This window comes from Mixta calida (genome assembly GCF_002953215.1).
GTDB lineage: Bacteria > Pseudomonadota > Gammaproteobacteria > Enterobacterales > Enterobacteriaceae > Mixta > Mixta calida.
The window spans coordinates 287,654-345,324 of record NZ_CP026378.1; the positions used below are offsets into that span (position 1 = coordinate 287,654).

Here is a 57,671-nt window from a genome sequence, read left to right on the forward strand (position 1 = left end):
ATAGTGGCGATGAGAAGGCGCCTCGGTCGCGGCCAGCGTGGCGTCCAACCCTATCGATCCTAATTCGCCGAAGCCGTGCCCGACGCCGAAGGCGTAAGCCTGATAGTTTTCCGCCAGCTGCGCGCCGCCGGAAAGGGTAAAAGCCCAGGGCAGACCATAATAGAGCGACGTCTGCACAAACTGCGGCGTACGCGTCTGCTCAACGCCTGAATGATAACGGCCGGCGCTGAGGCTGAATTTCAGGCGTCCTTCACGCAGCATAAAAGGCACGGCGGAGTAAGGCTGGGTAAAGGTCTGCACGGCGCCGTTGCTCTCCTGAACCTTCACCTGTAAATCGCCGCTTTGCGCGGTGGGATTGAGATCCTTTATTGCGAAGGCGCCCGGCGGAACGTAGGTTTCATAGATGACGTAGCCGTGCTGCGAAACGGTGACTTTGGCGTTGCTGTGCGCCATGCCGCGAATAACCGGCGCGAAGCCGCGCATGCTGTCCGGCAACATCTCATCCTGCGAAGCCAGCTGCACGCCGCGAAACTGCACGCTGGTGAAAATATCGCCGGGCGTATAAATATCGCCGATGCGCAGCTGGCTTTTTAGCGTTTTCACGTCGCATTGCAGCCAGGTGCTCTGCGACTGCCAGCGGCGGGTTTTGTCCCAGGTCATCGAGGAGATATTGCGCAGCCGCCAGCCGCCGAGGTTAACGCCGCTGCGTAAATTCAGATAGTTTGTGGTGGTGTCGCTTTCTGCCTGGCGGGTTTGCGAACCGGACAGGCTGTAGTTGATAAACGCGGCCGGAATGCCGTCGTTCCAGCGCGCCGGATCGACATAGTCACGGCCTGGCGTATTCATCGCCGCCTGCGGAATGCTCAAATACAAACGCAGCCCGGTAAAATCGAACTGACTGCTGGCGTCGGGAATATACTGATCGATGCGGGTCAGGGTTTCGCCTTCATGCAGCTTGCCGAATGAGGAAAACGCGCTGACGTTAACGCCATATTCCGCCAGCTGCGCGACGGTCAGCACCGGCTGTAGCCTGCCGTTCTCCTCGACGAAGGTGACGTTGCGCTGTTCCATCTCCTGGTTGTTGACCAGCACCGTCACCAGATAATCGCCCGGCTGCTGGCCGCCCGCTTTAGCGAAATAGTGCAGATCGGCCGTTTTCTGGTATGGATCGGAGAGCTCCAGCGCCGCCGGGTCGAAATAATCTTCAGCTCGCGCCGGGCGGTAGTGGCACAGCATAAAAAGCGCTGCGGGAACCGCAGCAAGCAGCGCTGCGCTTCCTGCCGGGGCGTGCAGCGGGAAACGGCCATGCCAGCTAGCTGAGGACGCTTTTTTTGCCATAGGGCCGCCAGGGTCTACTGTTGCGCGTAATTGGTGATGCCGCCGAAATCATTGATGGCGCGCCATTTGATGACGCCCGTTGCATTGATCGGCCAGCTTTGCTCGGCTCGCGGACCGATCATGCCGGGTTCGTCAATCGCTTTCCCGCCGACGCTGAGCGAATAAAAAGAGACAAAATAGGGCGTCGGATTATGTGCGACCAGGCGATTGCCCTTCAGCTGAAAAGTGAGTTTCTTCCAGGCGGTGTCGGGGTCGCCCGGCAGATTATTTGGCCGATAAAAGAGCTTAAATTTAGATTTAATATTGATTTGTAGCTTATTGATTTCGCCCTTTTTCGACGGCGCAATACTTTTCACATTCAGCCAAAAAACAGATTCGCGATCGGTTGGCAGCGGCGCGCCGGTAAAATTAATGCGCAGCAGATTCTGCTGTTCCGGGTCCAGGCGGAACAGCGGCGGCGTCACGATAAAGGGCGCGCGGCTTTTATCGGTTTCGGAATAGTTTTCCACCCACGACTGCACTAAAAAGGGCGAGCGGGTATCGGCATTCGTCACCGAAATGGATGCTTCTCGTTTACCTTCCTGATAAATAACGCGGGTTCCACCCATAACGAGGCCAGCCTGAGCCAGGTGTGATAACAGGAGAAAGAGTCCAGCAATACCTGAAAAGAAACGTTTCATAAGCAGCAACCATCAATCAGGGAAATAAAACAGCGGGGTATTGAGCAGGGAGAACCCTGCTCAATAATGACTTAGTTGTAAACCATGCTGAAGTTCACCACGGCGTTGGCTTCACCCACGGTCACATCTTCGCTGGTGGAGCGATAGTCTGCGTAAAAGGTGAGTTCGGTGTCTTTATCATGCGTTTTAATGTCGTGTTCGTTGGTGACATGGCCGAGCTTAACTTTCTGCTGTTTGTCATCTTCGTACAGCTGGATCGCTACGCCGGTAGCGGTGCCGGGGCCGTTGTTGATCGCCAACAGCTCCTCGTTAGCGTCCGCAGCCTGCCCGTCAAACAGCACCGCGACTTTGGTCACCGTATCGGGGCAGTCCTTCACGGAGATATGGAAAGGCTGTTTTTGGGTTTCGGTGCCTACGGTAGTGAAGTAACTGCTTGCCCAGGTGCCCAGACGAACGTTTTCATCGATTTTCGCCGTGTCGACATTACAGGAGGCGTCGGTAATATTGCCGGTGAAATTGATCTGACCGCCGGGGCCTTGCGCGCCGCCTATGTCGCCTGGGTTGGTGCCTGCTGAAATAGCCGCACCGGATGCGAAGCAGGATAAAATTAATGCCATAACGCGTAACTCTGTTTTCATGCTTGCTCTCTTTATTAATTTATATCCACAGCAGTTTGAGCGCCGGGCCACATCAGGCATGACGCATCTGCCGTCAGGTCCTCCCTGATAATATTAATTTCGTTCCGTCGAGAGATGATAAATAGGTTCCCGCCCTCCGCCGCATAATATTGTCAGATGCAGCAACAGGTCAGGTTAATTGATATAAGGTAAAGGAGGTATAACTAACGCGGGGAAATAATAACGCTGAAAAAATAATATGCAATAACTTATTATGTAGAATTTAGGTTAAGCAAATGTTCATTTGACTTAAGTTTAAACTTTAATTACCTATTTTAACATTGTAATAATATGATTAATGGCGAGCAAAATATATTTTGCGGTAAAAGTTAACAGGGAATTAAATATATTAACCTGACAAGGGTCGCTGGGCTGGCACCGTCTCAGGCATTCACGTAGCGGGTTTATTATTTTATAACATGAATAATTTGCCCGGATTTATAAATTATCGCTTTTCCCAGGGGTATTTTTGCACAGTCGGGTAAAAAGACGAATAATTAAAACAGTGGCAGGTATTTATATTATTAAACAAAGATGCGGATGATATATCACCCTCAAACGCCAATAAGATTAATCTGCTGCTTTCGCCGTTTAATGTAGCAATCATTATGCTGGCAGCCGTCTGCCAGCCTTCCATTAAGAAGCGTTGTTTAAGCAACAATAAAAAAGGCCGGATAGCCGGCCTTGAGTGAAATGTTAACGGTTAGTTGCCGTGGCTGAGATGCTGGCGCACCTCGCTGACCTGCTTGCTGGTCACCTCAGGCGCATTGTTGTTCCAGCCCTGGCGGATAAAGGTGGCCAGCTTCGCCACCTCCTCGTCGCTCAGGCGATGAGCGAAGCCCGGCATCGCCAGCGTGGACGGCGCTTTCGCCGTTGAAGGCTGCTGCGCGCCCGCAAGGATCGTATGAATCAAACCGACCGGGCTTTCCGCATTGACGATGGAGGCCTGATCCAGCTCCGGGAAGACGCCCGGCGCGCCTTTGCCGTTAACGAAATGGCAGGCGTTACAGCTATCCAGATAGAGGCGCTCGCCTTCCGTCAGGTTTTTCGCAGCGGTAAGCTTCGCGGCGGTTTGTTCCACCTTCTGGACGTCCTGTCGGCTCAGGGAGGGATTACCTCCCAGGAATTTCAGGTAAGCGGCGATCGCTTTCAGATCGGCATCGCTCATATGCGACGAGCTGTGCTCCACCACGGAGGTCATCTCGCCGCCGACCGACGCTTTATCATTACGGCCGGTTTGCAGATAGTCGACAATCTCCTGCTCGCTCCAGCGCGGCATGCCGCGCAGGGAAGGCACCGGCCAGCCGTTCAGGTCGCCGCCCGCCAGGAACGCGGATTCGCTGCTGTCGAGCGCCTTCTCGTTCATGGTGATGCTGCGCGGCGTATGGCAGCTGCCGCAGTGGCCCAGGCTTTCCACGAGGTAAGCGCCCCGGTTGACCTCCGCCGATGCGCCGCCGATCGGCTGGAACGGCTTATCGGAAGTAAAGGCCCAGTTCCAGAAACGCATGCCCCAGCGCTGGTTGAACGGGAAGCTCAGTTTGGTTTCCGGCGCGGCAACGGCGGCAGGTTTCACGCCCTGCATAAAGTAGACGTAAAGCGCGTGAATATCCGCGTCGCTGATTTTCGCGTAGTCGGGGTAGGGCATCGCCGGATAGAGGCGCGAGCCGTCCGGCAGAACGCCTTTGCGCACCGCGTCGGAGAACTGCTGTTCGCTGTAGTTGCCGATGCCGAACTTCTTATCCGGCGTGATATTGGTCGAATAGATGGTGCCGAGATTTGATTCGATCGCCAGGCCGCCCGCATAGTCGGGCTTGCCCGTCAACGAGTGACATGCCATGCAGTCGCCAAGGCGGGAAAGATATTCGCCCTGCTTAATCAGCTGCGCCGTATCGTCAGCCTGCGCGCCGACAGAAAACAGCGCGGCCAGCGCCACCACATTGCCAGTGATAAAATTTCTGAGAGTAAACAGCTTCATGCGCTTATACCTGTACCAGTGGGCCGGGGTTTTTCAGATACTGTTCTTTGATCGCCTGTGCCGCCATCAGGGTAATCGCGCCGATGGTATCGGTCGGGTTGGCCTGGAAGTTTTGCGGGAAGGCGTTGCCGCCCGGCACGAATACGTTATGCACATCCCAGCTTTGCAGGTAGCGGTTGAGCGCCGAGGTTTTCGGGTTGTCGCCCATTACCGCGCCGCCCACGTTATGTGTGGAGACATACTTGGTCAGATCAAATTGCGCATCCATCGGCAGAAAGCTCATGCTCATGCTGTCCGGGTTGAGTTCCTTCGCGATATCGCCCACGATGCCCTTCAGGTACTGCTGAAGCTTAAGCTCGTTCTGTTTCCAGTTGAAGGTCATGCGCAGCAGCGGCTGGCCGTGCTCATTGGTGTAGTTCGGATCGAGATCCAGATAGATGTCGCGGTAGGACATGCAGGTAGTGGTGATGCTGATCTTCATGGAATGGCCGTACCACTCCTCCAGACCCTCTTTCCAGCCCATGCCCCATGACGGCGTGCCCTTCGGCAGCGAGGTGCCGATCGGCGTGCCGGTCGCCTGCGAACTGTGGATCTTCGCGCCGCCGATAAAGCCCAGGCCCGGACCGTCGAAGTTGCCCGGAGAGATGTCGTTGAACATCTGTCCGGTCGGGCCGGAGGTGGCGAACGGATTGAAGTTTTTATCTTTAAAGAAAAGCGTCGCGCCGCCGTTGCTCAGGAAAGCGTAGTTGCGCCCAACCACGCCCTCTTCGGTAATCGGGTTGTAGGGCTTGCCAATGCCGGAAAGCAGCATCAGATGGACGTTGTAGAGCTGGAAGCTGCTCAGCACCACGATCTTCGCCGGCTGGAAGCATTCGTTACCCTGTTCGTCGATGTAGATCACGCCTTTCGCCGTTTTCTTATCGTCGTGCAGCACTACCTTCAGGACGTTGGCGTTCACTTCATAAGAGAAGTTGTCCATGCGCTTCAGCGCATCCATCACCGCCGTCTGCGGCGAGGCTTTGGAGTAGTTCAGGCAGGGATATTTACTGCAATAGCCGCAGTAGTTACAGGGCGCGATCTGGTTGCCGTAAGGGTTAGTCCAGGCGCGCGACACCGCCGCAGACGGGTTAGGGAACGGATGGTAGCCCAGCTTTTTGGCCGCTTCGGCGAACATCGCGTTATTCAGCGTATCTTCCAGCGCTGGCAGCGGATAAGGGTTGGAGCGCGGACCTTCAAACGGATCGCCGCCTTCCAGAATTTTGCCGCGTAGGTTGCCGGTGTTGCCGGACTGGCCGCAGATGCGTTCAAACTTATCGAAATAAGGCTCGATTTCATCCCAGGTGAACGGGAAGTCCATGATGCGCATCTCTTCCGCGAGGATGCCCGGCTTATAGGCCTGGTCCGCATAGGTTTTGAGCTTTAAATCGGTTGGCGTTGGGCGGATCAGCACGCCCGTCCAGTGCAGGCCTGAACCGCCCACGCCGCCGCCCGGCACAAATGCGCCCCATTTGCGGGTCGGCAGCGCCGTCTGGTCCATGTTATAGCGCACGGTGACCGCCGATTCCGCAGGTGTGGTCATCACTTTATTGCGTACCGCGTAGGCATATTCATCGGCCGGTTTCGGATAGGCGAATTCGGCGTAGTCACGCTCCGGCCCTTTTTCTAACGCCCGTACCGTTAATCCCGCCATCGCCAGCTCGATGCTCATCAGCGAGCCAGCCCAACCCAGGCCGACCACGACGACGTCGACTTCTTTCTTATTTAGCTGTGCCATTCTTTACCTTGTAAATATTGCAAAAACACGCATTGCTTCGCGCCCGTCAGGCGCGCTCGCCTTTGATACTCACCGGCCCTAACGGATAAGGCACGTTGTGCTGTTTCACCCACTCCAGGAAGCTGGCGCGCGCGCCAGGAAAGCCGATGGCGATCCAGGCTTTCATGCCCTTGTTGCCGCCGTACATCGGATCGGAGAGGTAGCCATGTTTGGTATCGGAAATCAGCTGGCTGAAAAAGTGCGACGGCTTCATGTTCGCTTCGCCAAGCGCGGCGAAATCGATGCCATCTTTTTGCAGATGCGTCAGCACCTGATCTTTTTCCTGCGGCGTCAGCTGATGGAAAGGCTTCTGATAAGCGTTAATGCTCCATTTATTAATCAAGGGAATCGCGATTTTATAGAGCTGTTGCGGACGGTAGGGGATTTGATACCCCATCGTGGCAGGCGCATGGGCGTTAAACGGCCCCTGCATATAGATTTCTTCGCCCATATCGCCGTGGAGCTGCTGGTCGATAAAAACCGGCACGTTGGTCTCCAGCGCGCCGGGGCTTTACCTTTGCCGCCAGCGGGGATCAGGCGGTCGGTTGCGGCCAGAATAAACTGCCATTCTTCAGCGTTAAAGAAAATGGGCTGGTAGTCGTTGAGTTCTGGAGCGGCCATTTCAGCGGCCTGTGCTGCGGTAAGTCCTTTAAAAATCATATCGCTTAACGGCAAAGCGACAAGAGCGCCGAGTAAGAACTTGCGGCGGGATGTTTCTTTATTAAACAACATAGCCCTGGATGTCTCACATAATGTTAATAAAAATAGATCTAGTATTTCTGGTTGTTCCGTTTATGTTTATTTATTAACGAGATATACACATTTATAAATTACCTAATATTAACGTATGTAACAAAATGATTATAAAAACAGGAAAACGTTGCGAATGAGAGGCCTAGCGTGCAAACGCGACTCAGGTAAGTATTGGACCTGAAAAGAGAAAAGGCCAAACGCCCAGGGGCGTTTGGCCTTTAACAGCTTGCTTTGAAAATTGAAAATGTCAAAAATCAACGCATAGTGACAAATTCTTCCGCTGCCGTCGGGTGAATAGCGACGGTGTTGTCGAAATCTTTTTTGGTCGCGCCCATTTTCAGCGCCACCGCGAAGCCCTGCAAGATTTCATCCATGCCGAAGCCGATGCCGTGGATGCCGACGATCTTCTCTTCTTTACCGACGCACACCAGCTTCATGCGGCACGGCTGGCGGTGCTGCGTGACCGCGGTGTACATTGCGGTAAAAGCAGATTTATAGACTTTCACCTCGTCGTCGCCGTAGTGAGCGCGCGCTTCCGGTTCGGTCATGCCGACGGTGCCGATTGGCGGGTGGCTGAACACCACGGTCGGAATATTGCTGTAGTCCAGATGCTCGTTCGGCTTGCCGTTGAACAGGCGCTCGGAGAGGCGGCGGCCCGCAGCGACCGCGACCGGCGTCAGCTCTACCGCGCCGGTGTTGTCGCCGACGGCATAGATGCCCGGCACGCTGGTATTCTGGAACTGATCCACCTGAATGTAGCCTTTTTCATTCAGCGCCACGCCGGTTACCGCCAGGTTAAGGTTATCGGTCGCCGGTTCGCGGCCAATCGCCCAGATCAGGCAGTCGACGGTCTGTTCTTCGCCGTTTTCCAGCTGTAACGTCAGGCTGCCGTCCTGATTTTTCACCACCGCTTTCGGCACGGAATAAGTGTGCAGCGTCGGGCCTTCAGCGTTCATCACTTCCACCAGCGTTTCGCTGAGCAGCGGATCGAACTGACGCAGCGGGCCTTCTTTACGCACAAACAGATGGGTTTCGGAACCCAACGCGTTCAGTACGCCGGCGATTTCCACGGCGATATAGCCAGCGCCGACAATCGCGGTGCGCTTCGGCATGGCATCCAGCTCAAAGAAGCCGTCAGAGTCGAGGCCATATTCCGCGCCAGGGATCGCCGGATGCACCGGACGGCCGCCGGTGGCGATCAGAATATGATCGGCGGTGATCTTCTCGCCGTTCACTTCGACGGTGTGGGCGTCGACAAAGCGAGCGAAGCCTTTAATCACGTCGACGTTGTTTTTGCCCAGCACGGTTTCATAAGAGGTGTGGATGCGATCGATATAGGCGCTGCGGTTTTTCACCAGCGTCTGCCAGTTGAACTGGTTCACGGTGGTATCGAAGCCGTAGTCAGGGCCGTAGTTATGGATCGCTTCCGCGATCTGCGCCGCATGCCACATAACTTTTTTCGGAACGCAGCCGACGTTAACGCAGGTGCCGCCCAGCTCTTTCGCTTCGATCAGGGCGCATTTCTGGCCATACATCGCCGCACGGTTAATGGAGGCGATACCGCCGCTGCCGCCGCCGATGGCGAGGTAATCATAATGTCGGGTCATTGAGCGAGCTCCAGAAAGTAAGAAAAGAAAACTGGCGTAAGTGTACCGCCACTCGCTGATTTCCCGCAAAGTTTGCGCCTATGATTGCAACAGGAGCCGACTTTTTCGTCGCTTCGGTCAGGGCAGACGCGGCGTAATCGCGGTTATCCTTTTACGCAAACCACCTGGCGCAGAGTATGCACGATCTCCACCAGCGATGACTGCGCCGCCATAACTGCGTCGATATCTTTATAAGCCATCGGGATTTCATCAATCACGTCGCTGTCTTTGCGGCATTCCACGTGCGCCGTCGCCCGCTGCTGATCGGCCACGGTGAAGCGTTTTTTCGCCGCGGAGCGGCTCATGGCGCGTCCGGCGCCGTGGCTGCACGAGCAGAAACTCTCTTCATTTCCCAGGCCGCGCACGATAAAGCTTTTCGCGCCCATCGAGCCGGGAATGATGCCCAGCTGACCGCGCTGCGCCGATACCGCGCCCTTGCGCGTCACCAGCACCGATTCGCCGAAATGCTGCTCGCGTTGCACATAGTTGTGATGGCAATTCACCGCCTCCGCCGTGGCGCTGAACGGCTTGCTGATGCTCTGCTTCAGCGCCGCCAGCACATGCTGCATCATGATTTCGCGATTATGACGCGCGTAATCCTGCGCCCAGCCCACCGCATTCATATAGTCGGCGAAGTGGCGGCTGCCCTCTTCAAAGTAGGCCAGGTTGCGGTCCGGCAGGTTGGCGATATGCTGCCGCATATCCTGCTGCGCCCGATTGATAAACAACGTGCCGATAGCGTTGCCGACGCCGCGCGATCCGCTATGCAGCATCACCCAGACGCGGTCCGCTTCATCCAGACACAGCTCGATAAAATGGTTGCCGGTGCCGAGCGTGCCGAGGTGCGCGTAGTTATTGGTTTTCAGCAGCGCCGGGTATTTATCGGTAATGCGTTTGAATCCTGTCTGCAACGTTGACCAGTGCCGATCGACGCTCTCCGGCGCGCGTTTCCAGGCGCCTTTATCGTTGCCGGAGCGGTTGCTGGTGCGCCCGTGCGGCACCGCGCGTTCGATCGCGCTGCGGATGCCGTAAAGGTTTTCCGGCAGATCGCCGGCGACCAGCGAGGTGCGCACCGCCATCATGCCGCAGCCGATATCCACGCCGACCGCCGCCGGAATAATCGCGCCGCGCGTCGGGATCACGCTGCCAATGGTCGATCCTTTCCCCAGATGCACGTCAGGCATCACCGCCAGGTGTTTAAAGATAAACGGCATCTTTGCCGTATCCAGCAGCTGCTGGCGCGCTTCCGGTTCCACGGGCACGCCCTGGGTCCACATTTTCACCAGCGCGCCGTTGGCGACGGTCAACGTTTGATATTGCGATTTCATACTTTCTCCTCTGTACGGCGGCGTGCCGTTGCTCGCCGCGTTGCGCCAGGGCGTCTGTTTTTAGCGCCGCGACGACAGGGTATGGCTAAAAGCGTGACATAAACGGGCTTTCCTGCCCACCGCATCTTTCCGCTGAAGCAGTACCGACATCAGATAAAAGAGTGGCTGACGGCGGTGAACTGCGCCACGATAACGCGCATGGCGTCGCTGGCCGACAATGGGCGCATCGCGCAGACAGGCGTCAGCGAGCGATCGCGCGCCTGCGGCAAATCTGGCGCGGATACGATCCGATGCCGCTGCCTCCAGAGGATCGCGATCTTTTCGATCGCGATTCGCTGGAGGCGGTATTGACGATCTGTCGGCGATCCGCCAGCCTGTCGGAAGCCGGACGCAAGCTTTTCGCCGTGTCGCGCCAGCAGAAGAAACAGTCGAATGACGCCGACCGACTGCGTAAATACCTCGCCCGTTTCGATCTGAGCTGGGAAGCCATTCAACAACAACCAGAGTAAGCCTATGCAACTGACTTTTCTTGGCACCTGTGCTGGCACGCCCAGCTTACAGCGTAATGTGACTTCTATCGCCCTGACGCTTTCTCATCGCGGCGACTGCTGGCTGTTTGACTGCGGCGAGGCCACGCAACACCAGTTTATGCGCAGCGCCCTGAAACCGGGCAAACTGCAAAAAATCTTTATCACGCACCTGCACGGCGATCATATTTTCGGCCTGCCGGGACTGCTGACCAGCCGCTCGATGGGCGGCATCCCTGAGCCGCTGACGATTTACGGGCCGCCAGGGCTGCGCCAGTTTGTCGAAACCGCGCTGAGCCTGAGCGGGTCGTTTGTCACCTATCCGTTGGAGATCGTTGAAATCGCGGCGGGCGAACTGTTCGACGACGGCGCGATCAAGGTCACGGCCTTTTCGCTGAATCACGTCTTGCCCTGCTTCGGCTTTCGCATCGAACAGCATGACAAGCCGGGTTTTCTCGACGCGGAAAAACTCAGGGCGGACAACGTGCCGCGCGGCCCCTGGTTCCAACAGCTGAAACAGGGCCAGAGCGTCACGCTGGAGGATGGCCGCGTTATTCATGGCCGTGACTATCTTGGCCCCTCGACGCCGGGTAAAAAGCTGGCGATATTCGGCGACACCGCGCCGACCGAGAACGCGCTGGCACTGGCGGCGGAGGTAGACGTGATGGTGCATGAAACCACGCTGGAGGCGGCAATGGAGGAGAAAGCCAACGGACGCGGCCATTCCACTACCGTACAGGCGGCGACCGCCGCCAGAGACGCGCGCGCCAAACGGCTTATCGCCACTCATTTCAGCTCACGCTATCGCTCTGAGGATATGCCGCGCCTGCTGGCGGAGTGCCAGGCGATTTTCCCTAACACCGAACTGGCGCGCGATTTTGCCGTCTTCGAGGTATAAGGGAAGGGCGCTACGGACGACGCCGAGCTGCCGAACCAGGCCGCGCAAAGTGCGTCTTGCTAGCTTAGCTTTATTGTTTGTCGTTAGATAAGGATCTTATACGTCGTTAGAGGCCCGCTGGTTATGCAAATTTATGTCTAAACATCAGCCAGGGCCTTAACTTACGACTTTTAGCCTATACCTTCACCTTTTTGATTACCAACATAAACAAAAGGTTATTAATGAGATTATTAGAGAATATTTATCCATTGGTACATTGATTGATCGCAGCTATAGGAATATAACGTGTTATTTAAATGGCTGGAATAAAATATAAATGGATGAACTATATTTACGTTTGCAGGGTATTACCGGGGAATCTAAAGATAATTTGCATCAAGGCTGGATTGATTTAAAAGGATATAGCTGGGGACTGGAAAGTCATGGGGCGGAGAATAACGGAACCGTTAATTTTCATAATCTCACGGTTCACGCCTTGCTTGATAAAGCGACTCCGGCAATGATTACTTACGCATCAAAAAAGACTCTGATAAGTAAAGCGGAACTGGCAATATGTCGCGCCGGGAGTGAGCATAAAGAATTTTGCCGCATTACGATAGAAAATGTACGCATAGCCGCTATTCGCATGGGGGATTCGGGCATTGCTTCAGAAGTAACTTACGAGCTGGAAGCCGATAAAGTGCAGTTTCAATACTGGGAGCAGACCTCAAAAGGCGGGCGCGGCGCGGAAACGCGTACAACCTGGAATATAAAAGAGCACCACGCATAATAAGATAGCGGAAGCTTCGTGCACCCGCTATTTAAAATTTCTTTTCTACAATAACCGATACGATAAATGTTAAGAGTATAAATAAGCCAATGGCCTCCATGCAAATATCTTCAGGTAAATACGTTACCGCAAACACAGCAAAGCACACAACCAGAATAGTTGCCCTTATTGCAAAGGCGAACATTCTTAATACAAATTTAATTAAGACAATAAAATATTTTTTATGTTAATTAATCATATATTTAATTATCTTCACTATAACTTCGTCACTTAGTCTGTCTGCGCGAATCGCCCTTGCATCCATGAAAAAAGCCTTCCTTATAAAAAAGGACATTTTAAGATTATGCGCATAAAGTGCCCGGTATGACAGATGCGCAAACTACCCGCTATTTAAAAAATTTCTTCTCTATAAGAAACGTTGCGATAAACGTTATTACTATAAATAGATTGCTTTCATACAAATATTGTCGGGCAAATAAGTGACCGGAAGCATAGCAAAACAGATAATAAGCACGTTAGGTATTATCACGAAAGCGAGCATTCTTAATTGAAACTTACATATTTCAATAAATATTTTCATGGTAAAAATAAGTTAAATTACTAAAGAAATTTTATTTCTATGTAAAACGTAAGGATGATTATACCCAACGCGAAAAGATATACATATTTCATCGGTATATCATGGCTTACGGCAAAAAAAGTAAATCCGTAAATCACAGATAAAGAAATTCCTGTAACTATAAAAAACTTTATTAAATATTTAAGTAATCTTATGAGTTGCGCTGTCATGTTATTTAACCATATAGGTGATTATTTTTACTATCTCTTCGTCGCTTAATGAACCTGTACGAAGCGCTTGCGAATTTATAAAAAGAGGTTCTATTAGAAAAAACATCATTTCAAGGTTGCGCGCATAAAGTAATCTATAGTATTCAGGATTTAACCTGTGTAAACGTTCTGCGCTTTCTTTTGCGGGGGCTACAAGCCCGTGAACTTTCATAAGGAAAAGTGCGGTGGTCGTGCCGTGTATGACATATCTTCTCGTTATTGCGCTTAATTTAAAACCATACGCTGCCGCTGCAACCACAGCAACCGTTAGCGCCTTACCATTTATCTGGCCTGCCGATACGCGAATGCCAGCTTTAAATAACGCATCCCTGATTCTTAATATTTGCTCTTCTTTTTTATTTTTGAATACTAGCTCAAAATATATTTCAATCATTTTATAAACAGCATTGCGGTCTGTTACTATTTGCATCAGACCGAGATAAAAGCGTTTATCATCCTCTTGTATCTGCCTACACACATCTTGATAATCTTCAAAAAAGCAAGATGTAAGAAAGGTTATCCGCTGTGCTGCTGCACGTAGATCTTTAGCGTCGTTGACCACTTCGTTTCTAATCGACGCTACGGCTTTTTCAAGTCGTAGCGCCAGCTGGCGGTCTGACTCACTCTTCAGCGCTGATATATCCGTGTAACTCATAGTAGCAACGTCCTTGTTAAAAGCTAATACTTAATTATACATTCATATGTGCTTCCCTGATTAAACAGAAGGAATATGTTAGTTGACACGTAGGGCTATAAATTTTGCCGGTGGATAAACATTCTCCCCATGCTGAATAAATTTGCGATATTCGCCGCGCGTCATCGCGTCATCGCGTCATCGCGTCATCGCGTCAGTGGCACCGGCAATTCCTTCCTGCCCTACCGGCGACGGCATGTAGTACCAGCGCGTCGCCACTGCATACCGTCTCGAAGATCGAGGCAGACATAAAGCAGTACGCATATTCTCGTGAGCCGCTGGAGTGAAGGCGTATATGCGCCTTTCGCTGGTGGGATTCGGCATTTGACCGGCGCGGAAGATCCAACAATCCGGAGATTTCAGAAAGTTGGCCTTCCGAATGAAGTCACGGCAGGCGTTCCACATCATCGCGCCGATGTACTTAGCGTGTTCTATGCGACACTCAGGCGTTGAAGAAAAACCGTCCCTTACTCTGGAACGATCCAGTTAACGCTGGTATGACCGGTGCCTGCGGGCACCAGTACGCGATGCAGCCATGGCAGCACATTCTGCATCTGCTGCTCCAGCTTCCACGGCGGGTTAATCACAATCATGCCGGAACCGGTCATGCCGAAACGGTCGCTGTCCGGGCGCACCGCCAACTCAATTTGCAGAATACGACGAATGCCGGTGGCTTCCAGCTCATGAATCATGCGCTTAATTTGCTGACGCAACACCACCGGATACCAGAGCGCGAACACGCCGGTGCTGAAACGGCGATAGCCTTCCTGAATCCCTTTTACCACCGCCTGATAATCGCTTTTCATCTCATAAGGCGGATCGATCAGAATCAGGCCGCGACGCGACGGCGGCGGCAGCTTCGCTTTCAGCTGCTGATAGCCGTCGGCGCGCGCCAGACGCGCGCGGCTGTCCTTCTGAAACTCGCTGCGCAACAGCGGAAAATCGCTCGAATGCAGCTCCGTCAGCTCCAGCTTATCGTCTTCACGCAACAGATGGCGGGCGATCAGCGGCGAGCCAGGATAATAGCGCAGGGTCGGGCCGTGATTCAGCGCCTTCACACAGCTGATATAAGGCGCCAGCTCCTCCGGCAAATCCTCCTGCTGCCAGACGCGGGCGATGCCTTCCAGATACTCACCGGTGCGCTCCGCATGCTCGCCGCTCAGCTGATAACGGCCAGCGCCAGCGTGCGTATCCAGATAAAGAAAAGGTTTATCCTTCTCTTTCAACGCGGTGATGATCAGGCTTTGAACGGTGTGCTTCAGCACATCGGCGTGGTTGCCAGCGTGAAAACTGTGACGGTAACTAAGCATATCTACAATATATCCGGTGATGCCTGATGAAATGAGGCCGGGGCGGAAACGCCCCGGCGGAAATTGACGCTAGTATAGCCGGACGCCGACTAAATTACTCGGATCTGTGCGGCTAGCGTTGCAGCACCGGATAAGTGAACAACAGCAGATGGGTCAGATTAAAGGCGAAATGCACCAGCGTCGCGACCCATAGCCTGCCGCTCCACTGCCAGGCCAGCCCATACAACAGCCCCGCCAGCGTAGCGAAAAAAATCAGCAGCGGGCCGCCCGCGAAATGCGCCAGGCCAAACACCAGCGCGGCGACCAACAGCGCGGGCCATGCACCGAATCGTTGACGCAGCCGCTGTTGCAGCCAGGCGCGGAACAGCGCCTCTTCCGCCAGCGAAACGAAAAACAGATTCGCCAGAGCGAACGCGCCCAGCCACGCCGGAAAGTGCGGCTCAATGCGCAGCCCGCCCGCCAGCGTCGCCACCAATAACAGCGCGGGAATCGCGGCGATCAACAGCGGCCAGGCGAAACGCGAGCGCGGTGGGGAAGCGGGCGCCTGCACCAGCGTCGGCAAACAGGCCAGCAGAATAAAGGGCACCAGCGCCTTATCCAGATTGTAGTAAAATGTAAAGGGCGCGCTGAGCGGACCGGCCTGGGCATGAACCACGACCGGCTGATTATGAAAGCCGGGCGCGAGATGCAGCGTCAGCGCGACGGCGCCTGCCGCCAGCACCGCTTCAAACAGCGGCATCAGCCGAACGTGATGCGCATAGTGCGTGCGCAGCCAGGCGACCAGCGTCAGGCCCGCTAACAGCAGCAGACCCGGCCACAGCAGCGCCTGCTGCCAGAGCGCCAGCGCCAGCGTCGCCAGCAGCAGCGGCTTCGCCGCAGGACGGAAAAAAAGCAGCGCCAGCAGCGCCGCCGCCAGTAAGTACCACATGATGTATTCTTCCTTAAACACCAAAATTAGCAGGATAAGGAATATAACAAACGCACCGGGTTAAATCAGCATCACCAAAACGCTGCGCGCCGTAAGCCCCATTGATTTTCGGACTGCTTAGCCGCATGTTAGTGATATTGCGCCTCTGCGCGCCCACATCAACTTAAAGGACTGCGCGATGACCAATCCATTATTGACCTCGTTTACCCTTCCCCCTTTTTCCGCCATTCAGCCTGAACACGTAGTCCCTGCCGTTGAGCAAGCGCTGCAAGCGTGCCGCGACGTGGTAGAAAAAGTAGTGGCGCAGGGCGCGCCCTACACCTGGGACAACCTGTGCCAGCCGTTAGCGGAAGTAGACGATCGTCTGGGGCGTATCTTTTCGCCGGTAAGCCATCTCAACTCGGTGAAAAACAGCCCGGAACTGCGCCAGGCTTATGAACAAACGCTGCCGCTGCTTTCAGAGTACAGCACCTGGGTCGGCCAGCATGAAGGCCTCTATCAGGCATATCGCAACCTGAAAGAGGGCGAAAACTACGCGCAGCTGAGCCTCGCGCAGAAAAAAGCGGTCGATAACGCTCTGCGCGACTTCGAACTGTCCGGCATCGGTCTGCCGAAAGAAAAACAGCAGCGCTACGGTGAAATTGCCGCGCGTCTCTCTGAACTTGGCTCCACCTACAGCAACAACGTGCTGGACGCTACCATGGGCTGGAGCAAGTTAATCACCGACGAAAGCGAACTGGCCGGCATGCCGGAAAGCGCCATGGCCGCGGCGAAAGCGCAGGCGGAAGCGAAAGGGCAAGAAGGTTGGCTGTTGACGCTCGATATCCCAAGCTATCTGCCGGTTATGACCTACTGCGACAACCAGGCGCTGCGTGAAGAAATGTACCGCGCCTACTCGACGCGCGCCTCCGATCAGGGGCCGAACGCCGGAAAATGGGATAACGGCCCGATTATGGCGGAAGAACTGGCGCTGCGTCATGAGCTGGCGCAGCTGCTCGGCTTCGACTCCTACGCCCACAAATCACTGGCGACCAAAATGGCGCAAAGCCCGTCGCAGGTGATCGACTTCCTGACCGACCTGGCGCAGCGCGCTCGTCCGCAGGCGGAAAAAGAGCTGGAGCGCCTGCGCGCCTTCGCTAAACAGGAACACGGCATTGACGAACTACAGCCGTGGGATCTCACTTACTATGGCGAAAAACAGAAACAGCACCTCTACGCCATCAGCGACGAACAGCTGCGACCCTACTTCCCGGAAGAACGCGCGGTCAACGGCCTGTTCGAGGTGGTAAAACGCATTTACGGCATCAGCGCTAAAGAGCGCAAGGATGTCGACGTCTGGCATCCTGACGTGCGCTTCTTTGACCTCTACGACGAAGATGGCGAACTGCGCGGCAGCTTCTACCTCGATCTCTACGCGCGTGAAAACAAACGCGGCGGCGCCTGGATGGACGACTGCGTCGGTATGATGCGTAAAGCGGACGGCAGCCTGCAAAAACCGGTTGCCTACCTGACCTGTAACTTTAACCGTCCGGTGAACGGCAAACCGGCGCTGTTTACCCATGACGAAGTCACCACGCTGTTCCATGAGTTCGGACACGGCCTGCATCACATGCTGACGCGCGTCGACGTGCCGGGCGTTTCCGGCATCAGCGGGGTGCCGTGGGATGCGGTCGAGCTGCCGAGTCAGTTTATGGAAAACTGGTGCTGGGAGCCAGAAGCGCTGGCGTTTATCTCCGGCCATTACGAAACCGGCGAGCCGCTGCCGCAGGCGTTGCTGGATAAAATGCTGGCGGCGAAAAACTATCAGGCGGCGCTGTTTATCCTGCGTCAGCTGGAGTTCGGCCTGTTCGATTTTCGTCTGCATACCGAATTCGATCCGGCCAAAGGCGCGCAGATCCTTGAAACGCTGGCGGAAGTGAAAAAGCTGGTGGCGGTGGTGCCGAGTCCGTCCTGGGGCCGCTTCCCGCACGCCTTCAGCCATATCTTCGCTGGCGGCTACGCAGCGGGTTACTACAGCTACCTGTGGGCGGACGTGCTGGCGGCGGACGCTTACTCCCGCTTTGAGGAAGAGGGCATCTTCAACCGTGAAACCGGCCAGTCGTTCCTCGATAACATCCTGACGCGCGGCGGCGCCGAAGAACCGATGGAGCTGTTCAAACGCTTCCGCGGCCGCGAGCCGCAGCTGGATGCGATGCTGGAACACTACGGCATTAAAGGATAACGCCAGGCGTGAAAATTGGTTTAATTGATGAATCAGGCACCGGAGACGGTGCCTTATCTGTTTTAGCCGATCGCTGGGGGCTGGAACAGGATGAGCAAGCGACGATGGCGTTGGTGATGACGCCGGAGCATCTGGAGCTGCGCAAACGCGACGAGCCGAAGCTGGGCGGCATCTGGGTCGATTTCGTCGGCGGGGCGATGGCGCACCGGCGACGTTTCGGCGGCGGACGCGGCGAGGCGGTGGCGAAGGCCGTCGGCATCAAAAGCGGCTATCTGCCTGACGTGGTGGACGCCACCGCCGGGCTGGGGCGCGACGCCTTCGTGCTGGCGGCGATCGGTTGTCGGGTGCGGATGCTGGAGCGGCATCCCGTCGTGGCGGCGCTGCTGGAGGACGGCCTGCGTCGCGGCTATCAGGATGCGGAAATCGGCGGCTGGCTACAGGCGCGGCTGACGCTGCTGCACGCCTCCAGCCTGACGGCGCTGGAAGATATCGCGCCGGCGCCCGATGTGGTCTACCTCGATCCGATGTATCCGCACCGGCAGAAAAGCGCGCTGGTGAAAAAAGAGATGCGGGTGTTTCAGTCTCTGGTGGGCGCGGATATGGATGCGGACGGCCTGCTGCTGCCAGCGCGCCGTTTGGCGAAAAAGCGGGTCGTGGTGAAACGGCCCGACTATGCGCCGCCGCTGGCGGGCGTTGCCACGCAATCGGCGGTTACCACTAAAAGCCACCGTTTCGATATCTACCCGCCGCTGGCGGATTAACGGAAGCGCCAAAAGCCCACCGTTTTATCCTTACAGGCGGCTCAAAAGCCAGAAGCAGCAGAGCCGCCAAAAGCCGCACCGTTTTGTCCTTACAGGCGGCTCAAAAGCCAGAAGCAGCAGAGCCGCCCAAAGCCGCACCGTTTTGACTTACAGACAACTCAAAAGCCGGAGGCGACGGGAGCCCTGGCCGAAAGTAAAGCGTCCCGCGCCAGGGAAGGCGCGGGCCGAGCTGTCAGGGATGACATCTTGCGTCTTTACGACCGGCCAGGGCTTCCGGCGCGGGCGCAGAACGACCAGGCGCTACCCCGCCAAACGGCAGCGTCAACCGACCACCGACCACCCACTAAACACTGTCCCCAGCAGCATCCTCTGGATAACATCTTGCGTCTCTACGATAGGCCAGGGCTTCCGGCGGGGCGCGGAACAACCAGAAGCCACCCCGGTTTTCCCTAACCGCCTGTCAACCCATCCCGCAGCCAATAAAAAAGGGGCGACCTCATCGCCCCTTCTTATGATTAACGCGCCGCGTCAGACTTTACTCATCATCCTCATCGCGCAGCGGCACAATCAACATATCGATATGCACCGTATTAATCAGCTGGCGCGCCGAAGACATCAGCTTGCTCCAGAAATCCTGATGATGGCCGCACACCACCAGATCCACATCATACTTCTTGATCGCCTCAACCAGCACCTGCGCCAGATCGCCGCTGCCGCTCAGCGTCTCGCTCACCGGATAGCCCGCACCCTGCGACAGCTCCGTCAGCGCATGATGCGTTTCTTCCGATATACGCTTCTGCATATCGCCGAGATTAACGTCAATCAGACCGGTATAAAGGTCGGAATAATTCACGTCGACATGAATCAGGGAGATTTTGGCGTCGTACGGGCGCGCCAGGGAAACCGCCTTTTCGACCAGCAGTTTGCTTTCCGGTGAGAGATCAACGGCAATCAGAATATGTTTATAAGCCATGACGGTACTCCTTCCATGTGTCACATAATGTCAGTATAGCGCCAGTTATTAACAAAAGTGTCTCCGGCGCGCCTGCTTTGCGACCCGGATCAAGGAGTGTTTTACTCGCTTTTCACATCGAATGAAAACAGCGGCTGGAAAATTTTTCATCACATCTCCTACACTGAATCATAACGATCATACTCCGGTATGATGCCGCGCTTTCTTCAGTAAAAAAACAAATCAGTCCGGTTCATTAGTGGCAGGCAAGTTATCGTGGGGCGTGTGGAGCGTATTCCCGCTGCAACGCGCTGCCGCGGTCGTAAGCCGGGAGGGGAACATGATTAGCACCGTCGCGCTTTTCTGGGCTTTATGCGTTGTCTGTTTAATCAACATGGCACGCTATTTTTCATCGCTGCGTGCGCTACTGATTGTGCTGCGCGGATGCGATCCTTTGCTCTACCAGTACGTGGACGGCGGAGGATTTTTCACCGCGCACGGCCAGCCGAGCAAACAGGTGCGGCTGGTTCGGTATATCTGGAAGCGGCACTATCTGGATCATCATGACGAAGAATTTATCCGCCGCTGCGAACGGGTACGCGGACAGTTCGTTCTTACTAGCTCGCTCTGCGCGATGGTGGCGATTAGTCTGGTAGGCCTGGCGATTTGGCACTAGAGGCGAGCTTCTGACGGCAGGAAAGGGTGGCGGGAAAAGAAAACGGGCCGGTTTTCACCGGCCCGTCGCGTCGTCAGATAAACTTCAGGGCGACCCAGTACAGGGAGCCGGAAAGCAGAATGGAGATCGGCAGTGTGAAGACCCAGGCCAGCGCGATATTCTTAATCGTGCGACTCTGAACGCCGCCGCCGTCGACCAGCATGGTGCCAGCCACCGATGACGACAAGATGTGCGTCGTGGAAACCGGCATCCCGGTATAGCTGGCGACGCCGATAGAAACGGCCGCCGTCACCTGAGCGGACATCCCCTGGCCGTAGGTCATGCCTTTCTTGCCAATCTTCTCGCCGATGGTAGTGGCGACGCGACGCCAGCCGACCATCGTGCCCAGTGAGAGCGCCAGCGCGACCGCTACGATAATCCAGACCGGCGCGTACTCAACCGTATTCAGCAGATCGCCCTTCAGCTTGCCGAGGAAGCGTTTATCTTCCGCGGAAACTTCCGGCATCTTGGCCGCTTTCTCTGCCGTATCGGAGATGCACAGCAACAGACGACGCAGATGGCTGCGCTGCTCCACGCTAAGCGCATCGTAGCCCGACAGATTATTCAGCATCGCCTGGGTACGGTTAATCGCCATCATGGCGCGTGCGCTGTCGCAATGGAACTCATGCGGCGCGCCCGCCGCTTCTTCCGGCGTCGGCAGGGCAGGCGGCGCCAGCTGGACAATATGCTGCAGCGTGTCGCCATGCTGCTGATAATACTGCTCCAGATGGTTGACCGCATCGCGGGTGCGCGTGATGTCATAGCCGGAAGCGTTCATATTGATCACGAAACCGGCAGGCGCGACGCCGATCAGCACCAGCATGATCAAGCCAATGCCTTTCTGGCCGTCATTGGCGCCGTGCGAGTAGCTTACGCCAATAGCGGAAACGATCAGCGCGATACGCGTCCAGAACGGCGGCTTCTTCTTGCCGTCTTCTTTCTCGCGATCGGCCGGCGTCATATGAATACGACGACGTTTTTTCGTGCCGCTCCAGTAACGACGCAGCAGGAAAATCAATCCGCCCGCTACCACCAGGCCGATAATCGGCGAAAGGATCAGCGACGCGAAGATATTGATCACCTTGGGGATATTGAGCGCATCCACCACGGAGGTGCCGGTAAGCAGCGCATTGGTCAGGCCGATACCGATGATAGCGCCAATCAGCGTATGGGAGCTGGACGCAGGCAGACCAAAATACCAGGTTCCCAGGTTCCAGATAATTGCGGCGAGCAGCATGGAGAAGACCATAGCCAACCCGTGCGCCGAACCGACATTCAACAGCAGGTCGGTTGGAAGCAGATGAACAATGGCATAAGCAACGCTTAAACCACCTAACAACACACCAAAAAAGTTAAACACCCCGGCCATCACAACGGCCAGCTGCGCGCGCATCGCACGCGTGTAAATCACGGTCGCTACTGCGTTAGCGGTGTCATGAAAACCGTTAATGGCTTCATAAAACAGCACGAACAGCAGAGCAAGTACTAATAACAGGCCGGTATTAAAATCGAGACCAGCAAATAGATGTAGCATAAGCGTTACGCCATTTTCGGGGACATGAACGCGGCGCATTATCAGCGACAAACCGCGCCGGGGGAAAGAAAAATATAGCTTTTTTTTGCCATAAAAGTGTAAAACGCCGGTCATCAGGCAGGAAAAATGCCAGGAAATCCGTTAGTTACATTATGTTACTTTACGGAATTTCTTGTTACGCTGGCCCGGATGTCGGCAACACATTACAATCGCGGTTTTGGCCGCCAGGCAGGAGTGAGCAGTGGAAAAGTATGACGTTATCATTATAGGCGCAGGGGCCGCCGGGCTGTTTTGCGCAGCGCAGGCCGGGCAGCGTGGCCGCCGGGTATTGCTGATTGATAACGGCAAAAAACCGGGCCGAAAAATACTGATGTCCGGCGGCGGCCGCTGCAATTTCACCAATCTCTATACCGAGCCTGCCGCCTACCTGTCGCATAACCCCCATTTCTGCAAATCAGCGCTGGCGCGCTACACGCAGTGGGACTTTATCGGCCTGGTGAACCAGTATGGCATCGCTTACCACGAAAAAACGCTGGGCCAGCTGTTCTGCGACGATTCAGCGCAGCAGATCGTCGACCTGCTGATGGCGGAATGCGAAAAGGGACAGGTCACGCTGCGTCTGCGCAGCGAAGTGATCGCGGTTAGCCGCGATGAGGCGGGCTATCGCGTACAGCTCAACGGCGCGGAAGCGCAGGCGGAAAAGCTGGTGATCGCCAGCGGCGGCCTGTCGATGCCGGGCCTGGGCGCCTCGCCGTTCGGCTATCGGCTGGCGGAGCAGTTCGGCCTGCGTATCCACCCGACGCGCGCTGCGCTGGTGCCTTTTACCCTGCACAAGCCACTGCTGGAGCAGTTACAAACCCTGTCGGGCGTATCGCTGCCGACGGTGATTGAGGCGGCCGACGGCACGCGCTTCAAAGAGGCGATGCTGTTTACGCACCGCGGCCTTTCCGGGCCGTCGGTGCTGCAAATCTCCAGCTACTGGCAGCCGGGCGAATATGTCACCATCAACCTGTCACCCGAACAGGATCTCGATGCCTTTATTAATGAGGAACGCGAGGCGCGCCCGAACCAGAGCCTGAAAAATACCCTGGCGAAGCCGCTGCCGAAACGGCTGGTAGAGGTATTGCAGGCGTTGGGCGTGGTGCCGGAAGTGACGTTAAAGCAGCTTAACGGCAAACAGCAGCGCGAGCTGACCGAAACGCTGCACCACTGGCGCATCCAGCCTAACGGCACAGAAGGCTACCGCACGGCGGAGGTGACGCTGGGCGGCGTCGACACGACCCAGCTCTCTTCAAAAACCATGGAAGCGCGCGACGTGCCGGGGCTTTATTTTATCGGCGAGGTGGTAGACGTCACCGGCTGGCTTGGCGGCTATAACTTCCAGTGGGCGTGGAGTTCCGCCTGGGCCTGCGCGCAGGCGCTGTAGAAAACATACGTCGGTCCGCGCCTCCTGTCACGTGCAGGGCAGGCCGTGGCTGGCGAAACCCTGGCGCGACGTCAGGCACAGAACAGCGCCGTCCGCTTTAACAAACGCGGCGGGGATCACCGCTTTCGAGGTGAACAGATAGTGATCTTTACTGACAGGCAGGAAAAATGTCTGCTCCCCCTGACTACGGGAGAAAGATGACAAAAAAGAGAATAAAAGCCAGCAGGCCTGCGAAAACAAGCGTTTTATATTTCATGCCCCTCTCCTTCGCTACAAGGAGGGGCAGGCAGATTCATCATGAGTCAGCGGATTTTGGCAGGAAACAAGTACAATGTTTTTCGCCGGCTGGTTGTGAACAATATAGACATAGGGATAATGTAGACAGTCAATGTAATTATGCACCATGTTATTGACTGCTTCCAGCGGCACTTTTTTCTCTTTATAAACGTACAGCTGACACTCTCCTATATCTTCCAGCTTATGGTAGTTGTTAATTGTTGTCTGAACATCGGTGTTAACCGGAAGGATGAAGAAAATAAAGAGCAACAGTAAAGCGATCGGCAATACCAGTAAACATGGCTTAAGCAGCGGAGACAGAGCACTAAACGCATCAGTCTCGCCAGGTAAACGTTTAACGGCTTCGGTTGGCTCAGGCTGTGGTGGCGATTCGTCGTCGCTGTGCACCAGAGTAATAGACTGTTCAATTTTGAACCCTTTGCGCGGCACCGTAATAACCCAGCGGCCAGCTTCAGGCTGCAGTTGATTAAGGCCGCGCCGAATAAGCGAGATATTTTGATACAGCGTATTGGGCGAAACGTTACGACCATTTTCCCCCCAGGCAAAATCATAAAGCTCTTTCTGTAAAACTATACCATCGGTTTTAAGCAAGATTTCAAGGCATCTCGCGGCAGGCTGCGTTAAGGTAATTTCCTTTGTTTCAACTCTGCGAATAGAGAGTTTCTTTTTTTCAGGGCAAAAGTAAATTACATCATTAATAATATAGACCGGTTGCATGGCTACATCCTGATTGCTAAGTCAACTTTACGTCTCTTAATGTTTTAAACCCTATCATGTTTTGATTAAAACTTGCATGCTTTTCATCGCTTATATAGAGATAGCAATACGTTTATAAGCGACCATTTTAAGCGCTATTTCAGAAAGCAAAGATTAACCGGCTGTTCAGGTGAGGAAAACTTTCCCTATGTCGGCGCAAACGTTGAGTAAAATTCGATGCACCAGGGTTAAAAAACAACGCTATCGTTGCTGCATAGGCTGAAAAGGATAGTTTTCCCTTAACAATATGGCGTGAGAGGATTTAAGGTTTTCGCCTGCGGACTCCCTGAAAATACGTTGGAGAAGTAATTTAAGATTTTGATTTTTATGCATTTATATCGAAAATGTAGAATCTTATCTCCTTAAAAATTGACACAATAAGATGTCCATTATTCCTCTTATGCGCTAATTAATTTTTTAAGGATATTATTTAATCCAGTTAACATTGTTTGCTTTTTTTAGACGGTTTAGATTCTTTCCATTCACAGTAAACCATATGGGTATAAATTTGAAATAAACCGGGAAGTGGCAAAAGAGAGGTTGATAAACAGAAACGACTCAATAAATGAGCCGGATAAACACCAAACCATGGAATAAACAAACGGCACCGACGGCGCTAATTTCGCCGGCAAAAATAATAGCGGTAGATAAATGCTGACCTCTTTCAGCACGGCAGTTAAATGTGACACAGCCGACAATTCGCCGGTTGCTCCTGTCCAGAAAAAGATGATTGGCGTGCAAACATAATTACTCCAGGTAAGGATGTTAAAGTCTTATGAAAATCATTTTATGTTCTGACAATTTCTTTTTTGCACAGGGCGCTGCGGCTCTGCTGCAGTCGGCCGGCCACGAGACCTGGGATTTTTTTTATCATCCTGAAAAAGCGCTTCCTGACGATCCGAATGAGGAATTTACCCTGATTGTCGATACCAGTGAGAGAAAACGGCTGCGTCAGCTTTTCTCCCGGCTGGAGGGGCGGTCATTACGCATCTTCTTTATTACTGACGAACTGTTCTATAAAAACGATTTGAGCGGTCTTGTGCAGGGCGTCATAGCGCGAAAAGTTGACGCCCAGGGATTGCTGGCCGCACTGGATGAAGAAAAGGCTGGCGCAAAGCCTCTGGAGTTTCTGCTGACCATACAGCAGCGGAAGGTATTGCAGTATCTGTTGCGGGGTATCCCTCCGGGCATGGTTGCGCGACTGATGAACATTTCCGTGAAAACCGTTTCCGCGCATAAGCGTAAAGTATTAATGAATTTAGGATTGAAAAAGATGAATGCACGCGCGTTCAGCTGCCTCGGCGATTTTTTCTATAAATCCCTGCTGATTTCAGAGCATCACCGGCCAAAAAAAAGTAAGCACTTTGTTAACCAGGCCGTCTATTAACGTCGCGTTACGGTTAAAGCAGCGTAACGCCCGGCAGAGTGCATCGCGCCTGATGTGACCGGTCAATTTCAAGATGTTAAACAATTTATTAAGGTTCCGAACGAAGGCGGTGCGCTGTCCCTAATTTTTGCATCGCCTTTTTTTTCTCTTCGCTTCCCGCATCCCTTGCATGGCGCGGGCTTAGCGCTTAATGCGATGCCTTCCTCGATTACTGACCACGACGTTAAGCGTATGTTTCGCTTTGCTTCGCTTGCGCAATTCTCAAGAGATACTAACTTTTAATATAGAAATTCCCTGGTGTTGGCGCAGATGCGCACCCCGCTTGATGCGGGTTTTTTTTAAACGGCGCTTATCAGGAGATGGTCATCTCATTTATCCCCAACATGGAGAAAGGCAATGAAAGCACTGACTTATCATGGCCCCCATCGTGTCAAAGTTGATAATGTTCCCGATCCTGGCCTGGAAGCGCCGGATGACATCATTCTACGCGTTACCGCTACCGCTATTTGCGGTTCCGATCTGCATCTCTATCGCGGCAAAATTCCTGGCACCTCTCATGGGGATATCTTTGGCCATGAGTTTATGGGGGAAGTGGTGGAAGCGGGATCCGCAGTGACGGCGGTGCAGAAAGGGGATCGCGTAGTGGTGCCTTTTGTTATCGCCTGCGGCGACTGTTTCTTTTGTCGCTTGCAAGAGTTTGCCGCCTGTGAGACGACCAATCCCGGCCGTGGGGCGATCCTGAATAAGAAACAGATCACTTCTCCGGCGGCGCTGTTTGGCTTCAGCGCACTGTATGGCGGCGTGCCGGGCGGACAGGCGGAATATGTACGCGTGCCGAAAGCGAACACCGGACCGTTTAAAGTACCGCAGATCCTGGCGGACGATAAAGTGCTGTTCCTCTCTGATATCCTGCCTACCGCCTGGCAGGCGGTGAAAAACGCACAGGTAACCAAAGGCAGCAGCCTGGCGATTTTCGGCGCCGGTCCGGTGGGACTGTTGACCGCCGCCTGCGCGCGTATGCTGGGCGCGGAAAAAATCTTCATGGTGGATCACCATCCCTATCGACTCGCCTTTGCGCAGGAGCGCTACGACGTTATTCCCATCAACTTTGATGAAAATGACGATCCGGCGGCCTTTATCATTGAAAACACCGTTAACCATCGCGGCGTTGACGCAGTTGTCGATGCGGTCGGCTTTGAAGCGAAAGGCAGCCTGACCGAAACCGTGATGACCAACCTGAAGCTGGAGGGCAGCAGCGGCAAAGCGCTGCGTCAGTGCATCGCGGCGGTAAGGCGCGGCGGCATCGTCAGCGTGCCGGGCGTGTATGCAGGTTTTATCCACGGCTTCCTGTTTGGCGACGCCTTTGATAAAGGGCTGACCTTTAAAATGGGGCAGACGCACGTTCAGGCTTACCTGCCGGAGTTGCTGGACCTGATTGAGCAGGGGCTGATTAAACCCGAAGAGATTATTACACATCATATGCCGCTGGAGCGAGCGGAGGAGGCGTACAAGATCTTTGAAAAACGCGAAGAAGAGTGCCGCAAGGTGATTCTGGTGCCAGGACTGACTGAAACGCTGCGCCACGTATAATCGGCCTTGGCGGTAAGAACGGGTTTCTGGCTTATGCCGAAACCCGTTTTTTTATGAGCCTAGTTATTTTCCTGAAGCAGCTCTTTCAGACGGGTAAGGGTAAACAGCGCCGCCTGATTGATTACTGATTCGCTGTCGCCGCTGAAATGCTTTATCTCCGCCTTTATCGTACCGTTGGGAAACCCCCAGCCAAACCAGATAGTGCCTGCCGGGGTGCCGTCCGGGCCGTCGTCAGGACCGGCATAGCCGGTCACCGACAGGCTGACCGATTCACCGGACTGCGCTTTTGCGCCAGCCGCCATCTCACGCGCCGTCGCCTGGCTGACGGCGGTGTATTTCTCCAGCGTCCGCTGATCGACCTTTAGCAGACGCATTTTGGCGTCATTGGTATAGGTCACGAAGCCGCTGCTGAAATAGTCCGCGCTGCTGCTGGCGGAACACATCGCCATGCTGACCAGCCCGCCGGTGCAGGATTCCGCCGTCGCCAACTTAACCCCGGCCTCGGTAAGCCATTCCCCTAATTCTGAAGCCGCCTGACGTAATTGTTCATTCATTGTCGTTCTCCTTGCGCTGTGGAATCAATTAAGTGTAGAAGACCTGCCCGCCGCTGGCAGACAGAGATAAAAATCTCTCTTCAGCAACGTAATATTTTCCACGCTGCGCGTTTGAAGAAATTATGTTTTCTGAATCTTTTCCTGAATTTCTTAACCGATCGCTGGCAGCGCCGATAATTCTTATCGATTTATTAATAAATGCCAACTATTCAGAGTTTATTTTAATACCGCTGCTATTTTCCTGTTAAAGGCCATTTATCGACGCCGGAAAAAGGAGTAATTCTCCGTGCGTGGATAACCGGCATGGAGTTTATTCATAGCGAAAGGAAACTGCTTTTATATGGAAAATCGCAACGCCACCATACCGCTTCTGTACCGGCTTAATCCGCTCAGTGCGTTTATTCAACGCAGACTTGCCTTTACCGGCGCCTTGTCGCTCCCGTTGATGTTATTTACGCCTTTTATCGTTCAGGCCACAGAGTATGGCTCAATTACCGTTGGAAAAGAGGCGACGCTGCAACTGTCTCCCGGAGACAGCGTGACGGTAGCGGGCAGCGAAAAGCACCTTTGCGGCATCTGCAACGCTGCTGGTGCCAGCGACAGCACGCTGACATTGGGCGATAGCGTGACGATTAATGTAGATGGACCGATGGCAAGAGGCATCAGGCTGCAAGGCAATAATGCGCAGTTGCAGGCGAACCAGCTGAGAATAACGGCGAACGGGATCAATGGCATTGAAGCGGATGCGCGCAATGTGTCGCTGAATTTAGGCCATGCAAGCCGCATTGAATTAACCACCAATTTAGGATGGGGAAATGGCATTGCTCTTAGTCGCGCTTCGACGCTGGAAGCCGATGCGTTATCGATTATTACGCACGACTTAGCGACGGGGTTATACATTTACCATGCTGGCTCGCAGGCTGATTTAGGAAATAACAGCTATATTCAGACGAATGGCAATCAGGCCAGCGGCATATTCATTTCCGGCATGGAATATAACGGACTAAATACGCCAGCCAGCCTGAAGGCGAATCAACTCTATATTGAGACCGCCGGGAACGCTGCCCCGGGTATTAATATTCAACCTAACTCCGTTGTCGATTTAGGAAAACAGAGCATTATAACAACCCAGGGCGAGGCGGCTATTGGTATCTGGACGCTGGGCGAGTTGACGGCAGAGGCGCTGGAGGTCCGCACCGCAGGCGGCGAACTCGCCAATGCAATCAGGGTGAATGGGCAGGGCGTGGCGAACATTGGCCCTGGCAGCGCTCTCTATACGGAAAAAAGCGGCGCGCTGGTCGCCATGGGCAGCACCGCCGCCATTTACTTCAACGGCAGCCCGACGCAGCGTAACACGATTGTTTCCGGCGGCACCTATGCGGTATCAGCGCAGTTTGCAGGCGCCAACGTCAATCTCTCTTATGCCGATATTCACGCCATCAGTGATACTGACGGCACCATCGCGCTTTGGGCATTTGGCGGCGGTAATATTATGGGCGATAACCTTTCCATCGTTGGTAATACCGCCACAACGGGCGCTTATGCCATGTCTGACAGTGAAATCGCGCTTACCGGCAAGACGGTGATTCGTATGGCTTCGCCGCTGGAAATAGCGCTGGGCACAGAGGGAAGCGAGGAGGCTGGCGCCGGTCGCATTACCTTAAATGGACAGGCGGATATTGTCGGCAGCGTACGGGCGACAGGCGGCGCCATTGCGCTGGATATGGCGTCAGGTTCACAGCTTACCGGCGTTGCCTTCAGCGACAGCGCCAACGGCGCCATACTGGATATGAAGATGGATCAGAGCCGCTGGAGCATGGTGGCCGACTCCGTGGTAGATAGCCTGACGCTGAACGACAGTACGGTCGACTTCGCAAATGACGTGGTCGGCACGCGGCTGACGGTCGGGGAACTGGCAGGCAGCGGTACTTTTGCGATGAAAACGGATATCGTCGCGCTGAACAGCGATAAGCTGGTGGTTACCGGCAGCAGCGCGGGCAATCATACGCTGCTGGTGCGCAATCGGGGCGATATGCGCACTACCGGGCAAGAGGTGCTGACGCTGGTGGAAACCCCGGATGGTCAGGCGAATTTCGCTTTATCGCCGGACAGGGGCAGGGTGGAACTGGGCGGTTATCTTTATGACCTGCGTAAAGCGGGCGGCGACTGGCAGCTTTATGCCGCTGGTGCAGTCGACGATCCCGCCGGGGCCGATCCTGAACCGACGCCGGAACCGACACCGGAGCCTACGCCGGAACCGACACCGGAGCCTACGCCGGAACCGACACCGGAGCCTACGCCGGAACCGACGCCGGAACCGACACCGGAACCGACGCCGACACCGACACCGACACCGACACCGACACCCATCACGCCTCCCGACAGGCCAGATATCACCAACGCGGCGGATGCGGGCGCTAATTTCCTGAATATCAGCTATCTGATGAACTATGCGGAGATGCAATCGCTGTTGCAGCGCTTTGGCGACCTGCGCCAGAAGCAGTCGCTCGGCGACGGCTGGGTGAGAGGCATCGGCGGACGCTTTGACAGCTTCGCCAGCGGCAAACTGAGCGATTTCAGCCTGAGCTATTCCGGCATGCAGTTCGGCGTCGACCGACAGTTAAGGCCGGATCTGCCGGTCGTAGCGGGTGCCTTTATGGGCGTCACTCACGGCAACGCTCATTACGCCAGCGGCAGCGGCGACCAAACTTCCAGCCATGCGGGTTTTTATCTCACTGCGATGACCGACAGCGGCCTGTGGTTTGACGGCGTGGTGAAATATTCACGCATGAAAAGCGGCTTCAACGTCAGGGATTCGCAGGGACAGGGCGTCAGCGGCTATGGCGCGGCGAATAACTACAACCTGTCGCTGGAGAGCGGCAAACGCTTCGCTCTGACGCAGGCGGAACAGGGCTTTTATCTGGAGCCGCAGTTGCAGCTTGCCTGGAGCCATCAGCAGGGGGATACGCTACGCGCATCAAATGGCCTGCGCATCGACCTCGACGGCTACGATTCGCTGTTGGGACGCGCCAGCGCGCTGCTCGGCTATCAAATCACGCAGGAGGCGCGCCAGCTGAATCTCTACCTGAAAAGCGGCGTGGTGCGGGAATTCAAAGGCGACACCGGCTATCGTCTGAACGGCTCGCCGGAGCGCCACAGTTTCCGCGGCAACGGCTGGAATAACGGGCTGGGCGTCAGCACGCAGGTCGCCGGGCAGCACCTGTTTTACCTTGAAGGAGACAGCACCACCGGTCACCAGTTTAATCAGCGACAGTTCAGCGCGGGCTACCGCTTTACCTTTTAATACGCGCGCTTTACCTGCTTTTACCTGACTCTGCTCCCGGAGCCGCCTGATTACGCTTATATTTTTGCCGTACAGGTTATTGTTTCCTGCCGCATCAGGCGGCTCACTTAAAACAGGAGCAGACTAATGAACAAGCTCACCTCCCTGGCCGGCGCGTTGGCGCTGATGCTGGCGGCGGGGAATGCGTCGGCCGCCTCTTACGGCGAGCAGCTGGAAGGCTTTCCTATGCCTTATCCGCTTCAGCATTTCACCTTTTCCTCTCAGCAGCAGTCGCTCAGCATGGGCTATATGGATGTGAAGCCGGTCGGTCAGGCTAACGGGCATGTGGCGGTATTGATGCACGGCAAAAACTTCTGCGGCGCCACCTGGGAAAGCACTATCCGTGCGCTGAGCCAGCAGGGATACCGCGTCATTGCGCCCGATCAGGTGGGCTTCTGTACCTCTACCAAGCCTGACAGCTATCAGTACAGCTTCCAGCAGCTCGCCAGCAACACACATCAGCTGCTCAAGAGTCTGGGCGTGGAAAAAGCGATTGTTATCGGCCACTCCACCGGCGGCATGCTGGCGACGCGTTATGCGCTGATGTATCCGCAGCAGACGGAAAAGCTGGTGATGGTCAATCCGATCGGTCTGGAGGACTGGAAAGCGAAAGGCGCGCCCTGGCGCACGGTGGATGAGTGGTATCAGCGCGAGCTAAAGCTGTCGGCGGAAGGGATCAAAAAGTATGAGCAGCAGACTTACTATGCGGGCAACTGGAAGCCGGAGTATGACAAATGGGTCGATATGCTGGCCGGGCTGAACAGCGGGCCGGGACATAAGAAAGTTGCCTGGAACTCCGCGCTGATCTACGACATGATCTACAGTCAGCCGGTTTACTACGAGCTGCCGGATCTGCGTGTCCCGACCACGCTGTTTATCGGCACCGCCGATACCACCGCCATCGGCAGCGATATCGCGTCACCGGCGGTGAAAGCGCAGCTGGGGCATTATGAGGTATTGGGGAAAGAAGCGGCGAAACGCATTCCCCACGCCCGCCTGGTTGAGTTTGACGGCATGGGACACGCGCCGCAAATGGAGGCGCCGGAGAAGTTTAACCAGGCGCTGATAGAGGATTTATAGCCTAAATAATTCAGGGTGCAGGAAGGCGGCAAGGGCGTGAATCGCCGGGAGCTTACAAAAGTAAGTGACCGGTGTGAGCGAACGCAGCCAACGAATCTGCGGCCTGAAGTATGACGGCTATAGCGATGCTGAAATGATAAAAACGCAAACCTTTTTTGATGGTCACAACGATCTGCTGCTGCGTCTGTGGGTCAACCACGCGGACAATCCGGCGCAGGCCTTTTTCGCCGGGCTTGAGCGCGGGCATCTTGATTACCCGCGCATGCGTCAGGGCGGCTTCGCCGGCGGCCTGTTCGCCGTCTTCGTGCCGCCCGCCGTCTGGCTGGCGGGCGAGCGCAAGCAGGATCTCGCCAGCGTGCAGGCGCAGCACGACGCGCTGGCGATCGCCGAGGCGCAGATAGCGATTTTGCAGCAGCTGGCGGACGCGTCGCAGGGCCGGGCGCGTCTGTGCCGCACGGCGGCGGAGATCGAGCAATGCCTGCAACAGGATGTGCTGGCGCTGGTGATGCATATTGAAGGCGCCGAGATGCTCGACCCGGAGCTGGCGCTGCTGGACACGTTTTATCAGCTGGGCCTGCGCAGCATCGGGCCGTTCTGGAACCTGCCCAACCGCTTCGGCGTCGGCGTTAACGGCGGCTTTCCCGGTTCGCCCGATACCGGCGACGGCATGACGGAGGAGGGCAAAGCGCTGATTCGCGCCTGCAATCGCAAACGGCTGCTGATCGATCTTTCGCATATGAATGAGAAGGCCTTCTGGCAAACAGCGGAGCTCAGCGATGCGCCGCTGGTGGCGACGCACTCCAACGCGCACGCGCTCTGCGCGCAGCCGCGCAACCTGACCGACGCGCAGCTGGCGGCTATCGCCCACAGCGACGGTTTCGTCGGCGTTAACTTTGGCAACGCCTTTCTGCGCGCCGATGGACAACGCAATGCCGACACGTCGTTGCATGAAATTGTTAAACACCTGTGCTGGCTGATCGATAAAGTGGGAGAAGATCGGGTTGGCTTTGGATCTGATTTTGACGGCATCAGCGTGCCGGAAAGCCTTGGCGACGTAACGGGAATGCCAAAACTTTTCAAGGCGTTAACCGATGCTGGCTTTGATGAGAAACGTCTGGAAAAACTGGCCTGGCGTAACTGGCTGCGGGTGCTGAAGCGCACGTGGGGTCAATAGAAAAGTTGCGATCCAGGTCACATTAGAGCAACATCTGCGCTGCCAAATTTTCATATTTGACAAGTTGTGGGTTGCCTGCCGCAATTAATGGTGACAACCCCGTCATTTTAACGCCAAGAGGAGAAGCCTAATGTCTGCATGGATCAAACCTGCATTTGAAGATTTACGTCTGGGTCTGGAAGTGACTCTGTACATTTCCAACCGTTAATCCCTGTGCCCGCGCTCGTCGCGGGCCTGTTTTTTTCTCCTTTCCCGGTCATCACATGCAGATCAAAGTTCTTGGCTCCGCAGCTGGCGGAGGGTTCCCGCAATGGAACTGCAATTGTCACAACTGTCAGGGCGTGCGTAACGGCACGATGAAAACCTCGCGGCGGACGCAATCCTCTATCGCCATCAGCGACAACGGCAAGGATTGGGTATTGTGCAATGTCTCGCCCGATATCTGCCATCAGCTGTTGGCTTCGCCTGAATTGAATAATCCCGACGTGCTGCGCGGCACCGGCATCGGCGCCATTATCCTGACCGACAGCCAGATCGATCACAGCGCGGGCTTACTCAATTTACGTGAAGGCTGTCCGCATCAGGTCTGGTGTACCGAAGAGGTGCATCAGGATCTGACCACCGGCTTCCCGGTATTCACCATGCTTTCTCACTGGAACGGCGGCCTGGTGCATCACCCGATCGTGCCGGACAGCCCGTTTACCGTCGGCGTCTGTCAAAGCCTGCGCTTTACCGCCATTCCGCTGCTGAGCAACGCGCCGCCTTATTCGCAGTACCGCAACCGCCCGCTGCCGGGTCATAACGTGGCGCTGTTTGTGGAAGACGGCAGCAGCGGCAAAAGCCTGCTGTATGCGCCGGGGTTGGGCGAGCCGGACGCGGCGCTGATGCCGTGGCTGCAAAAGGCGGACTGTCTGCTGATCGACGGCACGCTGTGGCGCGACAACGAGCTGGCGGCGACCGGCGTCGGGCTGAATACCGGTAAAGATATGGGCCACCTTGCGCTCTCAGAAGAGCAGGGACTGGCCGCGCTGCTGGCGTCATTGCCGGCGGAACGTAAGATTCTGATTCACATTAACAACACCAATCCCATCCTGGATGAAGAGTCCGCTGAGCGCCAGAGCCTGACGCAGCAGGGTATCGAAGTGAGCTGGGATGGCATGTTGATCGAGGTATAACCATGACGCAGGCACAGCCGCTTTCGCCGCAGGCCTTTGAACAGGCGCTGCGCGCAAAAGGCGCTTACTACCATATTCATCATCCGTACCATATTGCGATGCACAACGGCAAGGCGACGCGCGAGCAGATCCAGGGCTGGGTCGCCAACCGCTTTTACTACCAGACCAATATTCCGCTGAAGGATGCGGCGATCATGGCCAACTGCCCGCACCCGGAAGTGCGCCGCAAATGGATTCAGCGCATGCTCGATCATGACGGCTACGGCGGCAGCGAAGGCGGCATCGAAGCCTGGCTGCGGCTCGGCGAGGCGGTCGGCCTGAAGCGCGAGGTGGTGGAATCGGAAGCGCTGGTGCTGCCCGGCGTGCGTTTCGCCGTTGACGCCTATGTGAACTTCGCCCGTCGCGCCAACTGGCAGGAAGCGGCCTGCAGCTCGCTAACCGAACTGTTCGCGCCGCAGATTCATCAGGCGCGTCTCGACAGCTGGCCGCAGCACTATCCCTGGATCGAAGCGGAAGGCTACGACTATTTCCGCAGCCGTCTGGGACAGGCTAACCGCGATGTGGAGCATGGCCTGCAGCTGGCGCTGGAATATTGCGACACGGTTGAGAAGCAGCAGCGCATGCTGGAAATCTTACAGTTCAAGCTGGATATCCTGTGGAGCATGCTCGACGCCATGACCATGGCCTATGATCTGAAACGCCCGCCTTACCATACGGTGACGGCGGACCTCGCCTGGCATAAAACGAGACTGGTGTAATGGATATTAACGCTTCACAAACGCCGCTGTTTCGTCGCGGCTTTCGCCTGCAGTGGGAAGAGGCGCAAAACTGCCACGTCATTCTCTACCCTGAGGGCATGGCGCGGCTGAACGGCAGCGCCGCCGAAATCCTGCTGCTGGTGGACGGCAAGCGCACGCTGGGCGATATCATCGCCGAGCTCAACGCCCGTTTCCCCGGCGTGCCCGATCTGGGCGCTGACGTAACCGATTTTTTTGGCAAAGCCTATGAACAGAAGTGGATCATCTTCCGTGACTGAACGGAAACCCGGCGTTAATCCGCCGCTGTGGCTGCTGGCGGAGCTGACCTACCGCTGTCCGTTGCAGTGCCCTTATTGCTCCAACCCGCTCGATTTCGCGCAGCAGGAGAAAGAGCTGACCACGGAACAGTGGATTGACGTCTTTCGCCAGGCGCGCGCTATGGGCAGCGTGCAGATTGGTTTTTCCGGCGGCGAGCCGCTGGTGCGCAAAGATCTGCCTGAGCTGATCGCCGCCGCGCGCGGCCTCGGTTTCTATACCAACCTGATCACCTCCGGCATCGGGCTGACCGAGAAAAAACTGCAAACCTTCGCCGACGCCGGTCTGGACCATATTCAGATCAGCTTCCAGGCGAGCGATGAGACGCTGAACGCCGCGCTGGCCGGGTCGGAGAAGGCATTCCGACAGAAGCTGGAGATGGCGCGCGCGGTAAAGGCGCACGGTTATCCGATGGTGCTGAACTTCGTGCTGCATCGCCACAATATCGATCAGATCGACCGTATCATCGAGCTTTGCATCGAGCTGGAGGCGGACGACGTCGAGCTGGCGACCTGTCAGTTTTACGGCTGGGCGCAGCTGAACCGCGAAGGGCTGCTGCCGACGCGCGAACAGATCGCGCGTGCGGAAGCCGTTGTGGGTCAGTACCGTGAACGTATGGCGGCCAGCGGCAGTCTGACCAATCTGCTGTTCGTTACGCCCGACTATTATGAAGAGCGACCGAAAGGCTGTATGGGCGGCTGGGGCGCGATTTTCCTCAGCGTGACGCCGGAAGGCACCGCGCTGCCGTGCCACAGCGCGCGCCAGCTGCCGGTGCAGTTCCCGTCGGTGCTGGAGCAGAGCCTGGACCATATCTGGTACGACTCGTTCGGCTTCAACCGCTATCGCGGCTTCGACTGGATGCCGGAACCGTGCCGCTCCTGCGACGAAAAAGAGAAGGATTTCGGCGGCTGCCGCTGTCAGGCCTTTATGCTGACCGGCAACGCGGACAACGCCGATCCGGTCTGCGCCAAATCGCCGCACCACGACAAAATCCTTGCGGCGCGCGAACAGGCTAACTGCACGCAGATGCAAATCAGCCAGCTGCAATTCCGCAACCGCGTTAACTCTCAGCTGATCTTCAAGGCGAATGCCTGATGACGCAGGCGGCCTCGTTACGGCTGGATAACGGCCTGACGGTGCTGCTGCGGCACGATCCGCAGGCGACAGAGGCCGCCGCGCTGATCCGGGTCGCCAGCGGCAGCGACCACGAACCTGCGCGCTGGCCCGGTCTGGCGCACCTGTTAGAACATCTGCTGTTTAGCGGCAGCCGCGATTATCGCGACGCGCAGCGGTTGATGAGCTGGGTTCCGGCGCAGGGCGGGCGCCTTAACGCCACCACGCATGCCGATCGCACCGCCTTCTTTTTCAGCCTGGCGCCCGCCGGGCTGGAGCCGGGACTGGCGCGATTGGTGGATATGCTGACGCACCCGCTGTTCGCGCCTGAGGCGCTGGCGCAGGAGGTCGCGGTGATTGACGCCGAATATCGCCTGCTGCGCGGCGATGCGCAGACGCTCAGCGGCGTGGCGCAGCGCCATCTGTTCAGCGGCCCGCCCGCCATGCACCGTTTTCACGTCGGCGATCGCATCAGCTTCGGCGACGACCTCGCTGCGCTGCGCCAGGCGCTGTGCGCTTTTCATCAGCAATACTACCACGCCGCGGCGATGACGCTCTGGCTGCTGGGGCCGCAGCCGCTGGATGCGCTGGCGCAGCTCGCCCGACGCTATGGCGCGCGGCTGCCTGCGGCGCAGCCTCTTGCTGCGCAGGCGCCCGCCCGCCTGCGGGCTTTGGGCGATGCGAAGGCGCGTATCGCCGGCGCGACGCAGCTGCGGCTGACGTTCGCCCTTAACCAATGGCATGAGCGCGACGCGAACATGAGCGCCTTGTTGCAGCAGCTGCTGAGCGACGAAGCGGAGGGCGGCCTGCTGGCGCAATTGCGCGCGCAGGCGTGCTGCGACGGCGTCAGTTTGCAGACGTGCTGGCGCGGCGGCGGCGCGGCGCTGATCGCCGTCTGCTTTGACGCTGCCGACGCCTCTCCTGAACAGGCGGCGCGGCTGGAGGCGGCGTTACGGCCGTGGCTGGCTCAGGCGGCCGGGCTAAGCGCTGCGCAGCTGGAACATTATGCGGAGCTGGCGCAACAGCGCTTCGCCGATAAAAGCGCGCTCGACCGCCTGCGCGAAGAAGCGTTCGGCTTTGCGCCGCCGCCTCAGCTGGTTATCACGCAGTGGCGCGGCTTTCTGACGCGGCTACAGGCCGCGGAGGTCAGCCGCCTGTGGCTGGATGAAACGCTTGAAGGCGAGACGCAAAGTTCGGCAGGCTTCGATTTTATTTCCGTCCCCTTTACGCCCGCGTCGTTAAACGCGCAGCCGCCGCGCTTTCGCTTCGCGCCCTTTCCGCCCCTTGCCGCGTCTCCAGCGCTGCCCGCAGCGTCAGCCCCTTTGTTACATCTTTCTGCCGCTGCCGAGTCGCCTGCGGTGTTGACCCTGCGTCCGCGCCCGGAAAAGCCGATTAACGATGCGCTTGGGTATGCTTTGCAGGCTTCTCTGCGCGCGCTGGCGGCCAGCCTGACGCACCAGGGCGCGATGCTTAGCGTCGAGCGACGTCAGGGAATCTGGCAGTTACAGCTGAGCGGCGATCCACAACAGATGCGCGCGGCGCTGGCCGCCATGGCGACGCGGCTGCGATCGTTCCCCGCCGCTGCGCAGAGCGAAAGCGCCTGGCGACGGGAGCAACAGCAGGCGCGCGGCGATATACCGGTGCGTCGGCTGTTAAACCAGCTGCCGCGCTGGCTGATGGCGGAGCCGGTCGTAAAGGATTTACATCAGATCGAGTGGCAGGCGGCGCTGACAGGCGGCGACGCCGCGCTGCGCGAGGATTTGGCGCGGCTGCTGAGCACGCTGCCGGGGCGGGTAGCGTCCGCGTCCCGCTGGCTGCTGCATGAGCCTGTCGCTGGCGCTCGTCACAACCTGAGTCAGACGCAGGGCGATACGGCGCTGCTGCTGTTTTGTCCGCTGACGCAGCCCGATAGCGAAGCGCAGCTGGCGTGGCGGCTGTTGGCGTTGATCTGCCAGCCGCTCTTTTTCCAGCGGCTGCGCGTAGAGCAGCAGATAGGCTATGTGGCGAGTTGCAGCTTTCATCAGGCCGCCGATCGTGAAGGCATCCTGTTCGCATTACAGTCGCCGCAGCTTTCCGGCGACACGCTCTGTCAGCATACCCAACGCTTCCTGAGCGATGTCGCGGACGATATCGCCCGACTGACGGCACAAGCGCTGGCGGAAAAGCGGACGCGGTTGTGGCAGCAGCTACAGCCGGAAGGCGACGCGCTGGCGCGCGCGCGTCAGACCCTGGCTTTCGCTCATCTGATTTCGCCAACGGCGCAGGCGACGCTGCAACGGCTGGACGTTGCCGCGCTGCTGCGCTGGCATCGCGTGCTTTGCGATGAGGCGTACTGGCAGCGTTGTATTCTTCAGGCGTCGGGCTGAATCATGCCTTGCTTGCCGCCGCTACCGCCGGGATTAACCCGAATTGCGGCGCGCTTTTTTATGCTGATACATGATGTCGTCGCTGTGGCTGAGCAGCGATGCGAGCGGTTGCGGCTGCGCCGGATCGAAACCTACCGTGCCGACGGAAAAATCGAGACGGTAACGGCGTTGCAGCGGCTTCATATGCTGTTCCAGTTCGTGGCGGAATGCCTCCAGCCGCTCCGCCGCCTGCTGCTGATCCATATCGATAAACAGCACGACGAATTCATCACCGCCGAGGCGGGCGAACAGGGCGGATTGTCTGAAGCTGATCTTTAGCGCGTCAGCAAAATCCATCAGCGCGCGGTCACCTTCACGATGGCCGAAGTTATCGTTAATCTCTTTAAAACGATCGAGATCGAAGAACGCCAGGCTGGCGAAACAGTGGCGCAGGGCGCACTCTTTCAGCAGCATCTGGCCCAGCGTCATAAAGCCGCGGCGGTTGGAGATCTGCGTCAGCTCGCCAGAGGTGGACGCCTGGAAGCTGACCAGCTCTGATTCCGCCATAGAGGCTAAATCACGCAGGGCATGGATATCATCGGCGGTAAAATCGCGCGTCTGACTGTCGAGAATGCAGAGCGTGCCGACCTTCGAGCCGTTGGGCGCGCGCAGCGGACAACCGGCGTAAAAGCGGATTTGTGGTTCGCCGGTCACCAGCGGATTATCATAGAAACGCTCATCTTTGCGCGCATCCTCCACGATCATGACGTCATTCTGCAAAATTACGTGACCGCAGAAGGAGATGTCGCGCGGCGTCTGCTTAGCGGTGACGCCTTCGCCCGATTTAAACCACTGGTGATCGGCGTCGAGCAGGCTTACCACCGACGCGGTCACGTTGAACAGCCTTTTCGCCAGGCGCGTCAGGCGATCGAATCGCTCTTCCGCAGGCGTATTTAATAGTCTCAGCGCATGAAGTTCATCGAGGCGCTGAGGTTCGTTAGCAGGGATTTCTGGTGTTTTCATAAAAAAGCCTTTCACACTTTATAATTATTGAATTGCCGTAACAGTATCGGTCAGAAAAGCGACAACTTCAGGGTCATTTGCAACGGGACGCAGCCTGACAGGCTTATTACCTGTAATGGTTACCTTAGTGTCAGTGAGAGGCGGTGTAAAATCTGGCTGGCGAAGTTTTTGCGCAGCGAAGCGATTGCCACGCCACATGCAGGGGACGAGGTATAAAAAAGCCCGCGGCGGAGAAGGCGCGGGCTATATCATTTTCTTATCAGTCGGATTGCCCGGCACGGAGCATTGCCTGTCTTCCGCGCCGTCCGCAAACCTTACAGCAGGTTGCGTTCCGCCAGATCGAGCGCGAAGTAGCTGAAGATAATGTCTGCGCCGGCGCGCTTAATGGCGCCCAGGCTTTCCAGAATCACCGCATCTTCGTTGATCGCGCCTGCCTGAGCGGCGAACTTGATCATCGCGTACTCGCCGCTGACCTGATAAGCCGCCAGCGGCAGCTCGGTGCGCTCGCGGATATCGCGCAGCACGTCCAGATAGGCGCCTGCCGGTTTCACCATCAGCGAATCCGCGCCCTCGGCGGCGTCAATCAGCGATTCACGGATCGCTTCACGACGGTTCATCGGGTTCATCTGATAGGTTTTGCGATCGCCTTTCAGCGCGGTGCCTGCCGCTTCGCGGAACGGACCGTAGAAAGAAGAGGCGAACTTGGTGGAGTAGGACATGATGGCGGTGTCGGTAAAGCCCGCTTCATCCAGCGCGCGGCGAATCGCGGCGACCTGTCCATCCATCGCGGCGGACGGCGCGATAAAATCCGCGCCCGCCTGTGCGGCGACCACCGCCTGCTTGCCGAGGTTGATCAGCGTGGCGTCGTTATCGACGCCGTGATCGCACAGCACGCCGCAGTGGCCGTGCGAGGTATATTCGCAGAAACAGGTATCGGACATGACGATCATCTCCGGCACCGCATCTTTACAGATGCGCGACATACGCGCCACCAGACCGTTTTCCTGCCAGGCGTCGCTGCCGGTGGCGTCGGTGTGATGGGAAATGCCGAAGGTCATCACTGAACGGATGCCCGCTTTAGCGATGCGTTCGATCTCCCAGGCGAGACGTTTTTCGGGAATGCGCATGACGCCCGGCATCGCGGCAATTGCTTTGTACTCATCCACGCCTTCTTCAACGAAGATCGGCAGAGCCAAATCGTTGCGGCTCAGAGAGGTTTCCTGGAACATATCGCGCAGCGCGGCGCTTTTACGTAATCGTCTTGGGCGATTAATCAAAGAAAATTCAGACATAGTGATTTGCTGTACAGGTGAAAAAGTCATCATAGTGTACGCGCTTTTATTATTTACGGGGAAACTTCCCGTGCTGACCTTGCCCTGTTTTCAGGCTACACACCGCGTCAGGCCGCCTTTGCGTCTTTAGTTAACATTAAAGCAACAGAAACGCCGTTCTATATTCCACGAGGCTATGACGCATTATTTTTAATATAAAAAATCATTATTTTTAACCACGCTTGAAAAGGCGAGGGGCGTACATAAATACGGTTTCGGGAAGGGCGCTTCCCTGCATGTTTAAACTTTTGACGGCTCAACGTTGTGGAGATTTCAGGAGGTTACTCATGGCATTTAAAACTCTTTCCCTTTTCCCTGATGTCACCGACAGCCTGTTTTCCGATCGCTTTAACCGTATCGATCGGCTGTTCAGCCAGTTAACCGGCGATGCGCCGCTCAGCACCACGCCAGCCTGCGACATTAAACGGCTGGATGAAAGCCACTATGCTATTACGCTCAGCGTGCCGGGCTGGAAAGAGAGCGAGCTGGAGATCAGCGCAACGGGCGGGCAGCTGACCGTCAGCGGCAAACGCGCGGAAGAACAGAGCCAGCAGGATGAAAAAAGCGGATGGCTGCATCGCGGCATCAGCCGTCATAACTTCAGCGTCAGCTACGCGCTGCCACAGCATGTGAAGGTAGAGCGCGCGCGGCTGGAGAACGGCCTGCTGGAAATCGCGCTTTATCAGGAGATCCCGGAAAGCGAGAAACCGCGCAAAATCGCTATTGAAAGCCAGCAGCGCGTCATTGAACACAATGCTTAATGACTGCATTCCCTACCCCGGCGCCGCCGGGGTTTTTTATGGCCTCAGCGCCTGCATCCGTTCCAGCTCCCTGGCGTCGTGACTGCAAAACAGAGTGATATTGTTCTGTTGGTTGAGCGATAGCGCACGCAGCCGCTGCTGATTTTCGCGGCGCGCGGCGTTGTCCGCCGCCATCATCCATTGATAAAAGCGCAGCCCCGGCGTGCATTGACGCTCCTGCTGATACATTTCGCCGCGATAGAACCAGGCATCACCGCCGTGCAACAGCCAGCCGTCGCGCTGCTGGATCGCCACGCCCGCATGACCCGGCGTATGGCCCGGCAGCGGGACCAGCAGAATTTCCGGTGGCAGCCCGTTTAGCGCGCTGACGGCGGAAAAGCCCTGCCAGGTATCGCCCTGCGCCTGGTAAGACTGCCAGTGCGCCTGCGCAGGCCACTGCGCGGGGCGATAGCGACGCTGTTGCAGCCAGCTGTCGCGGTGGCGAATGGTTTCCAGCTCCTGCTGCATGACATGCACCTGCGCGTGCGGAAAATCGGTCAGCCCGCCGGCGTGATCGAAATCGAGATGGGTTAAGACGATATGCCGTACATCCTGCGCCTGAAAACCGAGACGCTGCACCTGAGCCAGCGCGCTGAGTTCCGGGCGGCGCTGAATGTTGTTGAACAGGCGGAAGAAGGTCGCAATACGTGAATCGTGACGGCGCAGATCCTGTTCGCCAAAGCCGGTATCCACCAGCACCAACCCGTCACGATCGGTTTCGATCAGTAAGCAGTGGCAAACCAGATGGGCATGCAGCCCTTTGCTGAAACCGTCAAATAGCGCGCCGCCAAAAGGACACATAGAACCACAGCTCAGGTGGTGTACCCGCATAGCCTTCCTCCTCAAGGTTAAAAGGTAAGTGTGGGCGGTAATCGGCCTGCAAGCCAGACGGCAACTTTCGGAACAATCGGGCGCCCATGAGGCGCGCTTTCGTCCCGCTGCGCCTGTTGATCGCCTGAATCGTTTCTAAACTTACCTTCTCATGGGCCGCGTCAGCGGCCCGCACTGATGAAACGCAACGCGTAACCGGAGGTCCTGTGAAAGCTCTTGTCTGGCATGGCGTCGGCGACATTCGCCTCGACGATGTTCCTGAACCCCGCATTGAAACCCCGGACGACGCGATAGTCAGGCTGACCGCTTCGGCTATCTGCGGCACCGATTTGCACTTTATCCGCGGTACCTTCAGCAATATGCGTCAGGGCACCATCCTGGGTCATGAAGGGGTAGGAATTGTGGAAGCGCTGGGCGATAACGTCCGCAACTTCGATATCGGCGATCGGGTAGTCGTCTGCTCCACCGTCTCCTGCGGCTACTGTCCTCCCTGCCGCGAAGGCAATACCGCCCAGTGCGATAACGCCAATCCCAACGGCCCGGAAGCGGGCACCTGTTTCTTCGGCGGACCGGAAGCCACCGGCCCGGTCAACGGCCTGCAGGCGGAAAAGGCGCGCATCCCTTTCGCCTCTAATACGCTGATAAAAGTGCCGCCTGAGGTGAGCGACGATCAGGCCATTCTGATCAGCGATATCTTTCCTACCGCCTGGTTCGGCGCCGAGCTGGCCGATATTGAGCGCGGCGATATCGTAACGGTTTTCGGTGCCGGGCCGGTCGGACAGTTCGCCGTCGCCAGCGCGCTGCTGATGGGCGCGTCGCGCGTTATCGCCATCGACTGCCATGAGGATCGGTTAGCGATGGCGCGCCGTCAGGGCGCTTTTACCATCAACTTTGATAAAGAAGATCCCGTCGCCACGATTAAGAAGCTGACCGGGGGCGTCGGCGCTGACTGCGCGATAGATGCCGTAGGCGTCGACAGCCAGCATGCCCACAGCGGCCCGGCGGCGGCGCAGGCCAATGAAGAGGCGGATAAGTTCCGTCAGGAAGTGGCGCAGGTGGCGCCGCAAAACGCGGAGCATCAGCATGTCGACGATGGTAACTGGGTGCCGGGCGACGCGCCGACCCAGGCGCTGGAGTGGGCTATCGCCTCGCTGAAAAAGGCTGGCACGCTGAGCATCATCGGCGTTTATCCGCCGGAAGCGGAAACGTTCCCTATCGGCATGGCGATGAACAAAAATCTGACGATGCGCATGGGCAACTGCAACCACCACACCATTATTCCGCAGCTGCTGGAGCTGGTGCGGATGGGCGCCATCGACCCGGTCGACGTATTGACTCAGGTCGAACCGCTCAGCGACGTGGTTTCCGCTTACAGGTCGTTCGATAAGCGCGAAGCGGGCTGGATTAAAACGGAGCTGTTGCCGCAAAGCTAGGAGATAAGCCAAAAAAAGCCCCTCGCTGAGGGGCTTTTTTTATTACTCGTTAATGCGCGGATGCTGTTCAATCAGATGCTTGCGCTTCTCTTCCAGCTTCGCGATCTCTTCCGTAATATCATCAATCTTCTGTTCGATATTGTCGTGATGCTCTTGCAGGATTTCACGCGCTTCTTCAATATCCGACGCCGCTGGCGTTGCGCCTTTCAGCGGCTTGTTAGCGGTTTCTTTCATCGTGATGCCGGTAATCAGGCCGATAACCGCAATCACCATCAGATAATAAGCGGGCATATAGAGGTCGTCAGAGGCCTCTACCAGCCAGGCGGCGACGGTCGGCGTCAGACCGGCGATCAGCACGGAAATGTTAAAGGCGCTGGCCAGCGCGCTGTAGCGGATATGAGTCGGGAACATCGCCGGCAGGGAAGAAGCCATCACGCCGGTAAAGGAGTTCAGGATCACCGCCAGCATCAGCAGACCGGCGAAAATCAGCCCCAGCACGTTGCTGTTAATCAGCATAAAGGCCGGGATCGCCAGCACCAGCAGCGCGATGCTGCCGATAATCACAAACGGACGACGGCCAAAGCGGTCGCTCAGCAGGCCCATCACCGGCTGCACGAACAGCATGCCGATCATGATGGCGATGATAATCAGCACGCCATGGTCTTCAGGATAGTGCAGATTATGTGACAGGTAGCTCGGCATATAGGTGAGCAGCATGTAGTAGGTGACGTTGGTCGCGATCACCAGACCGACGCAGGCCAGCAGGCTTTTCCAGTGCTTGGTGGCGATTTCCCGGAAAGAGACTTTCGGCCCTTCGCGCAGACCTTCGCGATCGCCCTGTTCCAGCTTTTCCACATGCTGTTGAAACGCTGGCGTCTCTTCCAGCGCATGGCGCAGATAGAGACCGACGATGCCTAACGGCAGCGCCAGGAAGAAGGGCAGACGCCAGCCCCATGAGAGAAAATTCTCTTCGCCGACGATGGTAGAGATGAGTACAACCACGCCCGCGCCCAGCACGAAGCCGGCGATGGAGCCAAAATCGAGCCAGCTGCCCATAAAACCGCGCTTACGGTCGGGAGAATATTCCGCCACGAAAATCGAGGCGCCGGTGTACTCGCCGCCGACCGAGAAGCCCTGCGCCATCTTTGCCAGCAGCAGCAGCACTGGCGCCCAGATGCCGATTGAGGCGTAAGAAGGGATCAGACCGATACAGAAGGTGCTGATCGACATGATGACAATAGTAATCGACAGGATTTTTTGGCGGCCATACTTATCGCCCAGCATGCCGAAAAACAGCCCGCCCAGCGGACGGATTAAAAAGGGAACGGAGAAGGTCGCCAGCGCAGCGATCATCTGAACGCCGGGATCGGCGCCGGGGAAAAAGACTTTACCTAAGGCGTAGGCGACAAAGCCATACACGCCGAAATCGAACCACTCCATCGCATTACCTAACGACGCAGCGGTAATCGCCTTGCGTAAACGCGCATCATCGATGATGGTTACGTCATCAAGCGCAATAGGTTTGACACGCTTCCTACGTAGTTTCATATCATTCGCCCTGTTTGCTGATTTAATCTTAATATCCTCAACGGCGCGAACCGGAGGCTGAATCGAGTCAGATCGCGGCGTTGAGAAAATTTTTATTGTTGGCTGTGCGCCAGCTCAGTTTCTAATCAACTGCAATAATAACGTAACGCAATGATTACTTTCTGATTCCACAGTATATCGTCAGAACGGGGAAAATGTCATATTCCCGCTTTTCCCTTCCGCTGGGCAGCTGGAAAAACCCGTTGTGACAGGGATTAACCTCATACTCTGCTGAAAATCACCGCATAAGCTTCTGTTAAACCGTAGCAGTAAAGGCGGCGGTTTTCCGCTGCTGAGGCGGTGGTTAGAGTGAGAAATGTGATGGGCTTGTTAACTTTGGATGTCGGGCATCCCAGGGCAGGGGACGCCCGCTCACATCTTATCCAGCGGAACGGCAGGAATGTGTATGACACATCACCGCTTTCAATGAAACGCGTTAGCCTGACGCGCTCAGTCGGCAAAAAAGCACTGCTTTAACGCCACTTCCACGCCGCGCAGTTCCGCCAGCCCCTTCAGACGTCCTATGCCTGAATAGCCTGGGTTGGTTTGCTTATGCAGGTCATCCAGCATTTGATGGCCATGGTCCGGCCGCATGGGAATGGCGCGCTGCTGACCGGCGCGACGGCGACGCTGTTCTTCCTCAAGGATAACGTTGATCACGCCAACCATATCGACATCACCGCCAAGATGTTCCGCTTCATGGAAGCTGGCGGGATTCTCTTCGCGTCGGGTGGATCGCAAATGAACAAAGTGGATGCGCTCGGCGTAGGTTTTCGCCATCCGCACCAGATCGTTGTCGGCGCGCACGCCGTAAGAGCCGGTGCAGAAGGTAAAGCCGTTGTGGATGCTGTCGACCGTCTCGGTCAACCATTGCATATCTTCCTGAGTGGAGATAATGCGTGGCAGGCCGAGGATCGGGCGCGGCGGATCGTCTGGATGCACCGCCAGCATGATGCCGACCTCTTCCGCCACCGGCACGATGGCGCGTAAAAAGGCGGCCATATGTTCGCGCAGCTGCGCTTTATCGATGCCGTCATACTGCGACAGCTGCGCCTGGAATTGCTCCAGCGTGTAGCCTTCTTCCGCGCCTGGCAAACCGGCGATGATATTACGCGTCAGGGTGGCGATCGCTTCCGGGGTCATCGCGGCGTAATAGTCGGCCGCCTGACGCTGTTCCTCATCGCTGTAGGCATCACGCGCGCCGGGACGCTGCAAAATATGCAGCTCAAATGCGGCGAACGCCACGGCGTCGAAGCGCAGCGCGCGCACGCCGTTCGGCAGCTGCCAGCCCAGATCGGTGCGGGTCCAGTCCAGCACTGGCATAAAGTTGTAGCAGACGGTATCGATGCCGCAGGCGGCGAGATTGCGCAGCGACTGCTGATAGTTGGCGATATAGCGCTGCCAGTCGCCGCGCTGGGTTTTGATCGCCTCGTGCACCGGCACGCTTTCCACCACCGACCAGTACAATCCCTTCTCCGCCAGCTGCGCCTGGCGCGTCTGAATTTCCTCTTTCGTCCAGATCTCGCCGTTGGGAATATGGTGTAAAGCGGTAACAATGCCGGTAGCGCCTGCTTGTCTGGCGTCATCCAGCGAGACGGGATCGTTAGGGCCATACCAGCGCCAGGTGTGTTCCATAAAGGCTCCTGTAGAGGTTTTTTCACAGTCCGGCAGGCTGATGTTCTTTACCGCCGGTCCGGTTAATGAAAAGGCCATTGGTCAGGCCGCTGGGCCAGAATAGGGCAGTTTTAGCGTAAAAAAGTTGATGGTTATCGCAATATGACGCACTGCCGCCGATACAATGGTGCGGTTGCGGCAATATAGCCTGGCGCCGAACAAGACAGGCGTAACTGAAAAACCGGTGAGCGTAATGACCCTGGGTACCGTAAAAAACGAACGTCTTTATCGTCAGATCTCCACGCTGATCAGCGCGGCGATCGTGCGCGGCGAGTTTGCGCCCGGCGCGCCGCTGCCGCCGGAGCGCGAGCTGGCCAGGCAGTTGAATGTCAGCCGTTCCTCAGTGAGAGAGGCGCTGATCGCGCTGGAGGTCACCGGCTGGGTGACTATCCGCAGCGGCAACGGCGTGTTGGTAGCCGATCCGCTGCCGCTACAGCCGGAGGAGGAGACGGAAACCTTCAGCCTGCGTGATTTAATTAAGGCGCGGCAGAGTTTTGAGGCGATGACGGCGGAGCTGGCGGCACGTCATGGCACTGAATCGCAGCGGCGCGAGCTGCTGGACGTTGCCGAACAGCTGACGCGCCACAGCGTTAACGACGAGGCATTTTTGCAGCAGGATAAGCGTTTTCATCTGCTGATCAGCGCGATGAGCGGCAATGAAGTGCTGCGTGAGATGATGGAACACCTGTGGAATATGCGCAAAAGCCAGCGCTTCGTGCGGCTGGAAAGCCATTTTGCCGATCGCGACTTTCCACGCGAGCTGAACCGCGATCACCAGCTGATCGCCAGCGCCATCGCCGATCAAAACCCGATACTGGCCAGGAACAGCATGGCGCTGCATTTGCAGCACGTGTACGACCATCTGTTCCCGGAAGCCTGATTCAGCGTTTGACCACCGGGCGGCCGTTGCCCAACAGAATAGCCAGCTTGCTGCCGCCGGGCGTAGTCTCCATCAGGATTTTACAGACGCTGGTCAACGGCACCGATAACAGCATCCCCACCGGGCCCAACAGCCAGCCCCAAAAGATCAACGACAGAAACACCACCAGTGTGGATAAGCCCAGGCCGCGCCCCATTACGCGCGGTTCCAGCATATTGCCGAACACCATATGAATGGCGCTGAACAACGCGGCCACCAGCAGCGCGTCATAAAAATCATTCAGCACCAGCGCCTGAATAAACGGCGGGATGCCAGCGATAATCGGGCCAATATTGGGAATAAAGTTCAGCACAAAGGCGACCACGCCCCAGAACAGCGCGAACTTCACGTCCAGCAACAGCAGGGTCAGCCAGACGGCGAGGCCGGTAATCAGGCTAATCAGCGTTTTCAGCGCCAGATAGTGCGTCACGCCTTTCAGCGCCTTATGCAGCCCGGCGATGCGGATCTGCGGGTTAACCAGCGCGTTGCGCAGCTTGTAGGGCAGGTGGCGCACCTCAAACAGCATAAAAATCACCGTCATGATCAGCAGAATAAAGTTGCTCATCGCGCCGGAGAACTGCGTCAGCACCATGGTGGCGACGTTCATGATGGCGTTCGGATCGAGTTGTTCCGCCAGCGCGCGGGTGGAGACGGGAATGTTCAGCCGCCCGGCGTAGTGCTGGATAACGGTAAGTTTCTGTTCAAGGATGGTGCGTATCTGCGGGTAGACCAGAGAGAATTCGTTGACCGAGCTGGCGAGCATCGCCACCAGCATCAAAATCACCAGCAGCACCACAACCATCACCAGCGTAATGGCCCAGGTGCGTCGCAGGCCGCGGCGCATTAAGATATTCACCAGCGGGTTAAGAATAATCGCCAGAAAGATTGCCAAAAGAAAAGGAACGATAATATCCGAAGCGGCGCGGATGCCTGCCAGAATAACCACCAGCGTTGCCATTTTGAGCAACATATTCTGTCCCATTTTTTCCTGCTGTGGCGCAATCATAGCTTCCTCGATCAATAATTCCGGCACAAAAAGTGTAGCCGCTAACGGTCGCTAACGCGCTGATATTTTTCGTTAACCTGTACGCAACGTCGCATGGCCGGGATTTTTACAGCGGCGTGGTGGCGACCGCTGTGCCTTATAAGTTTATGGATGGTTACCGCAGCCTGATCCAGCAGTTTTCCGAAGCGGAAGAGGCGCACGCTGGCGACTGCGGCGCGCAGAGTTATCGCTGACGAAAATAAACCAGGCATCTGCGGGCGCGCTTTGTTTGATCGCCGCTGAATAAATCGGCGTATAGTAATCCCTTAGCCTGTTAACTATCTGTGACGAGCCAAAATCTATGCCTGAACAGCCCGCTGCGGAAACGCCGCAAAGCGCCTTTCGTCTGAATCAGCGTATTCTCTCCGTTGTTGTGTTCAATTTCGCCAGCTATCTCACCATCGGCCTGCCGCTTGCGGTATTACCAGGCTACGTGCATGACGTAATGGGTTACAGCGCTTTTTGGGCGGGACTGGTGATCAGCCTGCAATACCTCTCTACGCTGCTGAGTCGGCCTCATGCCGGACGCTACGCCGATGTGTGGGGGCCGAAAAAAGTGGTGGTTTTCGGCCTTGGCGGCTGTTTGCTGAGCGGCGTCTGCTATGCGCTGGCCGCTGTCAGCGCAGGCTGGCCGCTGGTGAGCCTGGCCCTGCTCTGTATCGGACGGCTGGCGTTAGGCATTGGACAGAGCTTCGCCGGCACCGGCTCGACGCTGTGGGGCGTGGGCGTGGTCGGTTCTGCGCATATAGGCCGGGTGATTTCATGGAACGGCATCTGTACCTACGCCGCGATGGCGCTGGGCGCCCCGCTGGGGGCGCTGATTTATCATCTGGGCGGCATATTGCTGCTGGCGGGAGTCATTATGCTGATTACCCTTGTAGCGATTGTGCTGGCGCTGCCGCGTCCGGCAGTAAAGGGAAGCAAAGGCAAACCGCTGCCGTTTCGCGCCGTGCTGGGCAAAATCTGGCTTTTTGGCCTACTGCTGGCGATGGGCTCGGCAGGATTTGGCGTAATCGCTACCTTTATTACGCTGTTTTATCAGGCGAAGGGCTGGTCGGGCGCCGCGTTTTCACTGACGCTGTTCAGCCTGGCGTTTGTCGGCGCGCGCCTGCTGTTTCCCAACAGCATCAACCGCCACGGCGGTCTGCGGGTGGCGCTGGTTTGCTTTGCGATAGAGGCGCTGGGCCTGTTTATCGTCTGGCTCTCCTTTTCGCCCTGGCTGGCGAACCTGGGAGCGTTGCTGACCGGCGCGGGTTTCTCGCTGGTCTTCCCGGCGCTGGGCGTGGTGGCGGTGAAAGCGGTGCCGCAGCAAAACCAGGGCAGCGCGCTGGCTACCTTTACCGCCTTTATGGATCTGTCGTTAGGCATTGCCGGGCCAGTCGCCGGGTTTATCATGAGCTATGCAGGCGTGCCGGTGATCTATCTGCTGAGCGGCCTGCTGGTTTGCCTGGCGCTGCTGCTGACATGGCGCATGCGGGATCGCGCTATGGCGGTGGAATAAACGGCGGGCTCCTGAAGCTGCGCCAGAAAGCCACGTTATGAAGCGGCAACATAAAGCCGCCTTATAAAGTCGCGGTATAACGCAGGGCGGAATCAGCGAGGCCACGCCGCCTCAGAGCCAGCGCATAAAAAAGGCCTCCAACCGAGGCCAAAACAAACAAAGACACAAATAACAGATAACCCCTGAGAACCGCCGACGTTACGCCTGCAGCAGTTCGATACTGCGGCGGATTTCACGTTCGATATCCGCCTCATTCCATGTCGCCAGATCGGAGGAGAAGGGCTCGAAAGCGTAAACGCCGCGATAGCCCATCTGCTCCAGGCGTTTAACCTGCGCCACGCTGTTCAGCATATCGCCGTCGCTCAGCATAATGCGTTCTTCATCGGTGAGCTGCTCCGTCGGGCGCGCATCCTCCACGCCGGAGAGATGCACCAGGCCGATGCGTTCGATGTCGATCCCGTTAGTAAACTCCTGCTCCGCCTGCTCATAAAGATGATGATGGAAGGTGTCGATCAGCACGCTAAACGGCGCCTGCGCATCGCGGATCAGCGCCTGCGCCTGTACGGCGGAGCGCAGCGAGCTTTGCGGGAAGCCGAGCGGCTCGACCAGCCCCTGCACGCCATATTTTTCAAACAGCGGTGCCAGCTGTCGCAGAGCCGCCACGGTTTTTTCACCAGAGATCGGCTGGCCATCGTTAAGCGGACAGAGCACCAGCGCGCGCGCGCCGAGCGCCTGCGCCTCTTTCAACAGCGATTCGGCGCGCGCCAGCAGATCCTCATCCACGCGGTTAAAAGGATAGAGCGCATTGATAGAAACCAGCTCCATGTCGTACTGCTGCGCCAGCGTCTTAACCTCTTCATGGCTCAGATCGTCAGTCACCTTGCCGCTCGGCATGTCATTGCGCAGCTCCACCTTGTTCAGCCCCAGCCGTTGAACCAGTTTAAAAAAAGATTCAATGCTGAGATTGGGCGCGATTTTGCGGTTGATACAGAAACGGGTGGGATCGATAGCCATAGCTTGCTCCTGCAAGAAGATCGGTTGAACCGGCAGCGCAGCGCGCCGGGGAATGGCGTAAAGAGAACATTTATTTCATAAACAATAAATAATGAAATTTAAGTTTTTGGATCTGCTTCGCAAAAATTTCATTTTAACTCTGCTGTTGCGTCGGTAACTGTGGGCGGCCCCCAACAGTAAAAGCGAGGAGGTAAACGGCAAACCCGGATGGACGGGCCATCGGCAGCGGTGAAACATGCCCGACGCGTTACGGAAAAAATGCGATCCATCCCGCTAAAAACGAATTTTCCAATCTGAATTATTTGAAAAATTTATTTCAATATAATAGGGTCAAAGCACGGAAACGGGTTAACTCCCCAATCGCTATGGCGAAACCTGATGGGCCGCTCGGCAGGGGAACCACACATCAATGAGGCACGAACATGAATATCGTTGGAAACTTTATTGGCGGTAAAGTCACCCATAGCGCCAGCAGCGAAACGATTCCGGTTTACGATCCGGCGACCGGCAAGGTGGTGCGCGAACTGACGCAGAGCACTGCGGACGAGGTGGCGCAGGCGATAGAAGTGGCGCATAACGCGTTTCCCGCATGGTCGCAAACCTCTCCGCTGCGCCGTGCGCGCGTCATGTTCAATTTTAAAGCGCTGCTGGAAAAGCATCGCGACGAGCTGGCGGCGCTGATCGTCAGCGAACACGGCAAAGTTTGGTCCGACGCGCAGGGCGAACTGACGCGCGGTCTGGAGGTGGTGGAGTTCGCCTGCGGCATTCCGCACCTGATCAAAGGCGAGTATTCGCCGAACGTCGGCACCGGCGTAGACAGCTATTCGCTGATGCAGCCGCTGGGAGTGGTGGCGGGCATTACCCCATTTAACTTTCCGGCGATGGTGCCGATGTGGATGTTCCCGATCGCGCTCGCCTGCGGCAATACCTTCGTGCTGAAGCCGCCGGCGCTTGATCCTTCCGCCTCAGTGCGCATGGCGGAGCTGCTTAGCGAGGCCGGACTTCCGGACGGCGTGTTCAACGTGATTCACTGCGCCAATGAAACGGCGGAACAGCTCTATACCGACAGGCGCGTGCAGGCGGTCAGCTTTGTCGGTTCTTCCGGCGTGGCGGAGCATATCTATAAAACCGCCAGCGCGCACGGCAAGCGGGTGCAGGCGTTCGGCGCGGCGAAAAACCATGCCATCGTAATGCCGGACGCCGATCTGGACGCCACCGTCAACGCCATTATGGGTGGAGCGTTCGGTTCGGCGGGCGAGCGCTGCATGGCGCTGCCGATCGTCGTGGCGGTAGGCGACGACACGGCTGACAAGCTGATCGCGCGACTTACGCCGCTGGTCAAGGCGCTGCGCGTCGGGCCGGGCATGCAGCAAGGCAGCGAAGAGAATGAAATGGGGCCGGTGGTTTCCGCCGTCCATCAGAAGAAAGTGCTGGGCTACATTGATAAAGGCGTGGCGGAAGGCGCGGAGCTGGTGGTGGACGGACGCGGTTTCCAGGTGCCGGGCCATAGCGAAGGCTACTATGTCGGCGGGACGCTGTTCGATAAGGTCACCAGCGATATGGTCATCTGGCGTGAAGAAATTTTCGGCCCGGTACTGGGCATTATGCGCGCGCCGGATTATCAAAGCGCGCTGGCGCTGGTCAACAGCCATGAGTTCGGCAACGGCAGCGCTATCTTCACCAGCAACGGCCATGTCGCACGCGATTTTGTACAGAACGTAGAGGCGGGCATGGTGGGCGTCAATGTGCCGGTACCGGTGCCGATGGCGTTTCACAGCTTCGGCGGCTGGAAACGTTCGGTATTTGGCGCGCTCAACGTTCACGGGCCGGATGGCGTACGCTTCTATACGCGTATGAAAACCGCCACGGCGCGCTGGCCGAGCGGCCAGCAGACGGTATCGGAATTCAGCATGCCGACGCTGGGCTAATCACCTTATAAGGAGGAGCGCATGTCTTTGCTTGCTAAACGTCAGCAGCCTGACGCTAACGGGCGTATCCAGCACATCACACCGGAAAGCGCAGGCTGGCGCTTTGTCGGCTTCGATGTCTACCTGCTGAAAACAGGACAGACTCTGACGCTGGATAGCGGGGAGAAGGAGCTGTGTCTGGTGCTGGTGAGTGGGCTGGCGTCGGTGAAAACGCGCCATGCCGATTTTCCCGGCATCGGCCGCCGACAGTCGCCTTTCGAGCGCACGCCGCCTTATTCGGTCTATGTGCCGCATCACGATCGCGTCGAGGTAGTCGCCGATTCCGATCTGGAGCTGGCGGTATGCAACGCGCCCGGCCACGGGCATCTGCCGGCGCGGTTGATTGCGCCGCAGGATGTGGGCGTTGAGCGTCGCGGAAAAGGGCGCAACCAGCGTCTGGTGCATAACATTCTGCCGGATAACCAGCCAGCCGATAGCCTGTTGGTGGTGGAGGTGTACACCAACGAAGGCGATACCAGCTCGTATCCCAGCCATAAGCACGATCGGGAAGATTCGCCGGATGAAACCTACCTGGAGGAGACCTATTATCACCGTTTCCAGCCGGAGCAGGGCTTCGCTATGCAGCGCGTCTATACCGACGATCGTTCGCTGGATGAGTGCATGGCGCCCTATAATCGCGATGTGGTGACCGTACCGCGCGGCTATCATCCCGTGGCGACCATCGCTGGTTACGACAACTACTACCTGAACGTGATGGCGGGGCCGGTGCGTAAGTGGAAATTCACCTGGGAAAAAGATCACGCCTGGGTAAACAGCGACAGCTATCCTGTTGAGAAGAATCAGGGTTGACGGTGGCGGAGTAACGCGCTGGGACAGCAGCATTGAGGTCAATTAAACAGGGCGGCTCAGGCCGCCCTTCTGTTTGCTGACCTAACCGCAGCTTTTTTACGACCGGCTATCGGCTGCTGCGATCGGGGCGTTTGTTATCGCAGCAGCGTTAGCGCCGCCTGTGGTAAGCGGCAGCGCCTTGTATGTCACTCTTTGGCGTTGTTCAGCGCAAGCGATACCGCCAGCGTCTGGGCGAGACAGAGGGAGGCGACCTGCGAACGGAAGCCGTCTACCTGCGCTTCGCGCACTACAAAACAGACATCGCTAAAAGCGGCCAGCGGGCTGACCTGGCTGTCGGTAATGGCGATCTGCTGCGCGCCGCGACTGGCGCCCATTTCTACCAGTTCCACGCCTTCACGCGCGTAGGGCGAGTAGCTGATCGCGATAACCACATCCTTTGGGTTCACCATGCTGAGCTGTTCGGTAAACATGCCGCCCAGGCCGTCGATAAGAAACGCGCGCCGCTCAAGATGGCGCAGCGCATAGGTCAGGTAGGTGGCGACGCTAAACGAGCGGCGCAGGCCAATAACATAGATGTTCTCCGCCTTGCTGAGCATGTCGACCGCTTTATTCAGCTGCTCCGGGTTAGTCTGCATCGCCAGCTGTTGCAGCGCCTGCGAGTTCACCATAGTAAACACGTTCAGGATTTCAGCCGGGTTCTCCGGCGAGGCGGCGGTTTCATCGGTAGCGGTCTGTCGGAACAGGCGCGCGCGTTCAGTATAGTTTACCGTCTCCTCCATCAGATGCTGGCGAAAAACCTGCTTCATTTCATTGAAGCCGCTGAAGCCAAAGGCATTAGAGAAACGGATTAACGTCGAGGGTGGAACGTCGGCCTGCTGGGCGATAGAGGCGACGGTATCGAAAGCGATGCTGTTGCTGTTATCAAGAATATAGCGTGCAACCTGTTTCAGACGTTTGCTGAGCGTATCGTAGCGACGACGAATGTCGTCCTGTAACAAGGAAAGCTGTGTAGGATTAGTTGTCATTACTTCGACCTGCTAAAAATGATTGGCGTTTTGCTGAGCGATATTCTACCAGACGAATGGAAAATTTCATTTGAATCCCCGGTTAGCTGGCTTTATTTCATCGCAACATGAATTACCTCACATTAAGTGGTGCTAAATTGCTTCTCCCCTGGACGGCAAAAGGGCGGTCGGGAAGGGAAAGGCAGGTTAATTCGTAGCGAAAAGAAGCGCACGCCGCTGCGTAATGCGGGTCAGCGGCGTGGCCGATAACGACAGATTAGCTGGCCTGGCGCACGGGACGCGCTTCACGCCAGTAGCCGATCAGCGTCAGGTAGTTGTTTTTCACCTGGTTAATCAGCGCGTCGTCGCTCAGTTCGCCCTGTAGCCACTGGCGTGACGGCTGGCCGAAGATGGTGCGTCCGACAGCGAACCCTTTTACCCACGGCGCCTGCGCCGCATCGCGGAAGCCCGCCTTTAACTTATCTTCCGGGGCATCCAGGCCCAGCAGCAGAATGCCGCGGCACCAGGGATCTTCCTGCTCGATCACCGCGCCGATCGCCTGCCAGCTTTGCAGCGACAGCGGCGGCAGCTTCCACCAGTCGGGCTGAACGCCGAGACGGTAGAAATGGGAGATGATCTCCAGATAGTAAGATTCCTGGTGGTCCGGGTTATCTTCCGGCAGGATCACTTCCAGCAGCAGCTCATGGCCCGATTTATTACAGCCGCGCCAGACGTCGAGAATCAGCCCGTCCTGCTCGGCGCGCAGCGCGGCGTCGTCATGGGGATGATAAAAAACCAGGCATTTCACGACGTGCTCCTGCGGCCAGTCGATCAGCTGAGAGCCGATGTTGCCATGTTCAAGGCGCAGCGGACGCGAACCGGGCATTTCAACAGGACGACCGATCCACCAGCCTTTGCCGGTAATCGCGTTCAGCGCCCGTTGTCCGTAGGTGGTGTCCGCCAGAATGCCGCTGCTGTTTTCCAGCCCGGCTTCGGTGGCCGCCGCTTCCGCCGCCTGCAGCAGCAATGTCTTCAACTGCGGAATACGTTCGGGATCGGCGCCCGCTTCCTG

Annotated in this window: 48 protein-coding genes and 2 pseudogenes (2 of these 50 running past the window's edge); 25 read left to right on the plus strand and 25 right to left on the minus strand. The window is 56.6% G+C overall.

From position 1 onward, the window contains the following. The 8 genes and pseudogenes from C2E16_RS01280 to C2E16_RS01315 all read right to left on the minus strand — a co-directional run. Positions 1-1,338, minus strand: partial view of a fimbria/pilus outer membrane usher protein gene (locus C2E16_RS01280; RefSeq protein WP_052133992.1) — the 5' portion only. The gene continues 1,203 nt to the left of window position 1, outside the view; the window shows 1,338 of its 2,541 coding nt (coding positions 1-1,338); its start codon is at positions 1,336-1,338; the stop codon falls past the left edge of the window. Positions 1,339-1,352: 14 nt separating this feature from the next. Next, positions 1,353-2,018, minus strand: coding sequence for a fimbrial biogenesis chaperone (locus C2E16_RS01285; RefSeq protein ID WP_038629564.1), 666 nt, complete (start codon positions 2,016-2,018; stop codon positions 1,353-1,355). A gap of 71 nt (positions 2,019-2,089) precedes the next feature. Then, positions 2,090-2,656, minus strand: a complete 567-nt coding sequence (locus tag C2E16_RS01290; protein WP_038629568.1) for a fimbrial protein — start codon at positions 2,654-2,656, stop codon at positions 2,090-2,092. A gap of 742 nt (positions 2,657-3,398) precedes the next feature. Further along, positions 3,399-4,670 carry a c-type cytochrome gene (locus C2E16_RS01295; RefSeq protein WP_038629570.1) on the minus strand — a complete coding sequence of 424 codons (1,272 nt, stop codon included), beginning with the start codon at positions 4,668-4,670 and terminating at the stop codon, positions 3,399-3,401. Positions 4,671-4,674: 4 nt separating this feature from the next. After that, positions 4,675-6,444: a GMC family oxidoreductase gene (locus C2E16_RS01300; protein ID WP_038629571.1), complete on the minus strand. Its 1,770-nt coding sequence runs from the start codon at positions 6,442-6,444 to the stop codon at positions 4,675-4,677. A 46-nt stretch (positions 6,445-6,490) separates the two neighbouring features. Next, positions 6,491-7,215: pseudogene (locus C2E16_RS01305) on the minus strand (gluconate 2-dehydrogenase subunit 3 family protein). A gap of 275 nt (positions 7,216-7,490) precedes the next feature. Next, a complete protein-coding gene (gorA, locus tag C2E16_RS01310) occupies positions 7,491-8,843 on the minus strand; it encodes a glutathione-disulfide reductase (RefSeq protein ID WP_038629576.1) in 1,353 nt (450 codons plus the stop codon). A 143-nt stretch (positions 8,844-8,986) separates the two neighbouring features. Further along, complete coding sequence (locus C2E16_RS01315; protein WP_038629578.1) at positions 8,987-10,210, minus strand: RtcB family protein; 1,224 nt, start codon at positions 10,208-10,210, stop codon at positions 8,987-8,989. Positions 10,211-10,518: 308 nt separating this feature from the next. On the opposite strand from C2E16_RS01315, the pseudogene C2E16_RS21340 reads away from it, so the two are divergent. From C2E16_RS21340 to C2E16_RS01330, 3 genes and pseudogenes are all read left to right on the plus strand, one after another. After that, a pseudogene (locus C2E16_RS21340) lies at positions 10,519-10,719 on the plus strand (sigma 54-dependent transcriptional regulator); the annotation flags it as partial. A 4-nt stretch (positions 10,720-10,723) separates the two neighbouring features. Next, entirely contained in the window at positions 10,724-11,635 is a 912-nt protein-coding gene (rnz, locus tag C2E16_RS01325) for a ribonuclease Z (protein WP_038629581.1), read from the plus strand. Positions 11,636-11,951: 316 nt separating this feature from the next. Next, entirely contained in the window at positions 11,952-12,404 is a 453-nt protein-coding gene (locus C2E16_RS01330; protein ID WP_038629584.1) for an Hcp family type VI secretion system effector, read from the plus strand. Positions 12,405-13,194: 790 nt separating this feature from the next. Here C2E16_RS01330 and C2E16_RS01340 read toward each other — a convergent pair. The 3 genes from C2E16_RS01340 to C2E16_RS01350 form a co-directional block, all read right to left on the minus strand. Further along, complete coding sequence (locus C2E16_RS01340; RefSeq protein WP_084970595.1) at positions 13,195-13,887, minus strand: hypothetical protein; 693 nt, start codon at positions 13,885-13,887, stop codon at positions 13,195-13,197. Between the two features lie 506 nt (positions 13,888-14,393). Then, positions 14,394-15,236, minus strand: a complete 843-nt coding sequence (locus C2E16_RS01345; RefSeq protein ID WP_038629588.1) for a 23S rRNA (adenine(2030)-N(6))-methyltransferase RlmJ — start codon at positions 15,234-15,236, stop codon at positions 14,394-14,396. Positions 15,237-15,348: 112 nt separating this feature from the next. After that, on the minus strand, positions 15,349-16,164 hold the full coding sequence (locus tag C2E16_RS01350; protein ID WP_038629590.1) for a CPBP family intramembrane glutamic endopeptidase: 816 nt from the start codon (positions 16,162-16,164) through the stop codon (positions 15,349-15,351). Between the two features lie 178 nt (positions 16,165-16,342). Here C2E16_RS01350 and prlC point away from each other — a divergent pair, with 178 nt between their 5' ends. Next, complete coding sequence (prlC, locus tag C2E16_RS01355) at positions 16,343-18,385, plus strand: oligopeptidase A (RefSeq protein ID WP_038629593.1); 2,043 nt, start codon at positions 16,343-16,345, stop codon at positions 18,383-18,385. Positions 18,386-18,393: 8 nt separating this feature from the next. After that, on the plus strand, positions 18,394-19,146 hold the full coding sequence (rsmJ, locus tag C2E16_RS01360) for a 16S rRNA (guanine(1516)-N(2))-methyltransferase RsmJ (RefSeq protein WP_038629596.1): 753 nt from the start codon (positions 18,394-18,396) through the stop codon (positions 19,144-19,146). 535 nt (positions 19,147-19,681) lie between these two features. On the opposite strand, the gene uspA is transcribed toward rsmJ, so the two are convergent. After that, positions 19,682-20,119, minus strand: a complete 438-nt coding sequence (uspA, locus tag C2E16_RS01365; protein WP_038629600.1) for a universal stress protein UspA — start codon at positions 20,117-20,119, stop codon at positions 19,682-19,684. A 319-nt stretch (positions 20,120-20,438) separates the two neighbouring features. Between uspA and uspB the strand changes: the two genes are divergently transcribed. After that, positions 20,439-20,774 carry a universal stress protein UspB gene (gene uspB / locus C2E16_RS01370; protein WP_038629601.1) on the plus strand — a complete coding sequence of 112 codons (336 nt, stop codon included), beginning with the start codon at positions 20,439-20,441 and terminating at the stop codon, positions 20,772-20,774. A 73-nt stretch (positions 20,775-20,847) separates the two neighbouring features. On the opposite strand, the gene pitA is transcribed toward uspB, so the two are convergent. Next, positions 20,848-22,347, minus strand: coding sequence for an inorganic phosphate transporter PitA (gene pitA, locus C2E16_RS01375; RefSeq protein ID WP_133052093.1), 1,500 nt, complete (start codon positions 22,345-22,347; stop codon positions 20,848-20,850). 241 nt (positions 22,348-22,588) lie between these two features. Between pitA and C2E16_RS01380 the strand changes: the two genes are divergently transcribed. Then, on the plus strand, positions 22,589-23,773 hold the full coding sequence (locus C2E16_RS01380) for a BaiN/RdsA family NAD(P)/FAD-dependent oxidoreductase (protein ID WP_038629602.1): 1,185 nt from the start codon (positions 22,589-22,591) through the stop codon (positions 23,771-23,773). A 27-nt stretch (positions 23,774-23,800) separates the two neighbouring features. Here C2E16_RS01380 and C2E16_RS20715 read toward each other — a convergent pair whose 3' ends face one another. Both C2E16_RS20715 and C2E16_RS01390 read right to left on the minus strand, forming a co-directional pair. Next, a complete protein-coding gene (locus C2E16_RS20715) occupies positions 23,801-23,977 on the minus strand; it encodes a hypothetical protein (protein ID WP_156462411.1) in 177 nt (58 codons plus the stop codon). Positions 23,978-24,043: 66 nt separating this feature from the next. After that, positions 24,044-24,787, minus strand: coding sequence for a winged helix-turn-helix domain-containing protein (locus C2E16_RS01390; protein ID WP_084971242.1), 744 nt, complete (start codon positions 24,785-24,787; stop codon positions 24,044-24,046). 814 nt (positions 24,788-25,601) lie between these two features. Here C2E16_RS01390 and C2E16_RS01395 point away from each other — a divergent pair. The 3 genes from C2E16_RS01395 to C2E16_RS01400 all read left to right on the plus strand — a co-directional run bounded on the left by C2E16_RS01395 (position 25,602) and on the right by C2E16_RS01400 (position 27,803). Then, positions 25,602-26,213 carry a helix-turn-helix transcriptional regulator gene (locus tag C2E16_RS01395; RefSeq protein ID WP_084971244.1) on the plus strand — a complete coding sequence of 204 codons (612 nt, stop codon included), beginning with the start codon at positions 25,602-25,604 and terminating at the stop codon, positions 26,211-26,213. 54 nt (positions 26,214-26,267) lie between these two features. Then, on the plus strand, positions 26,268-26,495 hold the full coding sequence (locus C2E16_RS20500) for a hypothetical protein (RefSeq protein ID WP_146107470.1): 228 nt from the start codon (positions 26,268-26,270) through the stop codon (positions 26,493-26,495). Positions 26,496-26,609: 114 nt separating this feature from the next. Then, entirely contained in the window at positions 26,610-27,803 is a 1,194-nt protein-coding gene (locus C2E16_RS01400; protein WP_084971247.1) for a zinc-dependent alcohol dehydrogenase, read from the plus strand. A gap of 59 nt (positions 27,804-27,862) precedes the next feature. Here the strand turns inward: C2E16_RS01400 and C2E16_RS01405 are convergent, their stop codons facing one another. Then, complete coding sequence (locus C2E16_RS01405) at positions 27,863-28,357, minus strand: CinA family protein (RefSeq protein ID WP_038629608.1); 495 nt, start codon at positions 28,355-28,357, stop codon at positions 27,863-27,865. Positions 28,358-28,697: 340 nt separating this feature from the next. Between C2E16_RS01405 and C2E16_RS01410 the strand changes: the two genes are divergently transcribed. The 9 genes from C2E16_RS01410 (at position 28,698) to pqqF (ending at position 39,681) form a co-directional block, all read left to right on the plus strand. Then, on the plus strand, positions 28,698-31,661 hold the full coding sequence (locus tag C2E16_RS01410) for an autotransporter outer membrane beta-barrel domain-containing protein (protein ID WP_084971249.1): 2,964 nt from the start codon (positions 28,698-28,700) through the stop codon (positions 31,659-31,661). Between the two features lie 126 nt (positions 31,662-31,787). Beyond that, positions 31,788-32,780, plus strand: a complete 993-nt coding sequence (locus C2E16_RS01415; protein ID WP_084971251.1) for an alpha/beta fold hydrolase — start codon at positions 31,788-31,790, stop codon at positions 32,778-32,780. A gap of 133 nt (positions 32,781-32,913) precedes the next feature. Continuing rightward, entirely contained in the window at positions 32,914-33,954 is a 1,041-nt protein-coding gene (locus C2E16_RS01420; protein WP_104951621.1) for a dipeptidase, read from the plus strand. A gap of 130 nt (positions 33,955-34,084) precedes the next feature. Beyond that, positions 34,085-34,162 (plus strand): pyrroloquinoline quinone precursor peptide PqqA, encoded by a 78-nt coding sequence (gene pqqA, locus C2E16_RS01425; RefSeq protein WP_071883753.1) that lies wholly within the window; start codon positions 34,085-34,087, stop codon positions 34,160-34,162. A gap of 55 nt (positions 34,163-34,217) precedes the next feature. Beyond that, entirely contained in the window at positions 34,218-35,129 is a 912-nt protein-coding gene (pqqB, locus tag C2E16_RS01430; protein WP_038629611.1) for a pyrroloquinoline quinone biosynthesis protein PqqB, read from the plus strand. 2 nt (positions 35,130-35,131) lie between these two features. After that, on the plus strand, positions 35,132-35,887 hold the full coding sequence (pqqC, locus tag C2E16_RS01435; protein ID WP_038629613.1) for a pyrroloquinoline-quinone synthase PqqC: 756 nt from the start codon (positions 35,132-35,134) through the stop codon (positions 35,885-35,887). After that, the gene (gene pqqD, locus C2E16_RS01440; RefSeq protein WP_038629614.1) at positions 35,887-36,165 is read left to right on the plus strand and encodes a pyrroloquinoline quinone biosynthesis peptide chaperone PqqD; all 279 of its coding nucleotides are present in this window, start codon (positions 35,887-35,889) and stop codon (positions 36,163-36,165) included. Before pqqC ends, pqqD begins: the two co-directional genes overlap by 1 nt. Further along, positions 36,134-37,297, plus strand: a complete 1,164-nt coding sequence (gene pqqE / locus C2E16_RS01445) for a pyrroloquinoline quinone biosynthesis protein PqqE (protein WP_052133995.1) — start codon at positions 36,134-36,136, stop codon at positions 37,295-37,297. Before pqqD ends, pqqE begins: the two co-directional genes overlap by 32 nt. After that, positions 37,297-39,681, plus strand: a complete 2,385-nt coding sequence (pqqF, locus tag C2E16_RS01450; RefSeq protein ID WP_038629617.1) for a pyrroloquinoline quinone biosynthesis protein PqqF — start codon at positions 37,297-37,299, stop codon at positions 39,679-39,681. The genes pqqE and pqqF overlap by 1 nt, the downstream gene beginning before the upstream one ends. A 33-nt stretch (positions 39,682-39,714) precedes the next feature. Here the strand turns inward: pqqF and C2E16_RS01455 are convergent, their stop codons facing one another. Then, the gene (locus tag C2E16_RS01455) at positions 39,715-40,683 is read right to left on the minus strand and encodes a GGDEF domain-containing protein (protein WP_084969878.1); all 969 of its coding nucleotides are present in this window, start codon (positions 40,681-40,683) and stop codon (positions 39,715-39,717) included. Positions 40,684-40,997: 314 nt separating this feature from the next. Then, a complete protein-coding gene (gene hemB / locus C2E16_RS01460) occupies positions 40,998-41,975 on the minus strand; it encodes a porphobilinogen synthase (RefSeq protein ID WP_038629620.1) in 978 nt (325 codons plus the stop codon). Between the two features lie 326 nt (positions 41,976-42,301). Here hemB and C2E16_RS01465 point away from each other — a divergent pair, with 326 nt between their 5' ends. After that, positions 42,302-42,775 carry an Hsp20 family protein gene (locus C2E16_RS01465; RefSeq protein ID WP_038629621.1) on the plus strand — a complete coding sequence of 158 codons (474 nt, stop codon included), beginning with the start codon at positions 42,302-42,304 and terminating at the stop codon, positions 42,773-42,775. Between the two features lie 36 nt (positions 42,776-42,811). Here the strand turns inward: C2E16_RS01465 and C2E16_RS01470 are convergent, their stop codons facing one another. Further along, the gene (locus C2E16_RS01470; RefSeq protein WP_038629622.1) at positions 42,812-43,645 is read right to left on the minus strand and encodes an MBL fold metallo-hydrolase; all 834 of its coding nucleotides are present in this window, start codon (positions 43,643-43,645) and stop codon (positions 42,812-42,814) included. 206 nt (positions 43,646-43,851) lie between these two features. On the opposite strand from C2E16_RS01470, the gene C2E16_RS01475 reads away from it, so the two are divergent. Beyond that, on the plus strand, positions 43,852-45,078 hold the full coding sequence (locus C2E16_RS01475; RefSeq protein WP_038629623.1) for a zinc-dependent alcohol dehydrogenase: 1,227 nt from the start codon (positions 43,852-43,854) through the stop codon (positions 45,076-45,078). 42 nt (positions 45,079-45,120) lie between these two features. On the opposite strand, the gene proP is transcribed toward C2E16_RS01475, so the two are convergent. Next, positions 45,121-46,626, minus strand: a complete 1,506-nt coding sequence (gene proP / locus C2E16_RS01480) for a glycine betaine/L-proline transporter ProP (protein ID WP_038629624.1) — start codon at positions 46,624-46,626, stop codon at positions 45,121-45,123. A gap of 489 nt (positions 46,627-47,115) precedes the next feature. After that, a complete protein-coding gene (gene uxuA / locus C2E16_RS01485) occupies positions 47,116-48,300 on the minus strand; it encodes a mannonate dehydratase (RefSeq protein ID WP_084969877.1) in 1,185 nt (394 codons plus the stop codon). Positions 48,301-48,532: 232 nt separating this feature from the next. Here uxuA and C2E16_RS01490 point away from each other — a divergent pair, with 232 nt between their 5' ends. Beyond that, positions 48,533-49,219: a FadR/GntR family transcriptional regulator gene (locus C2E16_RS01490; RefSeq protein ID WP_104951398.1), complete on the plus strand. Its 687-nt coding sequence runs from the start codon at positions 48,533-48,535 to the stop codon at positions 49,217-49,219. Position 49,220: 1 nt separating this feature from the next. On the opposite strand, the gene C2E16_RS01495 is transcribed toward C2E16_RS01490, so the two are convergent. Further along, positions 49,221-50,264: an AI-2E family transporter gene (locus C2E16_RS01495; RefSeq protein ID WP_038629628.1), complete on the minus strand. Its 1,044-nt coding sequence runs from the start codon at positions 50,262-50,264 to the stop codon at positions 49,221-49,223. A gap of 340 nt (positions 50,265-50,604) precedes the next feature. Here C2E16_RS01495 and C2E16_RS01500 point away from each other — a divergent pair, with 340 nt between their 5' ends. After that, positions 50,605-51,804: an MFS transporter gene (locus C2E16_RS01500; RefSeq protein ID WP_084969876.1), complete on the plus strand. Its 1,200-nt coding sequence runs from the start codon at positions 50,605-50,607 to the stop codon at positions 51,802-51,804. Positions 51,805-52,002: 198 nt separating this feature from the next. Here the strand turns inward: C2E16_RS01500 and C2E16_RS01505 are convergent, their stop codons facing one another. After that, complete coding sequence (locus tag C2E16_RS01505; RefSeq protein ID WP_084969875.1) at positions 52,003-52,818, minus strand: TIM barrel protein; 816 nt, start codon at positions 52,816-52,818, stop codon at positions 52,003-52,005. A gap of 422 nt (positions 52,819-53,240) precedes the next feature. On the opposite strand from C2E16_RS01505, the gene C2E16_RS01510 reads away from it, so the two are divergent. Both C2E16_RS01510 and iolB read left to right on the plus strand, forming a co-directional pair. Next, positions 53,241-54,746 (plus strand): CoA-acylating methylmalonate-semialdehyde dehydrogenase, encoded by a 1,506-nt coding sequence (locus C2E16_RS01510; RefSeq protein ID WP_084969874.1) that lies wholly within the window; start codon positions 53,241-53,243, stop codon positions 54,744-54,746. Positions 54,747-54,767: 21 nt separating this feature from the next. Then, positions 54,768-55,595 (plus strand): 5-deoxy-glucuronate isomerase, encoded by an 828-nt coding sequence (gene iolB, locus C2E16_RS01515; RefSeq protein ID WP_038629633.1) that lies wholly within the window; start codon positions 54,768-54,770, stop codon positions 55,593-55,595. Between the two features lie 185 nt (positions 55,596-55,780). On the opposite strand, the gene C2E16_RS01520 is transcribed toward iolB, so the two are convergent. Both C2E16_RS01520 and C2E16_RS01525 read right to left on the minus strand, forming a co-directional pair. After that, positions 55,781-56,620 (minus strand): MurR/RpiR family transcriptional regulator, encoded by an 840-nt coding sequence (locus C2E16_RS01520; protein ID WP_038629634.1) that lies wholly within the window; start codon positions 56,618-56,620, stop codon positions 55,781-55,783. A gap of 256 nt (positions 56,621-56,876) precedes the next feature. Beyond that, on the minus strand, positions 56,877-57,671 hold the final stretch of the coding sequence (locus tag C2E16_RS01525) for a bifunctional 5-dehydro-2-deoxygluconokinase/5-dehydro-2-deoxyphosphogluconate aldolase (RefSeq protein WP_084969873.1). Its footprint extends 1,134 nt past the window's final position; 795 of the gene's 1,929 nt are visible here — the last part of the coding sequence; the start codon falls outside the window, past its right edge; it ends in the stop codon at positions 56,877-56,879.

Bases quoted from the DNA above. Each gene is read 5' to 3' on its own strand.
- C2E16_RS01285 (WP_038629564.1), bottom strand. From the start codon at position 2,018: ATGAAACGTTTCTTTTCAGGTATTGCTGGACTCTTTCTCCTGTTATCA.
- C2E16_RS01290 (WP_038629568.1), bottom strand. From the start codon at position 2,656: ATGAAAACAGAGTTACGCGTTATGGCATTAATTTTATCCTGCTTCGCA.
- C2E16_RS01295 (WP_038629570.1), bottom strand. From the start codon at position 4,670: ATGAAGCTGTTTACTCTCAGAAATTTTATCACTGGCAATGTGGTGGCG.
- C2E16_RS01300 (WP_038629571.1), bottom strand. From the start codon at position 6,444: ATGGCACAGCTAAATAAGAAAGAAGTCGACGTCGTCGTGGTCGGCCTG.
- gorA (WP_038629576.1), bottom strand. From the start codon at position 8,843: ATGACCCGACATTATGATTACCTCGCCATCGGCGGCGGCAGCGGCGGT.
- C2E16_RS01315 (WP_038629578.1), bottom strand. From the start codon at position 10,210: ATGAAATCGCAATATCAAACGTTGACCGTCGCCAACGGCGCGCTGGTG.
- rnz (WP_038629581.1), top strand. From the start codon at position 10,724: ATGCAACTGACTTTTCTTGGCACCTGTGCTGGCACGCCCAGCTTACAG.
- C2E16_RS01330 (WP_038629584.1), top strand. From the start codon at position 11,952: ATGGATGAACTATATTTACGTTTGCAGGGTATTACCGGGGAATCTAAA.
- C2E16_RS01340 (WP_084970595.1), bottom strand. From the start codon at position 13,887: ATGAGTTACACGGATATATCAGCGCTGAAGAGTGAGTCAGACCGCCAG.
- C2E16_RS01345 (WP_038629588.1), bottom strand. From the start codon at position 15,236: ATGCTTAGTTACCGTCACAGTTTTCACGCTGGCAACCACGCCGATGTG.
- C2E16_RS01350 (WP_038629590.1), bottom strand. From the start codon at position 16,164: ATGTGGTACTTACTGGCGGCGGCGCTGCTGGCGCTGCTTTTTTTCCGT.
- prlC (WP_038629593.1), top strand. From the start codon at position 16,343: ATGACCAATCCATTATTGACCTCGTTTACCCTTCCCCCTTTTTCCGCC.
- uspA (WP_038629600.1), bottom strand. From the start codon at position 20,119: ATGGCTTATAAACATATTCTGATTGCCGTTGATCTCTCACCGGAAAGC.
- uspB (WP_038629601.1), top strand. From the start codon at position 20,439: ATGATTAGCACCGTCGCGCTTTTCTGGGCTTTATGCGTTGTCTGTTTA.
- pitA (WP_133052093.1), bottom strand. From the start codon at position 22,347: ATGCTACATCTATTTGCTGGTCTCGATTTTAATACCGGCCTGTTATTA.
- C2E16_RS01390 (WP_084971242.1), bottom strand. From the start codon at position 24,787: ATGCAACCGGTCTATATTATTAATGATGTAATTTACTTTTGCCCTGAA.
- C2E16_RS01395 (WP_084971244.1), top strand. From the start codon at position 25,602: ATGAAAATCATTTTATGTTCTGACAATTTCTTTTTTGCACAGGGCGCT.
- C2E16_RS01400 (WP_084971247.1), top strand. From the start codon at position 26,610: ATGAAAGCACTGACTTATCATGGCCCCCATCGTGTCAAAGTTGATAAT.
- C2E16_RS01405 (WP_038629608.1), bottom strand. From the start codon at position 28,357: ATGAATGAACAATTACGTCAGGCGGCTTCAGAATTAGGGGAATGGCTT.
- C2E16_RS01410 (WP_084971249.1), top strand. From the start codon at position 28,698: ATGGAAAATCGCAACGCCACCATACCGCTTCTGTACCGGCTTAATCCG.
- C2E16_RS01415 (WP_084971251.1), top strand. From the start codon at position 31,788: ATGAACAAGCTCACCTCCCTGGCCGGCGCGTTGGCGCTGATGCTGGCG.
- C2E16_RS01420 (WP_104951621.1), top strand. From the start codon at position 32,914: ATGATAAAAACGCAAACCTTTTTTGATGGTCACAACGATCTGCTGCTG.
- pqqA (WP_071883753.1), top strand. From the start codon at position 34,085: ATGTCTGCATGGATCAAACCTGCATTTGAAGATTTACGTCTGGGTCTG.
- pqqB (WP_038629611.1), top strand. From the start codon at position 34,218: ATGCAGATCAAAGTTCTTGGCTCCGCAGCTGGCGGAGGGTTCCCGCAA.
- pqqC (WP_038629613.1), top strand. From the start codon at position 35,132: ATGACGCAGGCACAGCCGCTTTCGCCGCAGGCCTTTGAACAGGCGCTG.
- pqqD (WP_038629614.1), top strand. From the start codon at position 35,887: ATGGATATTAACGCTTCACAAACGCCGCTGTTTCGTCGCGGCTTTCGC.
- pqqE (WP_052133995.1), top strand. From the start codon at position 36,134: ATGAACAGAAGTGGATCATCTTCCGTGACTGAACGGAAACCCGGCGTT.
- pqqF (WP_038629617.1), top strand. From the start codon at position 37,297: ATGACGCAGGCGGCCTCGTTACGGCTGGATAACGGCCTGACGGTGCTG.
- C2E16_RS01455 (WP_084969878.1), bottom strand. From the start codon at position 40,683: ATGAAAACACCAGAAATCCCTGCTAACGAACCTCAGCGCCTCGATGAA.
- hemB (WP_038629620.1), bottom strand. From the start codon at position 41,975: ATGTCTGAATTTTCTTTGATTAATCGCCCAAGACGATTACGTAAAAGC.
- C2E16_RS01465 (WP_038629621.1), top strand. From the start codon at position 42,302: ATGGCATTTAAAACTCTTTCCCTTTTCCCTGATGTCACCGACAGCCTG.
- C2E16_RS01470 (WP_038629622.1), bottom strand. From the start codon at position 43,645: ATGCGGGTACACCACCTGAGCTGTGGTTCTATGTGTCCTTTTGGCGGC.
- proP (WP_038629624.1), bottom strand. From the start codon at position 46,626: ATGAAACTACGTAGGAAGCGTGTCAAACCTATTGCGCTTGATGACGTA.
- uxuA (WP_084969877.1), bottom strand. From the start codon at position 48,300: ATGGAACACACCTGGCGCTGGTATGGCCCTAACGATCCCGTCTCGCTG.
- C2E16_RS01490 (WP_104951398.1), top strand. From the start codon at position 48,533: ATGACCCTGGGTACCGTAAAAAACGAACGTCTTTATCGTCAGATCTCC.
- C2E16_RS01495 (WP_038629628.1), bottom strand. From the start codon at position 50,264: ATGATTGCGCCACAGCAGGAAAAAATGGGACAGAATATGTTGCTCAAA.
- C2E16_RS01500 (WP_084969876.1), top strand. From the start codon at position 50,605: ATGCCTGAACAGCCCGCTGCGGAAACGCCGCAAAGCGCCTTTCGTCTG.
- C2E16_RS01505 (WP_084969875.1), bottom strand. From the start codon at position 52,818: ATGGCTATCGATCCCACCCGTTTCTGTATCAACCGCAAAATCGCGCCC.
- C2E16_RS01510 (WP_084969874.1), top strand. From the start codon at position 53,241: ATGAATATCGTTGGAAACTTTATTGGCGGTAAAGTCACCCATAGCGCC.
- iolB (WP_038629633.1), top strand. From the start codon at position 54,768: ATGTCTTTGCTTGCTAAACGTCAGCAGCCTGACGCTAACGGGCGTATC.
- C2E16_RS01520 (WP_038629634.1), bottom strand. From the start codon at position 56,620: ATGACAACTAATCCTACACAGCTTTCCTTGTTACAGGACGACATTCGT.